This window comes from Tabrizicola caldifontis (genome assembly GCF_004762095.1).
In the GTDB taxonomy this organism is placed as follows: domain Bacteria; phylum Pseudomonadota; class Alphaproteobacteria; order Rhodobacterales; family Rhodobacteraceae; genus Tabrizicola; species Tabrizicola caldifontis.
Genome location: NZ_SIJH01000013.1, coordinates 55,924 through 111,811, shown reverse-complemented (window position 1 = coordinate 111,811; position 55,888 = coordinate 55,924). Strand labels below are relative to the sequence as shown.

At 65.9% G+C, this 55,888-nt stretch carries 53 protein-coding genes (1 of these 53 cut by a window edge); 19 read left to right on the top strand and 34 right to left on the bottom strand.

The genetic code is table 11. The features are described from left to right. Positions 1-6: 6 nt before the first annotated feature. From EYB42_RS12495 to EYB42_RS12485, 3 genes are read right to left on the bottom strand one after another with little or no spacing between them, the layout of a single operon-like run. Positions 7-672 carry an FkbM family methyltransferase gene (locus EYB42_RS12495; RefSeq protein ID WP_135450448.1) on the bottom strand — a complete coding sequence of 222 codons (666 nt, stop codon included), beginning with the start codon at positions 670-672 and terminating at the stop codon, positions 7-9. 2 nt (positions 673-674) lie between these two features. Continuing rightward, on the bottom strand, positions 675-1,151 hold the full coding sequence (locus EYB42_RS12490) for a DUF6446 family protein (protein ID WP_135450447.1): 477 nt from the start codon (positions 1,149-1,151) through the stop codon (positions 675-677). Further along, positions 1,148-2,074, bottom strand: coding sequence for a glycine--tRNA ligase subunit alpha (locus EYB42_RS12485; RefSeq protein ID WP_135450446.1), 927 nt, complete (start codon positions 2,072-2,074; stop codon positions 1,148-1,150). Before EYB42_RS12485 ends, EYB42_RS12490 begins: the two co-directional genes overlap by 4 nt. Positions 2,075-2,267: 193 nt before the next feature. Between EYB42_RS12485 and EYB42_RS12480 the strand changes: the two genes are divergently transcribed. The 4 genes from EYB42_RS12480 (at position 2,268) to EYB42_RS12470 (ending at position 6,872) form a co-directional block, all read left to right on the top strand. Beyond that, a complete protein-coding gene (locus EYB42_RS12480; protein ID WP_135450445.1) occupies positions 2,268-4,043 on the top strand; it encodes a trypsin-like peptidase domain-containing protein in 1,776 nt (591 codons plus the stop codon). 81 nt (positions 4,044-4,124) lie between these two features. Then, complete coding sequence (purB, locus tag EYB42_RS12475) at positions 4,125-5,429, top strand: adenylosuccinate lyase (protein WP_135450444.1); 1,305 nt, start codon at positions 4,125-4,127, stop codon at positions 5,427-5,429. A 138-nt stretch (positions 5,430-5,567) separates the two neighbouring features. Further along, complete coding sequence (locus tag EYB42_RS17385) at positions 5,568-5,732, top strand: hypothetical protein (protein ID WP_167851014.1); 165 nt, start codon at positions 5,568-5,570, stop codon at positions 5,730-5,732. Between the two features lie 72 nt (positions 5,733-5,804). After that, on the top strand, positions 5,805-6,872 hold the full coding sequence (locus EYB42_RS12470; RefSeq protein ID WP_135450443.1) for a flagellar motor switch protein FliG: 1,068 nt from the start codon (positions 5,805-5,807) through the stop codon (positions 6,870-6,872). 45 nt (positions 6,873-6,917) lie between these two features. Here EYB42_RS12470 and EYB42_RS12465 read toward each other — a convergent pair whose 3' ends face one another. Continuing rightward, positions 6,918-7,511 (bottom strand): outer membrane protein, encoded by a 594-nt coding sequence (locus EYB42_RS12465; RefSeq protein WP_167851013.1) that lies wholly within the window; start codon positions 7,509-7,511, stop codon positions 6,918-6,920. A gap of 154 nt (positions 7,512-7,665) precedes the next feature. Between EYB42_RS12465 and EYB42_RS12460 the strand changes: the two genes are divergently transcribed. Both EYB42_RS12460 and EYB42_RS12455 read left to right on the top strand, forming a co-directional pair. Continuing rightward, positions 7,666-8,544, top strand: a complete 879-nt coding sequence (locus EYB42_RS12460; RefSeq protein ID WP_240784145.1) for a DMT family transporter — start codon at positions 7,666-7,668, stop codon at positions 8,542-8,544. A 2-nt stretch (positions 8,545-8,546) separates the two neighbouring features. Beyond that, positions 8,547-9,458, top strand: coding sequence for a lysophospholipid acyltransferase family protein (locus tag EYB42_RS12455; RefSeq protein WP_135450440.1), 912 nt, complete (start codon positions 8,547-8,549; stop codon positions 9,456-9,458). Positions 9,459-9,483: 25 nt separating this feature from the next. On the opposite strand, the gene EYB42_RS12450 is transcribed toward EYB42_RS12455, so the two are convergent. Next, a complete protein-coding gene (locus EYB42_RS12450; RefSeq protein WP_135450439.1) occupies positions 9,484-10,179 on the bottom strand; it encodes a DUF1223 domain-containing protein in 696 nt (231 codons plus the stop codon). 183 nt (positions 10,180-10,362) lie between these two features. Here EYB42_RS12450 and acnA point away from each other — a divergent pair, with 183 nt between their 5' ends. Beyond that, positions 10,363-13,110: an aconitate hydratase AcnA gene (acnA, locus tag EYB42_RS12445; protein WP_135450438.1), complete on the top strand. Its 2,748-nt coding sequence runs from the start codon at positions 10,363-10,365 to the stop codon at positions 13,108-13,110. Positions 13,111-13,415: 305 nt separating this feature from the next. Here the strand turns inward: acnA and EYB42_RS12440 are convergent, their stop codons facing one another. Genes EYB42_RS12440 through ccmA form a run of 5 tightly spaced genes read right to left on the bottom strand, consistent with a single transcriptional unit; the run spans position 13,416 to position 16,160 of the window. Beyond that, entirely contained in the window at positions 13,416-13,955 is a 540-nt protein-coding gene (locus tag EYB42_RS12440; protein WP_240784143.1) for a DsbE family thiol:disulfide interchange protein, read from the bottom strand. Further along, positions 13,948-14,106, bottom strand: coding sequence for a heme exporter protein CcmD (gene ccmD / locus EYB42_RS12435; protein ID WP_371685753.1), 159 nt, complete (start codon positions 14,104-14,106; stop codon positions 13,948-13,950). Before ccmD ends, EYB42_RS12440 begins: the two co-directional genes overlap by 8 nt. Beyond that, positions 14,106-14,834, bottom strand: a complete 729-nt coding sequence (locus tag EYB42_RS12430; RefSeq protein WP_135450436.1) for a heme ABC transporter permease — start codon at positions 14,832-14,834, stop codon at positions 14,106-14,108. Before EYB42_RS12430 ends, ccmD begins: the two co-directional genes overlap by 1 nt. Positions 14,835-14,889: 55 nt before the next feature. Next, positions 14,890-15,546 carry a heme exporter protein CcmB gene (gene ccmB / locus EYB42_RS12425; protein ID WP_135450435.1) on the bottom strand — a complete coding sequence of 219 codons (657 nt, stop codon included), beginning with the start codon at positions 15,544-15,546 and terminating at the stop codon, positions 14,890-14,892. Next, positions 15,543-16,160: a heme ABC exporter ATP-binding protein CcmA gene (gene ccmA, locus EYB42_RS12420; RefSeq protein WP_135450434.1), complete on the bottom strand. Its 618-nt coding sequence runs from the start codon at positions 16,158-16,160 to the stop codon at positions 15,543-15,545. Before ccmA ends, ccmB begins: the two co-directional genes overlap by 4 nt. Positions 16,161-16,256: 96 nt before the next feature. On the opposite strand from ccmA, the gene EYB42_RS12415 reads away from it, so the two are divergent. Continuing rightward, entirely contained in the window at positions 16,257-17,243 is a 987-nt protein-coding gene (locus tag EYB42_RS12415; RefSeq protein ID WP_135450433.1) for an aldo/keto reductase, read from the top strand. A gap of 57 nt (positions 17,244-17,300) precedes the next feature. On the opposite strand, the gene EYB42_RS12410 is transcribed toward EYB42_RS12415, so the two are convergent. Genes EYB42_RS12410 through yajC form a run of 4 tightly spaced genes read right to left on the bottom strand, consistent with a single transcriptional unit; the run spans position 17,301 to position 20,649 of the window. Next, positions 17,301-17,654, bottom strand: coding sequence for an Mth938-like domain-containing protein (locus EYB42_RS12410; protein ID WP_135450432.1), 354 nt, complete (start codon positions 17,652-17,654; stop codon positions 17,301-17,303). After that, positions 17,654-18,628: a protein translocase subunit SecF gene (gene secF / locus EYB42_RS12405; protein ID WP_135450431.1), complete on the bottom strand. Its 975-nt coding sequence runs from the start codon at positions 18,626-18,628 to the stop codon at positions 17,654-17,656. The genes EYB42_RS12410 and secF overlap by 1 nt, the downstream gene beginning before the upstream one ends. A 12-nt stretch (positions 18,629-18,640) precedes the next feature. Then, complete coding sequence (gene secD, locus EYB42_RS12400) at positions 18,641-20,308, bottom strand: protein translocase subunit SecD (RefSeq protein ID WP_135450430.1); 1,668 nt, start codon at positions 20,306-20,308, stop codon at positions 18,641-18,643. 11 nt (positions 20,309-20,319) lie between these two features. Further along, a complete protein-coding gene (gene yajC / locus EYB42_RS12395) occupies positions 20,320-20,649 on the bottom strand; it encodes a preprotein translocase subunit YajC (protein ID WP_135450429.1) in 330 nt (109 codons plus the stop codon). Between the two features lie 419 nt (positions 20,650-21,068). Between yajC and serS the strand changes: the two genes are divergently transcribed. Continuing rightward, positions 21,069-22,361: a serine--tRNA ligase gene (gene serS, locus EYB42_RS12390; RefSeq protein ID WP_135450428.1), complete on the top strand. Its 1,293-nt coding sequence runs from the start codon at positions 21,069-21,071 to the stop codon at positions 22,359-22,361. A 35-nt stretch (positions 22,362-22,396) separates the two neighbouring features. Beyond that, positions 22,397-23,104: a hypothetical protein gene (locus tag EYB42_RS12385; RefSeq protein ID WP_135450427.1), complete on the top strand. Its 708-nt coding sequence runs from the start codon at positions 22,397-22,399 to the stop codon at positions 23,102-23,104. A gap of 29 nt (positions 23,105-23,133) precedes the next feature. Here the strand turns inward: EYB42_RS12385 and der are convergent, their stop codons facing one another. The 6 genes from der to EYB42_RS12355 all read right to left on the bottom strand — a co-directional run bounded on the left by der (position 23,134) and on the right by EYB42_RS12355 (position 29,866). Then, entirely contained in the window at positions 23,134-24,600 is a 1,467-nt protein-coding gene (der, locus tag EYB42_RS12380; protein WP_135450426.1) for a ribosome biogenesis GTPase Der, read from the bottom strand. A 48-nt stretch (positions 24,601-24,648) separates the two neighbouring features. Continuing rightward, entirely contained in the window at positions 24,649-25,992 is a 1,344-nt protein-coding gene (locus EYB42_RS12375; RefSeq protein ID WP_240784141.1) for an outer membrane protein assembly factor BamB family protein, read from the bottom strand. Positions 25,993-26,019: 27 nt separating this feature from the next. After that, positions 26,020-26,694: a hypothetical protein gene (locus tag EYB42_RS12370; RefSeq protein WP_240784139.1), complete on the bottom strand. Its 675-nt coding sequence runs from the start codon at positions 26,692-26,694 to the stop codon at positions 26,020-26,022. A 65-nt stretch (positions 26,695-26,759) separates the two neighbouring features. Next, the gene (locus tag EYB42_RS12365; protein WP_135450425.1) at positions 26,760-27,308 is read right to left on the bottom strand and encodes a hypothetical protein; all 549 of its coding nucleotides are present in this window, start codon (positions 27,306-27,308) and stop codon (positions 26,760-26,762) included. Between the two features lie 21 nt (positions 27,309-27,329). Then, entirely contained in the window at positions 27,330-27,905 is a 576-nt protein-coding gene (locus EYB42_RS12360; RefSeq protein WP_167851012.1) for a hypothetical protein, read from the bottom strand. Between the two features lie 110 nt (positions 27,906-28,015). Further along, complete coding sequence (locus EYB42_RS12355; protein WP_135450423.1) at positions 28,016-29,866, bottom strand: ABCB family ABC transporter ATP-binding protein/permease; 1,851 nt, start codon at positions 29,864-29,866, stop codon at positions 28,016-28,018. Positions 29,867-29,972: 106 nt separating this feature from the next. On the opposite strand from EYB42_RS12355, the gene EYB42_RS12350 reads away from it, so the two are divergent. Beyond that, positions 29,973-30,329 carry an ArsR/SmtB family transcription factor gene (locus tag EYB42_RS12350; RefSeq protein WP_135450422.1) on the top strand — a complete coding sequence of 119 codons (357 nt, stop codon included), beginning with the start codon at positions 29,973-29,975 and terminating at the stop codon, positions 30,327-30,329. Here EYB42_RS12350 and EYB42_RS12345 read toward each other — a convergent pair. Beyond that, the gene (locus EYB42_RS12345; RefSeq protein WP_240784137.1) at positions 30,299-31,843 is read right to left on the bottom strand and encodes a LysM peptidoglycan-binding domain-containing protein; all 1,545 of its coding nucleotides are present in this window, start codon (positions 31,841-31,843) and stop codon (positions 30,299-30,301) included. The genes EYB42_RS12350 and EYB42_RS12345 overlap by 31 nt on opposite strands. Positions 31,844-31,941: 98 nt before the next feature. Between EYB42_RS12345 and EYB42_RS12340 the strand changes: the two genes are divergently transcribed. Next, complete coding sequence (locus EYB42_RS12340) at positions 31,942-32,520, top strand: LOG family protein (protein ID WP_135450421.1); 579 nt, start codon at positions 31,942-31,944, stop codon at positions 32,518-32,520. 13 nt (positions 32,521-32,533) lie between these two features. Further along, positions 32,534-33,424, top strand: a complete 891-nt coding sequence (locus tag EYB42_RS12335) for a hypothetical protein (protein WP_135450420.1) — start codon at positions 32,534-32,536, stop codon at positions 33,422-33,424. A gap of 110 nt (positions 33,425-33,534) precedes the next feature. Here the strand turns inward: EYB42_RS12335 and EYB42_RS12330 are convergent, their stop codons facing one another. The 5 genes from EYB42_RS12330 to EYB42_RS12310 form a co-directional block, all read right to left on the bottom strand. Continuing rightward, on the bottom strand, positions 33,535-34,137 hold the full coding sequence (locus EYB42_RS12330; protein WP_135450419.1) for a superoxide dismutase: 603 nt from the start codon (positions 34,135-34,137) through the stop codon (positions 33,535-33,537). Positions 34,138-34,295: 158 nt separating this feature from the next. Further along, on the bottom strand, positions 34,296-34,841 hold the full coding sequence (locus tag EYB42_RS12325; protein ID WP_135450418.1) for a sarcosine oxidase subunit gamma: 546 nt from the start codon (positions 34,839-34,841) through the stop codon (positions 34,296-34,298). Continuing rightward, positions 34,834-37,752 carry a sarcosine oxidase subunit alpha family protein gene (locus EYB42_RS12320; RefSeq protein WP_135450417.1) on the bottom strand — a complete coding sequence of 973 codons (2,919 nt, stop codon included), beginning with the start codon at positions 37,750-37,752 and terminating at the stop codon, positions 34,834-34,836. Before EYB42_RS12320 ends, EYB42_RS12325 begins: the two co-directional genes overlap by 8 nt. After that, complete coding sequence (locus EYB42_RS12315; protein WP_135450416.1) at positions 37,749-38,072, bottom strand: sarcosine oxidase subunit delta; 324 nt, start codon at positions 38,070-38,072, stop codon at positions 37,749-37,751. Before EYB42_RS12315 ends, EYB42_RS12320 begins: the two co-directional genes overlap by 4 nt. A gap of 49 nt (positions 38,073-38,121) precedes the next feature. Beyond that, positions 38,122-39,369 carry a sarcosine oxidase subunit beta family protein gene (locus tag EYB42_RS12310; protein ID WP_135450415.1) on the bottom strand — a complete coding sequence of 416 codons (1,248 nt, stop codon included), beginning with the start codon at positions 39,367-39,369 and terminating at the stop codon, positions 38,122-38,124. A 232-nt stretch (positions 39,370-39,601) separates the two neighbouring features. Here EYB42_RS12310 and ccmI point away from each other — a divergent pair, with 232 nt between their 5' ends. The 3 genes from ccmI to EYB42_RS12295 are packed head-to-tail and all read left to right on the top strand — an operon-like array spanning position 39,602 to position 41,501. Beyond that, on the top strand, positions 39,602-40,795 hold the full coding sequence (ccmI, locus tag EYB42_RS12305) for a c-type cytochrome biogenesis protein CcmI (RefSeq protein WP_135450414.1): 1,194 nt from the start codon (positions 39,602-39,604) through the stop codon (positions 40,793-40,795). After that, on the top strand, positions 40,792-41,274 hold the full coding sequence (ruvX, locus tag EYB42_RS12300) for a Holliday junction resolvase RuvX (RefSeq protein WP_135450413.1): 483 nt from the start codon (positions 40,792-40,794) through the stop codon (positions 41,272-41,274). The genes ccmI and ruvX overlap by 4 nt, the downstream gene beginning before the upstream one ends. Continuing rightward, positions 41,271-41,501: a DUF1289 domain-containing protein gene (locus EYB42_RS12295; protein ID WP_135450412.1), complete on the top strand. Its 231-nt coding sequence runs from the start codon at positions 41,271-41,273 to the stop codon at positions 41,499-41,501. Before ruvX ends, EYB42_RS12295 begins: the two co-directional genes overlap by 4 nt. A gap of 118 nt (positions 41,502-41,619) precedes the next feature. Here the strand turns inward: EYB42_RS12295 and EYB42_RS12290 are convergent, their stop codons facing one another. Together EYB42_RS12290 and EYB42_RS12285 are read right to left on the bottom strand one after the other, a co-directional pair. Further along, positions 41,620-42,372, bottom strand: coding sequence for a hypothetical protein (locus EYB42_RS12290; RefSeq protein ID WP_135450411.1), 753 nt, complete (start codon positions 42,370-42,372; stop codon positions 41,620-41,622). After that, a complete protein-coding gene (locus EYB42_RS12285) occupies positions 42,366-43,184 on the bottom strand; it encodes a sulfite exporter TauE/SafE family protein (RefSeq protein ID WP_135450410.1) in 819 nt (272 codons plus the stop codon). The genes EYB42_RS12290 and EYB42_RS12285 overlap by 7 nt, the downstream gene beginning before the upstream one ends. Positions 43,185-43,333: 149 nt before the next feature. Here EYB42_RS12285 and EYB42_RS12280 point away from each other — a divergent pair, with 149 nt between their 5' ends. Beyond that, positions 43,334-44,527 carry a multidrug effflux MFS transporter gene (locus tag EYB42_RS12280; RefSeq protein ID WP_135450409.1) on the top strand — a complete coding sequence of 398 codons (1,194 nt, stop codon included), beginning with the start codon at positions 43,334-43,336 and terminating at the stop codon, positions 44,525-44,527. Here the strand turns inward: EYB42_RS12280 and dusA are convergent. Together dusA and EYB42_RS12270 are read right to left on the bottom strand one after the other, a co-directional pair. Continuing rightward, the gene (gene dusA / locus EYB42_RS12275) at positions 44,509-45,489 is read right to left on the bottom strand and encodes a tRNA dihydrouridine(20/20a) synthase DusA (protein WP_135450489.1); all 981 of its coding nucleotides are present in this window, start codon (positions 45,487-45,489) and stop codon (positions 44,509-44,511) included. The two genes, EYB42_RS12280 and dusA, sit on opposite strands and share 19 nt — an antisense overlap. 232 nt (positions 45,490-45,721) lie before the next feature. Continuing rightward, the gene (locus tag EYB42_RS12270; RefSeq protein WP_135450408.1) at positions 45,722-46,588 is read right to left on the bottom strand and encodes a LysR substrate-binding domain-containing protein; all 867 of its coding nucleotides are present in this window, start codon (positions 46,586-46,588) and stop codon (positions 45,722-45,724) included. 150 nt (positions 46,589-46,738) lie between these two features. Between EYB42_RS12270 and EYB42_RS12265 the strand changes: the two genes are divergently transcribed. Beyond that, on the top strand, positions 46,739-48,259 hold the full coding sequence (locus EYB42_RS12265; RefSeq protein ID WP_135450407.1) for a trimethylamine methyltransferase family protein: 1,521 nt from the start codon (positions 46,739-46,741) through the stop codon (positions 48,257-48,259). Between the two features lie 7 nt (positions 48,260-48,266). Next, positions 48,267-50,681 carry a GcvT family protein gene (locus tag EYB42_RS12260; RefSeq protein ID WP_135450488.1) on the top strand — a complete coding sequence of 805 codons (2,415 nt, stop codon included), beginning with the start codon at positions 48,267-48,269 and terminating at the stop codon, positions 50,679-50,681. A 443-nt stretch (positions 50,682-51,124) separates the two neighbouring features. On the opposite strand, the gene EYB42_RS12255 is transcribed toward EYB42_RS12260, so the two are convergent. From EYB42_RS12255 to EYB42_RS12240, 4 genes are all read right to left on the bottom strand, one after another. Further along, entirely contained in the window at positions 51,125-52,771 is a 1,647-nt protein-coding gene (locus tag EYB42_RS12255) for an ABC transporter substrate-binding protein (RefSeq protein WP_135450406.1), read from the bottom strand. A 47-nt stretch (positions 52,772-52,818) separates the two neighbouring features. Beyond that, positions 52,819-54,225, bottom strand: a complete 1,407-nt coding sequence (locus EYB42_RS12250; RefSeq protein ID WP_135450405.1) for an FAD-binding oxidoreductase — start codon at positions 54,223-54,225, stop codon at positions 52,819-52,821. 591 nt (positions 54,226-54,816) lie between these two features. After that, positions 54,817-55,596 carry a creatininase family protein gene (locus EYB42_RS12245; RefSeq protein ID WP_135450404.1) on the bottom strand — a complete coding sequence of 260 codons (780 nt, stop codon included), beginning with the start codon at positions 55,594-55,596 and terminating at the stop codon, positions 54,817-54,819. Between the two features lie 9 nt (positions 55,597-55,605). Next, positions 55,606-55,888 carry the 3' portion of an NAD(P)H-dependent oxidoreductase gene (locus EYB42_RS12240; RefSeq protein WP_135450403.1) on the bottom strand. Its footprint extends 314 nt past the window's final position, so 283 of the gene's 597 nt are visible here — the last part of the coding sequence; its start codon lies off the right edge, out of view — the gene reads right to left on this strand; the stop codon is at positions 55,606-55,608.

The following is a 55,888-nucleotide window of genomic DNA, read 5'->3' as shown; positions in this document are numbered from 1 at the left end:
AGCAAATCAGATCCAGTCGAGGTTGACGCGGGTCGGCGGGTAAGCTTCGGCTACGGCAGCACGCAAGGCGTCGAACCGGGACCTCAACTCCTTGAACTTGCGCTCGTGGGTTTCCGCGACCGTCAGTTGGATATCGTCGAAGAGCCGCTCGCGCAGCATGGCCTCAAGAAGCTCGAGTTCCGCTCCCTCGATATCCAGCTTGACGAAGGTCACCCGCCCGTGGGCCATCACCAGCCCGCGCAGGAAGGCCGGAAAGTCGACCTGCGGCACGTTGATCGCCTCACCTTCTGCGATGTTGTGGCCTCCGGTGACCACCGTGCTCTTGACAGACGCCAGATCGGGGTTTGCATCCCAGTTCGCCGCACGCATCAATCGCACCGATCCCGCAGTCGTGCCCACGGCCGCGGCATGGACATGTACGTTGTCGGCCCCGGCAAAGCGATCGCGCAGCTTGGCAAGATTATAGGGATCTGGCTCGAAGGCGTGCACGACGGCCCCGGTCGCGGCCAGGGGAGCGGTCACATCGCCCTGGTTTGCTCCGCAATCCACGACGACATCACCTGGGCGCAGCATCGACAGGATACCGGACAGCAGACCCTCGGCCCGGGCATGGCGCAAATCGCGCTTGTGGCGGCGCTTCAGCTTTCTCAGGGCGTCGTCGTCCTCGGCCATCGTCAGTCCTTCAGACTGCTGTTGGTCTGATGCCAGGCATAGGCGCGGCCGTCGGCAAAGACGGCCACCACACGGTCAACGCCTGGGCGGATGTCGGGTTCCGACAGGAACGCCAGCGCCTCACCCGTCTCCAGCGCGCGGCCGATGGCCTCGGCGTCGAAACAGGGAAAGTTGGAGGGCGCGACCAGGGGCACAGCGCCCTCATAGGGGCGGTAGGTCTCGGTCAGCATGGCCAGCGTGAGGGGCGTGGTGAAGCAGGCGCGGAACTTTATCGGGGACGAGGGTGCGTCGATCCCCTGGATGTCATTGGCGACGATGGCCTCCGGCTGGTCGCCGTTCAGCGGCACCAGCCGGATTTCCTGCCCCGGCGTGAAGGCCACCGGCTCGTAAAAGGCCCGCTCGGCGGTGTACCAGAGGGCCGCACCCCCGATGACGGCGGTCAGAAGGATCACGGCCACGGCGATCTTGCCCACATTCACAGGTCCGCCCCCGCCTCGGTCTGCCGGAAGGCGTCGGCGCATTTCTTCGCCAAGGCCCGAACCCGGCCGATATAGGCCTGCCGTTCGGTGACCGAGATCACGCCCCGCGCGTCCAGAAGGTTGAACAGGTGGCTTGCCTTGATCGTCTGGTCATAGGCCGGGTGCGCCATGACGATGCGCTTGCCCGATTTCGGGTCGTCCGGCGCGAAGGCCAGCAGACGCTCGCATTCGGCCTCGGCATCCTCGAAATGCCGGAACAGCATCTCGGTCGTGGCGCCATCGAAGTTGTGGCGGCTGTATTCCTCTTCCGTCTGGCGGAAGACATCGCCATAGGTCAGAGGAATTGGCGCATCCGGGTCGTTGAACGGCATCTCCATCACATGGTCGATGCCCATCACATACATCGCCAGCCGTTCCAGGCCATAGGTCAACTCGCCCGACACCGGCTTGCAGTCGTGCCCGCCGACCTGCTGGAAATAGGTGAACTGCGAAACCTCCATGCCGTCGCACCAGACCTCCCAGCCCAGGCCCCAGGCGCCAAGCGTCGGGCTTTCCCAATCGTCCTCGACAAAGCGGATGTCGTGCAGGTCAAGGTCGATGCCGATGGCGCGCAGGCTTCCCAGATAAAGGTCCTGCAGATCGGGCGGGCTGGGTTTGATGATGACCTGATACTGGTAATAGTGCTGCAGGCGGTTCGGGTTCTCGCCATAGCGTCCGTCGGTCGGGCGGCGCGACGGCTGGACATAGGCCGCCGCCCAGGGCTTCGTGCCCAGCGACCGCAGCGTGGTCGCCGGGTGAAAGGTGCCCGCGCCTACCTCCATGTCATAGGGTTGCAGGACCGCGCAGCCCTTCGACGCCCAATAGGATTGCAGGCGCAGGATGATCTCCTGAAAGCTGCGGGGCGTGGTCGTCTCATGCGTCATGGCGCACCCTTGCGATTGGCCGGTAGGGAAGGTCGCGCCTTCCCTACCCACTGGCAGGATAAGGGTCAATTCCGGAATGACCCGTCGCAACCCCGCCCGATTGTGACCGGGCCGGGTCGGTTCCACCCTTGCCGCAGCGGCGCGGTTGTCTAATGTCGCGCGAAACACGCAGCCAAAGCGCAGGATCCGCCCAGTGACCTTTCGTGTGCCTCTTCGTCCCCTTGCCGCCTGCCTTCTGCTTATGGTCCTCATGGCCTTGCGGCCCCATCCGGGGCAGGCGCAGGAAGGGCAGGTCTGGGTCCAGATCGAGGCACAGCCGACCCGCGCCGAGGCCGAGGCCCGCGCCCGCGTCTATGCCGAACGGTTCCCCGAAACCCAGGGCTACCTGCTGCGCTCGGGCTGGTATGGCATCATGATCGGTCCCTATCCCGCCGACGAAGGCAACCGGCGCCTGAATGATCTGAAACGGTCGCGTGCCATCCCGGCCGACAGTTTCATCGCCTTCTCCAGCAACTTCGGCGAACAATACTGGCCGCCCGCCGGGGCCGCGGCACCAGAGGCGGTCACTCTTGCCCCCGAACCCGGAAACCCGGTGCCGGAAATTGCCGTCCCTGCCCCCGAACCTGCGGCAATCGCCGACGAAACCCGCACCGAAGCCCGCGACAGCGAGTCGCTTCTGACCGAGGAGCAGCGCAAGGAACTGCAGGTGGCGCTGCAGTGGTTCGGCTTCTACCAGGGTGGCATCGATGGCGCCTTCGGACCGGGTACCCGCAATTCGATGTCCGCCTGGCAGCAGGCGCAGGGCATGCTGGAACCAACCGGCATCCTGACCAGCCGCCAGCGCGCGAAACTGTTGCAGGACTACCGCGACGAGACCGCCGCCTTCGGCTTTGCCCGGTTGGACGAGCCCGAAGCCGGAATCAGCATCACCCTGCCCCTTGGCCTGGTCGAGTTCGACCATTACGAACCGCCCTTCGTCCACTTCCGGCCCCGGCAGGACGCGGGGCCCCGGATCGTCCTGATCTCGCAACCTGGCGACCAGGCGGCCCTTGCCGGGCTTTACGAGATGGTTCAGACGCTGGATGCCGTGCCGCTGACCGGCGAGCGGCAGCTTGGTGAACGCAGCTTCCGCATCCGCGGCACGTCGGACCGGGTGGATACCACGGTCTTTGCCGAACTTCGGGGCGGGCTGATCAAGGGCTGGATGCTCATCTCGGCGCCCGGAAACGGGGAACGTGATGCGCGCATCCTGCAGGCCATGGAACAGAGCTTCACCATGACCGGCACCCGTGCCCTTGACCCCGGAATGGTTCCTCTTGCTGCCGAGACAAAGGCGGGGCTTCTGTCGGGGCTCGACGTGCGCAAGCCGCGCTTCAGCCGTTCGGGCATTTTCGTTTCGGGCGAGGGGATGGTGCTGACCACGACCGAGGCCGTCACCGGATGCGGGCGCATCACGCTGGACCGGCAGACCGAAGGCCAGGTGGTACTGACCGACGCTGCCGCCGGACTGGCTGTCGTGAGGCCGAAAACCCCACTGGCGCCGCGCAAGGTGGCCAGCTTGCAGACCGGGCCGGAAAGGCCTGGGACAGAGGTGATGGTCGCCGGCTATTCCTATGAGGACCGCCTTCCTGCCCCGGTAATGACCTTCGGCACCCTCGATGAGCTGACCGGCCTGAACGGAGAAACGGGCATCAAGCGGCTGTCCGTGCAGGCGATGCCCGGCGACACCGGCGGGCCGGTGCTGGATGCCACGGGCGCGGTGATCGGGGTTCTGCTGCCCGGCGGCGGGCCCGAAGGCAAGGTTCTGCCGCCCGGCACCTTCTTTGCCGCCACGGGCGCCGAGGTCGCGCGGGTGCTGACCGCGGGGGGCATCGCCCCGACCGAAGCCCGTGCGCAGGGCGCCCTGCCGCCCTATGACCTCTCGGAACTTGGCGCCGGGATGACGGTCCTCGTCTCCTGCTGGGACTGATCGGCACCTGCGGCGCTTGCGCCCTGCCCCCTTGCGGCGTAAGGGGGCGGCGTCCCCGAAGTCCGCCGCGAAGGTGCCCGCATGATCCCGCGCTATTCCCGCCCCGAGATGGTGGCGATCTGGTCCCCTGAAACCCGCTTCCGCATCTGGTTCGAGATCGAGGCCCACGCTTGCGACGCCCAGGCCGCCCTTGGCGTGATCCCCAAGGAAAATGCCGAAGCCGTCTGGCGCGCAAAGGACGTGCCCTTCGACGTGGCCCGCATCGACGAGATCGAGGCGGTCACGAAGCACGATGTCATCGCCTTTCTCACCCATCTGGCCGAAATCATCGGCAATGAAGAGGCGCGCTTCGTCCATCAGGGGATGACCTCGTCGGACGTGCTGGACACGACCTTCAACATCCAGCTTGTCCGTGCCGCAGACCTGCTGCTCAACGGCCTCGACCGGGTGCTCGCCGCGCTGAAGGCGAGGGCCTACGAACACAAGGACACCATCCGCATCGGCCGCAGCCACGGCATTCATGCCGAGCCCACGACGATGGGCCTGACCTTCGCCCGTTTCTATGCCGAGATGAAGCGCAACCGGGAACGGCTTGAAAACGCGCGGAAGGAAGTCTCCACCGGGGCGATTTCCGGCGCGGTCGGCACCTTCGCCAACATCGACCCGCGGGTCGAGGAACATGTGTGCAAGATGTTGGGCCTGGTTCCCGAACCGATCAGCACCCAGGTGATCCCCCGCGACCGCCACGCCATGTTCTTCGCCACACTTGGCGTGATCGCCTCCAGCATCGAAAACGTGGCCATCGAGATCCGCCACATGCAGCGCACCGAGGTTCTGGAGGCCGAGGAGTATTTCTCGCCCGGCCAGAAGGGATCGAGCGCGATGCCGCACAAGCGCAACCCGGTGCTGACCGAAAACCTGACCGGCCTTGCGCGCCTTGTCCGGATGGCCGTGACCCCTGCGCTGGAGAATGTGGCGCTCTGGCACGAACGCGACATTTCGCATTCATCGGTCGAACGGATGATCGGCCCCGACACCACGATCACGCTGGATTTCGCCCTGCACCGGCTGGCCGGGGTGATCGAGAAGCTGGTGGTCTATCCCGAAAACATGTTGAAGAATCTCAACAAGTTCAAGGGACTGGTCATGTCCCAGCGCGTGCTTCTGGCCCTGACCCAAGCCGGCGTTTCGCGCGAGGATGCCTATCGCCTGGTGCAGCGCAACGCCATGAAGGTCTGGGAAAAGGGTGCCGACTTCAAGGCCGAGTTGCTTGCCGACCCCGAGGTGACGGCCGTGCTTTCCCCGGCCGAGATCGAGGAGAAGTTCGACCTCGGCTACCATACCAAACACGTCGATACCATCTTCGCCCGGGTCTTCGGCAGCTGACGGAAGCGTGATCCGGCCTGCGGCGCGGGGTCGCGGTTTTCGCTGCTTGATTGCGATCGGTCCGTGCTACCTTTCAGGGACGCGCCGACGCCAATCGCATCGGATCCGTCTGAACCCCGAACCGACAGGAGGACGACCATGAAGATCGCACTGACCCTCTCCGCGCTTGCCCTCTCGCTGACGCCGGCGCTGGCCTATTCGGGCTGTCCGGGCAAGGAAAGGCAGGAAACCGCGGCATCCTGCATGCCGGGCTATACCTGGGATGCCGAAAAGGGGACCTGCATCGCCACACCTTCCAGCTGAATTCCAGCACCGCTAAGCCTGCATTAACCTGCGGCAGCGAAGCTTCGGGCATCTGAATCGCCAGGGGTGCCCATGCCGCAGGATCTTGTCCCCCTCTCTCGCACAGCGCCTGACCGAAGTGTGGCGTCTTCCTCGTGCCGCGTTCTGACGGCGCGACAGAAGGCGGCAGTCATCGTCCGCTACCTGCTGACACAGGGCACGACCCTGCCGCTGGCCTCGCTTCCCGAACACATGCAGGCCGCGCTGGCCGAACAGATGGGTAAGATGCGCCTGATCGACCGCGCCACCCTTGATGAGGTTGTGGCAGAATTCCTGGCCGAACTCGATTCAGTCGGCCTTGCCTTTCCCGGCGGGATAGAGGGGGCACTGTCGATGATGGACGGCCACATCTCGCAGTCGGCCGCCTCGCGCCTGCGCCGCATGGCCTCTGCCTCATCCAGGATCGACCCCTGGGAACGTATCACAGCGCTGCCGTCAGACCGCCTGCTGCCGATCCTGATGGACGAGGCGGTAGAGATCGGGGCCGTCATGCTGTCGAAGCTTCCGGTCCCCAGGGCGGCGGAACTTCTGGGAAAACTGCCCGGCGAGCGCGCGCGGAGGGTTGCCCATGCGGTCTCAATGACCGGCAACGTCGATCCCGAAACCGTACGCCGGATTGGCGTGGCGCTGCTCAGCGAGCTCGACAATCAGCCGCCCCGCGCCTTCGACCGGGGACCGGTCGAACGGGTCGGGGCCATCCTGAATGTCGCTGCCTCGGCCACGCGCGACGGCGTGCTGAAGGGTCTGGATGCCGAGGACGCCGATTTCGCCGCCGAGGTACGCAAGGCGATCTTCACCTTCGCGCATATCCCCGCCCGCCTGCACCCGCGCGACGCGCCAAAGGTTACCCGAATGGTGGAACAGTCGCAGCTCGTCACCGCACTTGCCGCCGCCCAGGGCAGGCCCGAACTGGAAGAGGCCGCAGAATTCCTTCTGGCCAACATCTCGCAGCGCCTGGCCCAGGGTCTGCGCGAGGAAATCGCAACCCGCGGAAAGGTCAAGGAAAAGGACGGCGAAGCCGCCATGACCGCGATCGTCGCCGCGATTCGCGCGCTTGAGACAGCGGGCGACATCACCCTGATCCGCGAGGAGGAAGACTGATGCGACCGGGGGCCGCTGCCGCCCCCGGCCTGGTGCCGGAATCGTCTAGAACCGGTAGTCCAGTCGCAGGGCAAACTCGCGGTTGTCGATGTCGATTGCGCTTCCGTCGAAGTCGTCCTTCTTCTCTACAAGGTATTCGACGCCAGCGACCAACCGCCCCTGCGCCCCGAAGGCAAAGCGGGCGCCAATGCCGTAGGCCGTGGCGGTATCGGACGCTGTGTCGCCACCTTCGTCGAGCTTCATGTCGGACACGCCGATGAATGCATAGGGCAGGACGCGTCCTGCATCGAAACCACCGATCAGCTTCAGCCGCGTCGAACTGACCGAAGCGTCCGTGATGTCCTCCAGATCGGAGGTCGAATAGGAAAGCTCTCCGCCCACAACGAAGCGACCCAGGTCATGCAGATAGCCGGCCTGAACGCCAAACCCCTGCGTGTCGTAACTTATGGTCCCGTCATCGATGCTGCCCATCGTAAGGGCCAGACCGGCATAGAACCCCGTCCAGTCATAGCTGGGTGCAGCCGGCGCAACCGGAGCCGCGACCACCGGCTCGCTTGCGACCACCACCGGCCCACCCGCACTGGCCGGTCCGGCCGCAAGGACGAGGCAGGCAATTGCAAGACTTCTGGTATTCATCATGACGCCCTCCGAAATTCGCTTCTCAATATGATGAAGAGTACATGAATCGGTACATGACGCAAAGTCAGTCATTCCCTGCAACCGACTGTCTTGCCCAGGGCCTCTTGCCCGGATCGCTTGCGGTCCTGTCGCCATGTCTCTAGCGTCTCGGCCGATGCGACAGCCCTCTTCCCTTTCTCATGTGACGCGCGGCGTCGCCCTGATGATCCTGGCGATCTTCCTCTTTACCGCGATGGATGCGACCGCCAAGGGCCTGATCGAGCGTTACCCCGCGCCGCAAGTGATCTGGGTGCGCTTCATCGGCCAGCTTCTGCTGGTGATCGTGATCCTGCGGCAGCATCTAGGCCCGATGCTGCGCACGCGGTTTCCCGTGCTGCATTTCTGGCGCTCGGCCTCGCAGTTCGGCGCAACCACGTTCTTCTTCCTGTCGCTGCCCCACATCGGGCTGGCCGAGGCCACCGCGATCGCCGACATCAACCCGGTGCTCATCACACTGGGGGCGGCGCTGTTCCTGGGGGAAAGGCTTGGGCCGCGGCGGGTCGCCGGGGTTGTCGCCGCGCTGATCGGCGCCCTGATCGTGATCAGGCCTGGGGCGGGCGTCTTCACCTGGTGGGCGCTGCTGCCCCTGTGCTGTGCGCTGTCCTATGCGGCCTCGGCCTTGCTGACCCGCAAGATCGGGGCGCAGGAAAGCGTCTGGGCCTCGATGGTCTATGCCGCGCTATTCGGCAGCATCGTCGCCGGCGCCGCCCTGCCCTTCGTCTGGCAACCGATTTTGACCGCGGACCTCTGGCGCTTCGGGCTGATCGCCTGCCTGGGAACCGGGGCCCAGCTGTGCATCATCCGCAGCTTTTCGATCACCGAGGCCTCGATTGTCGCCCCCTTCGCCTATCTGGGAATAGTCTTCGCCACCTTTTGGGGCATCGCCCTATACGACCAGTGGCCCGACCGCTGGACGGTGATCGGTGCGCTTGTGATCGTGGGGGCGGGGCTCTATGTCTGGCAGCGCGAAACAAGGGCTGCCCGCTCCGCCTGACCATGGCCGAACCGACCTTCTCCTTGCGCCACTGGACGCAGGACCGCGCGTTGCGCGGCCTGATCTGGCTGCTTCTGCGCCTGCCCTACCGCTGGCGGGTGCCACTGTGCGGCTGGGTTCTGTCGCGGATCATCGCGCCCGTCGCGGGCTATCGCCGGCGCATCCGCGACAATCTTGCCCTGGTGCTGCCCGACCTGCCCAAGGCCGAGGTCGAACGCATTGTCCTTGCGGTGCCCGACAATGTCGGCCGCACGGTGATCGAAATCTACTCGGGCTCCGAATTCATCGCCCATGCCGTCAGCCACCCCCTGACGGGCGGTGGCGTCGCCGCACTGGAAGAAGCGCATCGCCAGGGGCGCCCGGTGATCCTGGTGACCGGCCACTTCGGCAACTACGACGCCAGCCGCGCAGCCCTGATCGCGCGCGGCTATCGGGTGGGTGCGCTCTACATGCCGATGGCCAACCGCTACTTCAACGAACATTACGTCAAGGCGATCTCGGGGATCGGCACACCCCTGTTTCCCCGCGGCCGGGCAGGCCTGGCCGACATGGTGCGGCACCTGCGGTCGGGCGGCATGCTGGGGATGCTGGTCGATCAGCACATGCATCACGGCGAGCAACTCAGCTTCTTTGGCCGTCCTGCGCTGACCGCGCTTTCGGCGGCGGAGCTGGCGCTGAAGTATGACGCCCTGCTGGTGCCGACCTATGCGGTGCGGTTGCCGGACGGGCTTTCGTTCGAGATCATCGTGGAACCACCCATCCCGCGCGGCACGCCCGAGGCGATGACCCAGGCGCTGAACGACAGCCTCGAGGCGCTGGTGCGTCAGCACATCGACCAGTGGTTCTGGATCCACCGCCGCTGGAAGGGGGCTGGCAAGGCACGACAGCGCATCAACATGAAGCCCCGGCCATAAAGGCGGGCACCGCGCCAGAAGGGTTTCAGTCCACCCGCGCCGCGGCAAGAATCGCCGCCGGACCCGCCGTCTGCAAGATCACGGCCCCCGGCTCGTCGCCGCCGTAGGGCGCCACCAGCTCCAGCGGCTCCTGACCGGCCCAGTCGGCTACAGCTTCCCATGAGGTCACGATATTGTGGTAGGTCATCGTCCGTCCCGCATTCTCGCCGCGTTCGATGGTCACGGTTTCCTGCGGCTTGTAGCGCACGAGCTGCACCCGCACCGGCTCTTTCAATGGTGGGTCTGCCTCGGCCCGGATCACGATGCTCTCGCCTTCGCGCGTCACGCTCAGCCGCACCGGCGTCGTGGCCTTGAGGTGGGCGCGCAGCCGCTCGGCCGTCTTGTCGGGCGCGAAGCCCTCGATCCGGTCCTGCCCGCCGATGATCAGCTGCGGCGTGTAGATCGTGCGTGACCCCACCGCCTTGGCATAGGCGCGCTGGCGGTCGGTGAATTTCGGATGCGCGAACTTGTCGGCCCAGCCGATATAGTCCCAGTAATCGACATGCAGCGCCAGCGGCAGGATTCGCGGGTCGGAGGCCAGCATCGCGACGAATTCGTCGGCCGGCGGGCAGGAGGAACAGCCTTGCGAGGTGTAAAGTTCCACCACCACCACCTGTTCTGCCGCAACCGGGGCTGCCGCCGCCAGACACAAGCCGAAGGCGGCGCTGACGAAATGTCGCATGTCGCGTATCCTGATCCCTTTATCCCCTCGCGTGTTATAGGGAAGCCACCATGCCCCTGCCAATCAAGGTTTTGCGAGAGATCCGACACATGCCCCGCGAGATCCCGCATTCAGGGACTGGATAATCGGCATACAATTGCATACAATGACGCCAGAAGCCGCCTTTCCCGAAGGAGCCACCCGATGACCGTCACAGTTGGACACGACCTGTCGAAGACCCGCAAGACCCTGACCGCGGGCGGACAGACCGTCAGCTACTATTCGATCCCCGCCGCCGAGGCCGCAGGCCTGGGCGAGTTCGCCAGGCTTCCCGCCAGCCTCAAGGTGGTGCTGGAAAACATGCTGCGGTTCGAAGATGGAAAGACCGTAACCGTCGATGACATCAAGGCCTTTTCCGACTGGGGCAGGAACGGCGGCCAGAACCCGCGCGAAATCGCCTATCGCCCGGCGCGCGTGCTGATGCAGGACTTCACCGGCGTTCCGGCGGTGGTGGACCTTGCGGCCATGCGTGACGGCATCAAGGGCCTGGGCGGCGACGCGCAGAAGATCAACCCGCTGGCGCCGGTCGATCTGGTCATCGACCACTCGGTGATGATCGACGAATTCGGCCACCCCCGCGCCTTCCAACTGAACGTGGACCGCGAGTATGAGCGGAACATGGAACGCTACGTCTTCCTGAAATGGGGGCAGAAGGCATTCAACAACTTCCGCGTCGTGCCGCCCGGCACGGGCATCTGCCACCAGGTGAACCTGGAATACCTGGCGCAGACCGTCTGGACTGACACCGACCAGAACGGCGAGATGGTCGCCTACCCCGACACGCTGGTCGGCACCGACAGCCACACCACCATGGTCAACGGCCTGGCCGTCCTTGGCTGGGGCGTGGGCGGGATCGAGGCCGAGGCCGCGATGCTGGGCCAGCCGGTTTCCATGCTGATCCCCGAGGTCGTGGGCTTCAAGCTGACTGGCGAGATGCGCGAGGGCACCACGGCGACTGACCTGGTGCTGAAGGTCGTGCAGATGCTGCGCAAGCACGGCGTGGTGAACAAGTTCGTCGAATTCTACGGACCCGGCCTTGATCACCTGCCGCTCGCCGACCGCGCTACCATCGCCAACATGGCCCCCGAATACGGCGCGACCTGCGGCTTCTTCCCGATCGACGGCGAAACCCTGCGCTATCTGCGCCAGACCGGCCGTGACGAGGGCCGCATCGCCCTGGTCGAGGCCTATGCCAAGGCGAACGGCATGTGGCGGGACGAGAATTACGATCCCATCTACACCTCGACCCTGCATCTGGACATGGGCGAGATCGTGCCTGCAGTCTCGGGTCCGAAACGCCCGCAGGACTACACGCCGCTGAATCTGGCCGCACGCTCGTTCGGCAAGGTCGTGGCGGAATACCGCGGGATCGACATTTCGGCCGATGCCAAGGACATGGCTGACGAGGGCCCCGTCGCCACGAAGCCGGTCGAGATTGCCAAGACCGCAGCGGTGGAAGGCGAAGGCTACAAGCTGCGCGACGGCTCGATCGTGATCGCCTCGATCACATCCTGCACGAATACCTCAAACCCCCATGTGATGATCGGCGCGGGGCTGGTGGCGCGCAAGGCGCGCGCTCTTGGCCTGACGCGCAAGCCCTGGGTCAAGACCTCGCTCGCGCCGGGGTCGCAGGTGGTGTCCGAATACCTGAACGCAGCGGGCCTGCAAGAGGATCTGGATGCCATCGGCTTCAATCTGGTCGGCTACGGCTGCACCACCTGCATCGGCAACTCGGGCCCCCTGCAGCCCGAGATCTCCAAGGCGATCAACGACAACGATCTGGTGGCTGCGGCGGTCCTGTCCGGCAACCGCAACTTCGAGGGCCGTATCTCCCCGGATGTTCGCGCGAACTACCTCGCTTCGCCGCCGCTCGTTGTCGCCTATGCGCTGGCGGGCGACATGAACATCGACCTGACCACCGAACCGCTTGGCACCGGGAAGGACGGCAAGCCTGTCTATCTGCGCGACATCTGGCCCACGAACAAGGAAATCGCCGATCTGGTCCACGCGACCGTGACGCGCGAGGCCTTCCAGAAGAAATACGCCGATGTGTTCAAGGGCGATGCGAAATGGCAGGCGGTCGAGGTGACGGACAGCGAAACCTATGACTGGCCGCCGACCTCGACCTACATCCAGAATCCGCCCTATTTCCGGGGCATGTCGAAGACCAAGGGGGCCATCCGCAATGTGACCGGCGCGCGCATCCTGGCGCTTCTGGGCGACATGATCACGACCGACCACATCAGCCCGGCCGGCAGCTTCAAGCCGAACACCCCTGCCGGCAAGTATCTGATCGAACGCGGCGTGCCGGTCAGCGAGTTCAACAGCTACGGCGCCCGGCGCGGCAACCACGAGGTGATGATGCGCGGCACATTCGCCAACATCCGCATCAGGAACGAGATGCTGGATGGTGTCGAGGGCGGCTATACCATCGGCCCAGATGGCAAGCAGACTTCGATCTTCGAGGCCTCGATGGCATATCAGGCGCAGGGCACGCCGCTGGTCGTGATTGGCGGCATCGAATACGGGGCGGGCTCCAGCCGTGACTGGGCGGCCAAGGGCACAGCACTTCTGGGTGTGAAAGCCGTCATCGCCGAAAGCTTCGAGCGCATCCACCGCTCGAATCTCGTCGGTATGGGCGTGATCCCGTTCGAATTCACCCCTGGCGAAAACCGCAAGACGCTGGGCCTGAAGGGCGACGAGGTGATCAGCATCGAGGGGCTGGAAGGCGATCTGAAGCCGCTCAGCCTGGTTCCCTGCCACATCACCTATGCCGATGGCACCAAGAAGACCATCCAGATCAAGTGCCGCATCGATACCGCCATCGAGATCGAATACGTCGAAAACGGCGGCGTCCTGCACTATGTCCTACGGAACCTCGCCGCAGCCTGAATTGGCAAACGGACGGTTTCCATGACAAAGGCCCGGGGCGACCCGGGCCTTAATCTTTCCTTCGGGCATCCGGAGGTGTCTACGCGCCACCGCTTACGCAAGAAAGGTCCGCGCATGCGCTTTCCCACCCCGCGCCTTGTCGGTCGCACTGCGCCGTCGCCATGCCCCACGGCGTAGCAGCCTGCCGGCGGCAGAGCTATACGTGAGCACAGCCATCGCCGCCCCCTGTCATCGCCGCCCTTGTCGGCGTTCCACGGGGCGGGCAGGCTACCGGGTGGGCAGGCCGTCTGGATGCTCCGGCCCCCTCAATCCCCGCCCGCGAGCGCCTTTTCCAGCGCCGGCACGAAGCGCGTCTCGTAGTCGGTGCCGACCAGCGGCCCGACGAAGCGGAACAGGACCGTCCCGTCGCCACCGATGATGAAGGTCTCCGGCGGGGCAGTCACGCCCCACTCCACACGGTTGCGTCCGTTCGGGTCGGTCGCCACGGCGATGAAGGGGTTGCCCTCTTCTGCCAAATAGGCCCGCGCCTTGGCATCGTCGTCCATCATGTTCACGCCCGCAACGCGCACGCCGTCAGCCGCCATCTTCAACAGCACCGGATGTTCCGCCCGGCAAGGCGGACACCATGTGGCCCAGAAATTGACCACCGTCACCTCGCCCGTGCGCAAGTCGGCATCGGTCAGCTGCGGCACACCTGAAAGGCCCGTCGCAGGCAGCACCGGCGCCGGCCGTCCGACAAAAACCGAAGGCAATTCGCCCGGGTTTTCACGCTGCATGCCAAAATAGAACATCCCCGCCAGCCCCGCGAACAGGACCGGCGGCAGCACCATAAGCCACCTAGCCATCCGTCTTCCCCTGCCGCGCCTCGACCTCGTCCAGTGCGCGCTTGGTCCGCGCGCTCTGCCACAGCGACAGCGCCACCAGCCCCGCGATCAGCAACGCCGTTGCCGCATAGGACGCCAGCACCGCAAAGGCATACTTCCCCAGATCCGGCATCACGCCACCCTCTCCCGCGCCAGAAGCGCCTTCAGCCGCCGCGCGCGGATTTCCGTTCGCGTCCGCATCAGGACGAGGGTGACGAACAACAGGACAAAGCCCGCGATGCACACCAGGAGCGGCACCCAGAACACGTTCGAAACATTTTCTTCCCTGTCCAGGCTCAGCGAGGCACCCTGATGCAACCCCTGGTTCCAGAAATTCACCGCATAGCGCGACAAAAGCGCAAAGACCGATCCCACAAGGCACAGGATCGAGGTCAGGTCTGCCGCTGTATCGGGGTTCTCGATCGCTTCCCACAGCGCGATGTAGCCCAGATAAAACAGGCACAGGATCAGGAACGAGGTCAGCCGCGGATCCCAGGCCCACCAGGTGCCCCACATCGGCTGACCCCAGAGTGCGCCGGTGACCAGCGCGACAAGGGTGAAGGTCAACCCGATGGGCGCTGCGGCCTTGGCTGCCAGCGCACTGACATGGTGCCGCCGCACGATCCAGATGAGCGAGGCCACCAGCATCATGACCCAGGCATTGATCGCCATCATCGCCGACGGAACATGCAGGTAGATGATCTTGACGGTGGACCCCTGCTTGTAATCGTCCGGCGTGAAGAAGAAGCCCCAGACCAGCCCCACGACCAGACAGGCCACGGTCAGCCCGACCGCCCAGGGCAGAACCCAGGCCGAGGTCTGCATGAACTTCTTCGGATTGGCATATTCCCAGATCGACATGGCCCGTCGCCTATCCCCTTCACCTGCCCTGCTCAACTCACCTTCCCGCGAAACGTTAGCGCAAATTGACGCGGAGCGCCGCCGCTGCCGCGAATGGCAACAACGCCACCCCCCCCAGACTGATCGCCGCCAGCAGCGCCAGTGGGGTGCCCAGGGCCATGCCCTCGGCCCCGCGCCGCACCACCTCGGCCCCGAAAATCAAGGTCGGGACATACAGCGGCAGGACCAGCAGGCTAAGCAAAAGGCCGCCGCGCTTCAGCCCGACGGTAAGGGCCGCGCCAAAGGCGCCGACGATCGACAGGGTCGGCGTGCCCAGCAGAAGGCTCAGCACCAGCCAGCCGTAGGCCGCCGGCGCCAGGTTCAAAAGGACCCCCAGCCCCGGCGCCATCAGGGTCAGCGGCAGCCCCGTCACCAGCCAGTGCGCCATGGCCTTGACCGCGACCACCGCCTCAAGCGGGATTGGCGAGGTCGCCAGCAGATCCAGCGAACCGTCCTCGTGATCCAACGCGAAGATCCGGTCCAGCGACAGAAGGCAAGCCAGAAGCGCCCCCACCCACAGGATCCCGGGCGCGATCCGGCCCAGCGTGCCGCCCTCGGCGCCGACGCCCAGCGGAACAAGCACCGCGAGGATCAGGAAAAAGGCCAGCCCCAGGCCGAAGCCGCCCCCGGTCCGCATCGCCAGCCGCACATCACGCAGCAGAAGCGCCCTCATGCGAAAGCCTCGTCGAACCCGTCACGGACCATGATGCGCACCCGGTGCGGGTCGAGGTCCTGCACCCGCGCCTCGGGCAACCCCAGATCGACATGCGTCGCGATGATTGCCGCCCCACCCCCGGCCAGATGCCCGCGCACCGCGCCTGCGAACAGTGCAACCGAGGCGACGTCCAGGCTGACGGTCGGCTCGTCCAGAAGCCAAAGGGGGCGCCCGGTGACCAACAAGCGTGCCAGGCCCAGCCGCCGCTTCTGCCCGGCCGACAACTCTCCTGCCCGGCGGCGGACCAGGGCGGCAAGGTCCATCGCCTGAACCGCAGGGCCGATGTCCGGCCCGCCGTAGATCGCAGCCCAGAACGCAAGGTTCTCTGCCACGGTCAGTGTCGATTTCAATCCGTCGGCATGGGCGGCATAGGCGATGGTCTCGGGCGCAAGGTCGATCTCGCCCGCAGTTGGCGGCTGCAAACCGGCCAGCGTGCGCAAGAGCGTGGTCTTGCCCGACCCGTTCGGCCCGCGCAGGATCAGCGCCTCGCCCGGTGCCACGGCAAAGCCCAGCCCCTGCAGGACAGTCACCCCACCCCGTGCCACCGCCAGATTGCGCACCCCGATCACCATGGAACGCAGGCCTAACCCAAGGCGGCCCCGCCGAAAAGGGGCATGGTCATCCGCCGCGCGCGACCCTATGTCTTGCGCGCAAGCAAGGAGACAACGATGCAGAGCATTCCCTTCGGCCGTACAGGCCGCATGACCACCCCGATCGGCTTCGGCGCGTGGGCCATTGGCGGCACCTGGGGCGAGGTCAGTGTCGAGGACGCGAAGGCCACGCTGCACGCCGCGCTCGACGAAGGCATGACCTTCATCGACACCGCCGATGTCTATGGTGACGGGCGGTCGGAACGCATCATCCGCGAGGTTCTGGCCGAACGGCCGGGCGAGCGGCCCTTCGTCGCCACCAAGGCCGGGCGCCGGCTTTCGCCGCATGTCGCCGAAGGCTACACCGCCGCCAACCTAGAATCCTTCATCGATCGATCGCTGCTGAACCTGGGGGTAGAGCGGCTTGACCTTGTGCAACTGCACTGCCCGCCGACACCGGTCTATTCCGACCCAGAGGTATTTGCCGCCCTTGACGCGATCAAGGCCAAGGGCAAGATCGCCGACTACGGCGTATCGGTCGAGACGGTCGAGGAAGCCCGCACAGCGATCCGCCAGCCCGGCGTGGTGTCGGTGCAGATCATCTACAACCTGTTCCGCATGAAGCCTGCCGAGCTTTTCTTCCCGGAAGCCAAGGCAAAGAACGTGGCAATCATCGCCCGGGTTCCGCTGGCTTCGGGCCTTCTGACCGGGAAGATGACGAAGGACAGCCAGTTTGCCCCTGACGACCACCGCAGTTTCAACCGCAACGGCGAGGCATTCGACAAGGGCGAAACCTTCTCTGGCGTTCCCTTCGAGGTGGCACTCGAGGCAGTGGAAGAACTGCGTCCGCTGGTGCCGGCAGGTGCCACGATGGCGGCCTTCGCCTTGCGCTGGATCCTGATGGAGGATGCGGTGACGGTGGTCATTCCCGGCGCGAAGTCGCCGGCACAGGCCCGGGCCAATGCCGCGGCGGCTGCGATGCCTCCCCTGTCGCCGGCGGTGATGGAGAAGGCCCGCGAGATCTACACCCGCCTTATCGCCCCCCATGTCGCACACCTGTGGTGACCGGGGCAGAGTTCCATCAGGTCAAGCTGCAAGGGTTCTTGAATACTCTTGCAGCCCTTACACCGGCAGCAAGGCCACGGCGACCCGCCGTCCCTCGCCCAGAAGCACGTTATAGGTGCGGGCGGCAGCGGGCGAGGCCATGATCTCGACCCCGATCCCCTGCCCTTCCAGCGCCTCGCGGAAGGCCTGGGGCACATGCTGGATCGTTGCGCCGGTACCGACGAACAGGACGTCGATCCTGCCTTCCAGCGACAGCGGCGCAGCGATGTCATCATAGCCGCCCCAGGGTCCGGCATCCCACGGCGTGATCAGGCAGGCCCCGCGCAGCACATGGCCCGCAACGCGGAAAAAGCCCGGGCCATAGCCCTCGATTGCCCGGGCCGAACCGTAGGTGACCTCGGTCAGGCGCATCAGGCTTCGACTTCGGCGAATTCGTTGCCGGCCTTCGGTTTCTTTGGCTTGTCGCCGCGGTCAAGCCCGATGAACAGCACCAGGTTCTTGGCCACGAAGACCGAGGAATAGGTACCAAGCACCACGCCGATGAATATTGCCAAGGTAAAGCCGCGGATCACGTCGCCGCCAAAGATCAGCATCGCGCCCAGCGCCATCAGCGTCGTGCCCGAGGTCATGATCGTGCGGCTAAGGGTTTCGTTCACCGACAGGTTCATCACGTCCTTCAGTGGCATAGTCTTGTATTTCAACAGGTTTTCCCGCAACCGGTCGAAGACGACCACCGTGTCGTTGATCGAATAGCCCAGAATCGTCAGCAGGGCGGCAATGATTGTCAGGTCGAACTTGATCTGGAAGACCGCAAAGATGCCGATGACGATGAAGATGTCATGCAACAGCGCCACCACGCTGCCCACGGCGAACTGCCATTCGAAGCGCAGCCAGATATAGACCATGATGCAGGCCGAGGCCGCGACCATCGCGGTGATCGCCTTCCAGATCAGCTCTCCGGAAACCTTGGGCCCGACCGATTCCACCGAAGGAAAGGTGATCGTCGGGTCCACCCGCTGCAAGGCCGCCTCGACCTGGGCAATGGTTTCGGGTGTCACCGCCTCCTGCCCCTCCAGTGGCGAAATACGCACCTGTGCCACATGCTGGTTTTCGGCAAAGGTGGGGTCGAAGACCTGGGTGATCGCCACATCGCCAAGGTCAAGCCCCGCCAGCGCCTGACGATAGGCTGCCACATCGATCGGCTGCGTCGCCTCGGTGCGGATCGTGGTGCCGCCGCGGAAGTCGATGCCGAAGTTCAGCCCCATCACCGCCCAGGCGATGATGGCGACAACGGTCAGCAACATCGACCCGCCGAAGGTCAGCCACTGCGCACGGAAGAAGTCGATGTTGGTCTTTTCGGGGACGACACGAAGACGGAAGGCCATGGTTCTGATCCCTTACACGACGACAGTCGCGGGCCGGCGCGCGCGATACCAGAATTCAACGAACAGCCGGGTCACGAACAGGGCCGTGAAGACCGAGGTGATGATCCCGATGCCCAGCGTTACGGCAAAGCCGCGCACCGGGCCGGCGCCAACCGCAAACAGCACGACAGCCGTGATGAAGGTCGTGATGTTGGCGTCAACAATCGCGCTTTTCGCGCGTTCGTAGCCCAGTTCGATCGCGCGACCGGCGTTCCTGTTCTGCCGCAATTCCTCGCGGATGCGCTCGAAGACCAGCACGTTGGCATCAACCGCCATGCCGATCGTCAGCACGATCCCGGCGATCCCCGGCAGGGTCAGCGTGCCGCCGACAGCCGACAATGCGGCAAAGATCAGCGCCATGTTGATCACCAGCGCGACGTTGGCGAACAGCCCGAACAGGCCGTAGCTCGCCAGCATGTAAAGCACGACCGCAGCACCCGCGACCAGGGCGGCAACCTTGCCGGCATCGATCGAATCCTGGCCCAGTTCGGGGCCGATGGTGCGTTCCTCAAGGAAGTTCATTTCGGCCGGCAGGGCGCCCGCGCGCAGCAACACGGCAAGCCGGGTCGATTCCTCGACCGTGAAGTTCCCGGTGATGATGCCAGAGCCACCCGGAATGTGGCTCTGGATCACCGGGGCCGAGATCACCTCGTTGTCCAGCACGATGGCGAAAGGCGCACCGATATTTGCGGCCGTATAGTCGCCGAACTTGCGCGCGCCCGAACTGTCGAAACGGAAGCTTACCGCCGGCCGGTTGTTCTGGTCGAACGAGGGCTGGGCATCAACCAGCTGCTCGCCCGACACAACCGGTGTTTCCTCGACAATGTAATAGACCCCCGGTTCGTCCATCGACGGCAAGAGAAGGTTGCGCGGCCCGGGGTTCGCGCCGGCATCGGTCGTGCGACTTACCACCGCGTTGAAGGTCAGCTTTGCCGTGGTGCCGATCAGTGCCTTCAGCTCTGCCGCCGAGCCGATGCCCGGCACCTGGATCAGCACCCGGTCCTCGCCCTGGCGCATGATCGTCGGTTCGCGGGTGCCGGCCTGGTCAACCCGGCGGCGGATGATTTCCAGCGACTGTTGCAGGGTGCGGTTGTCCGTGGCCTGCTTTTCCGCCTCGGAGAGCTGGATCACGATGTCGTTGCCCTCGGCGGTCACGTCGATCGTGCTTTGCCCGACACCGGTCAGACTCATCACGCCGGTGCCAAGGCCGCGCACCGCCTCCAGTGCGGCGGCCATGCCCTCGGGCCTTTCGATCGTCACCCGCAGGATCCCGTCGGGCGAAGGTGCGCGCCGCACGGCACCCACCTGGTCGCGCAGCGGCCGCAGCGCATCGCGCACATCGGGCCACATCGCATCCATCCGCGACTTGTAGACATCCTCGACCTTGACTTCGGCCAGCAGATGCGCGCCACCGCGAAGATCAAGACCCAGGTTCACCAGCGCCGAGGGCAGGAAATCGGGCCATTCGGCGCGGGCGGCCAACTGTTCTGGCGTTGCAGTTCCTCCCGCCGCTTCGATCGCGGCAACCGCGTCATTGTGGCGCTCCACCCGTGCGTAGAACAGGTTCGGGATCGCCCCCACGATCCCCCAGGCACAGACCAGCAGGATCAGGATACGCTTCCACAGCGCCATGGGTTCCATGGGTCAGAGCCTCAGCTTGCCGCAGGTTCGGTCTTGTTCAGCAGGCTGGTGATCGTGTGCTTCACCACCTTGACCTTGATTCCATCGGCAATCTCGACCTCGATCATGCCGTCCTCCTGCACCTTCGAGACCTTTCCCACGATGCCGCCCGCGGTCACCACCTGGTCGCCACGGCGCAGGCCGTCGACCATGGCACGGTGTTCCTTCATCCGCTTCTGCTGCGGCCGGATCAGCAGGAAGTAGAAGATCACGAAGATCAGGATGATCGGCAGGAACTGCGCGACGGCGGCCCCGGCTCCGGGAGCTCCGGCGGCCTGGGCGAAGGCGGGAGAGACGAACATGGGCATCCTTTCCTGCGGGCCGGGGCACGCCCGGCAAGGTGTTCGGCCGGGTCCAGCCCGGCAATCGTCGGCTCATGTAAGCCCTTTCGCGCCGCTTTGCCAGAGGGTGCGGGCGCCATTGCCCGCCCCTGACTACCCCTGCATCCGCGCGCGATTCGGGCCACATGCTCGACCGCTGTCGCACCAGGCGCGGGCAGAGATGGAAGCAACACGCAAGAAAGCGCGGCGCAAAAGCAGTGGTGCCCCGCCGTTTCCGACACCTTGGCGTCATTCGCCGGCCTCGTCATCGCGCCGCGCTTCCCTTCCGCATCATGTTGCCCCAAAACACAGTCCCCCCATCCGAAGCCCTGCACCCGACACCTTCCCCCTTGCCCGGCAATCGGGCATAGAGCGTCAGACGAACCGAAGGGGGCCACGCCATGCACGACATCCGCTTCATCCGCGAAAACCCCGCCGCATTCGACGCGGCGCTTGCCCGTCGCGGGCTGTCGCCGATGGCGGCCGAGCTTCTGGCGATCGATGAGGCGCGGCGGTCGAAGATCCTGGCGGCGGAAACTGCGGCGGCGGCGCAGAATGCCGCCTCGAAGGAGGTGGGCGCCGCAAAGGCGCGCGGGGATGAGGCCGAGTTTCAGCGGCTTCGTGCCCTGGTGGCCGAGAAGAAGGCCGAGGGTGCCCGGTTGACTGCCGAAGCCGATGCCGAGGATGCGCGCCTGAAGGATGCCCTTGCCCGCATCCCCAACATGCCGCTGGACGACGTGCCCGACGGCCCGGACGAAACGGCGAACGTCGAGATCAGACGCTGGGGCACGCCCCGTGTGATGGACTTCAAGCCACTGGAACATTTCGACATTCCGGCAGCCAGGGGCGGCCTGGATTTCCCGACCGCAGCGAAACTTTCGGGCAGCCGTTTTGTGGTGATGCGCGGCGCGGTGGCGCGAGTCCATCGGGCGCTTGCGCAATTCATGTTGGACCTGCACACCCAGGAACACGGGCTGGCCGAAACCTGGACGCCGGTCCTCGTCAAGGAAGAGGCCATGTTCGGCACCAACCAGCTGCCGAAATTCGCCGAGGACAGCTATCAGACCACCAACGGCTGGTGGCTGATCCCGACCTCGGAGGTCACGCTTACCAATTCGGTCGCGGGCGAGATCCTGGACGAGGCGGCCCTGCCCATCCGCCTGACCGCCCACACCAGCTGCTTCCGGTCCGAGGCGGGCAGCGCGGGCAAGGACACCACTGGCATGCTGCGCCAGCACCAGTTCGAGAAGGTCGAGATGGTGACGATCTGCACGCCGGAAACCGCCCTTGCCGAACACGAACGCATGACGAAATGTGCCGAGGCTGTGCTGGAACGACTGGAACTGCCCTACCGGACCATCGTGCTTTGCACTGGCGACATGGGCTTCGGCGCGCAGAAGACGCATGACCTGGAGGTCTGGCTGCCCGGCCAGAACACCTATCGCGAGATTTCCAGCGTCTCGACCTGCGGGCAGTTCCAGGCCCGGCGGATGAACGCGCGCTACCGCCCTGCAGGCGGCGGCAAGCCGGAATTCGTGGCAACTCTGAACGGCTCGGGCCTCGCCGTCGGACGTTGCCTGATCGCGGTCTTGGAAAACGGGCAGCAGGCGGACGGCTCGGTCACGCTTCCGCAGGCCCTTGTCCCCTATCTTGGCGGAAAGACGCGGATCACGGCCGATGGTGTGCTGGTCTGACGGATCCGAAACCAGCCGGTGCGCGTAATATCACCATGACACGCGCACCCGCCCTGATCCTGCTTGCCGCGACACTGGCCTTCGGGCTGGCGCCATTCGTCACACCGCCCTTCACCGGCTACGACCCGGCGTTGTTTCCGGTGCAGATCGGTCGGCCCTTCATCCAGCCCGCAGGTTATGCCTTTGCGATCTGGTCGCTGATCTATGCCTGGTTGATCCTGCACGCCGTTTTCGGCCTCTTGCGACGTGCCGACCACCCTGCATGGGCGCCCACGCGCCTGCCGCTGACGCTGGCGGTTCTGGTTGGCTCTGGCTGGCTGTGGATTGCCGGAACTTCGGCAACCTGGGGCACGGTGACGATCTGGATCATGGCCTTCGCCGCGCTGACTGCCTTTCTCCGTTCCCCGACCGAGCCCGACCGCTGGCTTCTCAGCGCGCCCACGGCAATCTTCGCGGGCTGGCTGACGGCAGCTGCGGCCGTGTCCACCGGCGTTCTGATTGCCGGCTACGGCATCCTGTCCAATACCGGGTCTGCCCTGGGAATGCTTGCCCTGGTGCTGCTGCTGGCCATTGCGGTGCAGTCCCGCAAGCCCGGGATGCCGATTTACGGGCTGACCGTGATCTGGGCCCTGGGCGGCGTCGTTGCAGCGAACTGGGGCACACAGATGGCCGTGGCATGGGCCGCCGCAGGTGGCGCGTTGATCATGCTGGTGCGCCTTGCCCTTGATCTGCGCCGCACCTGAACCTGCGGCACGGCCCCTGCCCGCTCCCGTCAGTCCCGCTTCTTGTCGATATGCTTGCGAAGGCGCGACGGCGTATGGAACTTGCGGTCCTTGAACGGGTTCTGGTCGCCCTGAGACCGCAGGAACAGCCGGATCGGCGTTCCCGGCATGTCGAAATGGTCGCGCAGCCCGTTGATCAGATACCGCTTGTAGCTTTCCGGCAGCTCGTCGGGGCGCGAACACTTGATGACGAAGCCAGGCGGCCTGGTCTTGGCCTGGGTCATGTAACGCAGCTTGATCCGGTGCCCGCCGGGCGCCGGCGGCGGATGCGCCTCGGTCATCGCGCCAAGCCATGAGTTCAGCTTCGCCGTGGGAATGCGACGGTTCCAGACGTCATGCGCCTTCAGGATCGCATCGTGCAGCCGGTCGAGCCCCCGGCCCGTCTTGGCTGACACCGTCACCAGCGGCGCGCCACGCAACTGGGGCAAGAGGCGATCGAACATCTCTTTCAGTTCGGCCAGCTTTTCCTGCTTGCCTTCTTCCAGATCCCACTTGTTCACCGCCACGACGACCGCGCGACCCTCGGTCTCGGCGAAATCGGCGATGCGCAGATCCTGGGTCTCGAAGGGGATTTCCACGTCGAGCAGAACCACCACCACCTCGGCAAAGCGCACCGCACGCAAGCCATCTGCGACCGACAGCTTTTCCAGCTTCTCGACCACCTTCGCCTTCTTGCGCATCCCCGCCGTATCCCAGATGCGAACCGGCGTGCCCAGCCATTCGGTGCGCACGGAAATCGCGTCGCGGGTGATGCCGGCCTCGGGTCCGGTCAACATCCGGTCTTCGCCAAGGATCCTGTTGATCAGCGTGGATTTTCCTGCATTCGGGCGACCGATCACGGCAATCTGGAGCGGCTTCTGCCGGGTCGGTCGATGGGCGGTCTCGTCCGCCTCAAGTGCAGCCTCCTCTTCGGAAATCTCGGTATCGGTTTCCGGCAGGATTTCGGCCTCGCGGGCGGCGAATTCCGCCTCGAAGGGCTTCAGCGCGCGGTAAAGGTCATCCAGCCCCTCGCCATGTTCGGCAGACAGACGGATAGGCTCGCCCAAGCCCAGGCTGTAGGCTTCCAGCGCGCCGGCATCCCCCGCCTTTCCTTCGGCCTTGTTGACACCAAGCAGGACGCGGGCGGCCTTCTTGCGCAGGATGTCGGCAAAAACCTCGTCCGACGGGGTCACACCCACCCGGCCGTCGATCAGGAACAGGCAGACATCGGCCATGTCCACCGCGCGTTCGGTCAGGCGTCGCATCCGCCCCTGCAGGCTGTCGTCGGTGACATCCTCCAGTCCCGCCGTGTCGATCACGGTGAAACGCAGGTCAAAGAGCTTTGCGTCACCTTCCCGCAGGTCGCGCGTCACGCCCGGCTGATCATCGACCAGCGCGAGCTTCCGCCCGACCAGCCGGTTGAACAGCGTCGATTTGCCCACGTTGGGCCGGCCCACGATGGCAAGCGTGAAGGTCATGTCTCAGGTCCGTTTCCTGCGAAGCGCCCCCGATACACGGGTTCGCCCCTAACGGAAAGCGTGAAGTTGCCCGTTGCCGCTGACAACGTAGAGCACACCCCCCGCCACCGCCGGCTGTGCCGCTGCACCCCCCGGAATTTCGGTGCTGTAGGTCAGGCTGCCATCCTCGGGGTTGAAGGCACGCAACAGGCCATCGGACGACACGACCATCACACGACCGCCCGCCAGGACCGGGCCGTAATGCGCGTAAATCCCCTTGCGGCGCTTGATCTTGTCGTTGGTGAAATAGGGCATCGGCACGGCCCAGATCACCTCGCCCGTGGCCGCGTCCAGCCGCACCAGCTCGGCCTCGTCATTCACCAGGAAGACCGACCCGCCGCCGACCGCGACCGGGCCCAGCGCACCTTCGTCCGCCGACCAGATCCGCTCGCCCGAAGAGGCCGAGATCGCCACTGTGCGTCCAGCGGCCGTCCCGGCGTACATCACCTTGCCGTCGATCACCGCGTCGCCGGTGACATCGGCGCTGTAGGCATAGGCGCGGCCCAGCCGCTTGCCGGCCAGAGACACCTGCCAGATCTTCGTGCCGCCACCAATCTTCAGCACGGCCATCAGGTCGCCGGCGTTGGTCGGAAAGATCACCGCCCGGTCACCAACCGTAGGGGCCGCCGTGCCCAGATATCCCGCCGTGCCCGGCGTACCGACCACCTGCCACAGCACCTTGCCATCCGCGGCATCCATCGCCCAGGCGCCGCCGTCGCGGGCGCTGACATAGACAGCCGCACTATCCGTCGCCGGCGCACCCATCACCGGCGCATCCACGCGCTGCCGCCACAGCACTTCTCCGGTCCCTGCGTTCAGCGCCACGACCTCGCCGAAGCCCGTGGTCACGAACAACCGTTCGCCCGATACGGCCAGACCGCCCCCCGGAAGGCCGCCGCCCCGGTCGAACCCGGCCGAGACATCCGTCCTCCATAGAACTGCCCCGCCGGTCGAGGTTGCCTGCACCGCAGACCCCGAGTCGATGGTGAACACCCTTCCGCCCGAGACGACGGGCGCGGCAGAGACGCGGTGCTTGCGGTTCGAACCTGACCCTACATTCGCCGTCCAGACCCGCTGCGGGGTGGCGGATAGGGCGGCATGCGGCATCAGGTGCCGCGCGTTGCCAGCGCGATGCGTCCATTCGTCCAAGGCGACCTGCGGCGGCAAGCTGATCGGCTGGCTTGCATTCTCGCGTTCGGCCGGGGCCGTCGGTGCGGGCTGCCCCTCGACCGGCACGCTGGCGGCAAGATCGGCGCGCACCGGAAAGCGTTCGCCTTGCAGGATCACTTCCTTCTGGCCGCAGGCGGCCAGAAGGGCAATCAGCCCCGCACCTGTCATAAGCCTGATCGTCATGCCTGCCATCTGACAAGATCCCATCGCTCAGCCCGCCGATGCTTCGGGCAATGTGCCACCAAGCGCCGTGACCATCTGGCCAAGCCGCGCACGCAGTGCGCCCGAGGCTTCCTCGTCCTGCATCAGGGTGGTCATCGCGGTTACCGCTTCGTCCGTCCGGCCTTCCTCGATCAGAAGATAGGCCAGAAGTTCGGCCGCCAGAGGCCGATAGGGCCGGCCCGGCTGGGCGATCTCTTCCAGTGCGGCGCGACGGTCAGTCAGCGGCATGTCGGCCCCGGCAACCAGAACCCGACGCAACACTGCAAGATCGCGATAGGTCGGCGCCAAGGTTGCATCCGCAGCCACCCGATCCAGCGCGGCAAGTGTGGCGGTGCGGTCCTCGGCAGGGTCCGACGCAATGACCAGCTGCAGAAGCACAGTCTGCGCCCCATCGGTCGGGATCGCGGCCAGCGCCTCACGGCGTTCGTCGGGGGCCCCGAGGTCCAGCGCGTCGATCAGCGCATCGCCGAAGGCCTGCGCCCGCGCCTCGGCCCTTGATTTCGTCCACTCGGTCCAGATCGTTCCGCCGACCAGCGCAACCACCAGAAGAATGCCGATCCAGCCGTATTTGCGAAACAGCGAGAACAGCCGATCGCGGCGCACCTCTTCGGTGACTTCTTCGATGAAACTGTCGGGATTGCTCACGCGCCTTGCCTCTGTCATCGCCTTGCCCCGTCTTACAGGCAAAGCCCGCGCGTTGCCAAGCCCTGCCCGGCCGCACCTTCAGGTCAGAATCTTGTCGGAAGCCCCAGGTTGCGGCGGAAACCCGCGATCCGTTCCTCATAGCCGGCGGGAAGCGTTCCGTTGGCCTCCATCTCTTCCAGAATGGCCAGAGCCTCGCGGTTTTCGGGCGTCGGATCGGCCAGAAGGATGGCGGTCCGGTCAAGCGCCTCGGCATTGCGACCAAGCTCCAGCAGCACCGAGGAAAGCTCGTTCTCGGTGTAGGAAAGATCACGCAGCAAGGCGATGTCATCCGGCTGCGCGCCTGCCAGCTCGGTTCGTAGTCGCAGCCCTTCGACAAGCAATGGTTCGGCCGCGCCGGGATTGCCGTCGCCGACATGAAGCACGGCAAGCTTCATCAGCGAAAAGGCCGTATCTCGCCTGTATTGCGACACCGTCGGATCCGCCGCCACCATCGACTGCGGCAGCAGCAGCGTCTCCTGATGCAGGAACATGGCCCCGGCGCGGTAGCCCATCGCCAGCTTGACATCACCGACCCGTTCCAGCGCCACGCCCAAGTCGTGCTGGCGCGGCAGATTGCCCGGATCAAGTGGCACGATTCCTTCCCGCAGCCGGCGTTAACTTTCCTGCGCCTCAAGCGCGGCCACCAGGTCGTTCTGGCTTAGGTAGACATCCCCCAGACGTTCGTGACTGACCGAAAGATCGCGCTGCCAAAGCATGTTGGTGGGGTCGAGAGCGGCCAGTTTCTCGCGGATGGCGACGGCTGCCTGATGGGCCAGCAACGCCGAATCGGCGTCGCCGCGCAGTTTGTTGATGTCACCGATGCGTTCGACAGTCACCGACAGGTCGCGCAGACGCAGCTTGTTTTCCGGATCCATCGCGGCCAGATCCTCGCGGATCTCCAGGGCCTTGCCATAGCTTTCCAGCCCCCCGTCATAATCGCCATCGGCAACAAGAGTGTCGCCGATGCGTTCGAAGCTGACCGAAAGATCGCGCCGGATTTCCTGGTCTTCCGGGAATTCCTCGGCCAGTGCCGCCGTCACTTGCAGCGAGATGGTGAAGGCCGCCTTGCCCAGCCGCCGGATGGACTGGTAGTCATCCACCGCCTGCATCAGGGCCACGCACCTTTCTGCCAGCGCGGCCGTCACCAACCCAAGCCAGAGCAACATTCCCGGTACGGCGCGTCGCAGCATCGCACACCCGGTTTGCGATAGCCGCAGAATGCGGGGGCCCTGGCGGATGGTCAAAGGAAAATGCCTGCCTTCCCCGGCTCTTCCGGGGAAGGGCAGTCACGCCGCCGCGATCACTCGGCAGCCTCGGCCGCTGCCTTGTCTTCCTCGGCCGACTGACGCTCCCACATCAGGGCATAGCGGCCACGCCGCGCCAGAAGCTCTTCATGCCGGCCCTGTTCGACGATGCGGCCATCCTCCATCACGATGATCTGGTCGGCATCGGCGATGGTCGACAATCGGTGCGCAATCATGATGACGCTGCGGCCCTGCCCCATTTCGCGCAGGCTTTCCTGGATGGAGCGTTCCGTCTGCGTGTCCAACGCCGAGGTCGCCTCGTCCAGCACAAGGATGGGCGGGTTCTTCAGCAGCGTCCGGGCGATCCCCACCCGCTGCTTTTCGCCACCCGAAAGCTTGAGCCCGCGTTCGCCAACCACCGTGTCATAGCCCTGCGGCAGGCGCATGATGAAGTCGTGGATCTTCGCAGCCTTCGCCGCGGCCTCGATCTCTTCACGGGTCGCATCGGCCCGGCCGTAGGCGATGTTGTATAGGATCGTGTCGTTGAACAGCACCGTATCCTGCGGCACCACGCCGATGGCCTGGTGCAGCGAACTCTGCGTGACCTGCCGGATGTCCTGCCCGTCGATGCGAATCGCACCGTCCTGGATGTCGTAGAAGCGGAATAGCAGCCGCCCGATCGTGGACTTGCCCGAACCCGAAGGACCGACCAGGGCCACCCGTTCGCCCGGGGCGACACGGAAGCTGATCCCTTTCAGGATCTCGCGTTCCGGCTCGTAATGGAAATGCACGTTGTCGAAGACGATCTCGCCGCCCCGCACCTCCAGCGGTCTTGCATCGGGCGCATCGGTCACTTCGGCCGGCTGGGCCAGCAGGCCGAACATCTCGCCCATGTCCACCAGCGCCTGCCGGATCTCGCGGTAGACGGTGCCAAGGAAGTTCAGCGGCATGGTGATCTGGATCATGTAGGCGTTGACCATGACGAAATCGCCCACGGTCAGCGTGCCCGCCCGCACGCCCAGCGCGCTCATCGCCATGACGATGACAAGGCCCGAGGTGATCAGGAAGGCCTGCCCGACGTTCAGAAAGGATAGCGACAGCCCGGTCTTGACCGCCGCCGCCTCATACCGGCGCATCGCACTGTCATAACGCTCTGCCTCGCGTTGTTCGGCGTTGAAATACTTCACCGTCTCGAAGTTCAGCAGGCTGTCGATGGCCTTCTGGTTGGCGTCGGTGTCCTGGTCGTTCATCTCGCGCCGCAGCTTCACGCGCCACTCGGTGACCTTGAAGGTAAAGGCGACATAAAGTGCGATGGTAACGACGACGACCGCGGCATACTGCCATCCGAAGACCCAGGCGAATATCGCCGCGACCATGGTCAGTTCCAGGATCAGCGGCCCGATGGACAGAAGCATGAAGCGCAGAAGGAAATCGACGCCCTTCACCCCACGTTCGACGATGCGGCTCAGGCCACCGGTCTTGCGGGTGATGTGATAGCGCAGGGACAGGCGGTGGATATGGGTGAAGGTCTCGATCGCCAGCCGCCGGATCGCCCGCTGACCGACGCGGACGAAGACCGCGTCGCGAAGTTCGCCGAACAGCACCGCGCCCAACCGCGCCATGCCGTAGGCAATGACCAGACCGACGGCACCAAAGCCCAGAAGCATTCCGGGGTCTGCTGCCGTCTGGCTGGCAAGGCTGTCCACCGCAAGCTTGTAGATATAGGGCGTCAGCACCGAAACCAGCTTCGCCAGCACCAGAAAACCCATGGCGGCCACGACGCGGCGCTTGACCCAGCCCTGCCCCGCTGGCCAGAGATAGGGCGCCACGCGGCGCATGGTCTGCCAGCCAGAAGCGGGCGCGCCCGCGGCATCGGCAGAAGTGGCATTGGCAGTCAGTCGGCGCATGGGTCTGTCCCGGTGATCCCCGGCCCTGCGGCATTGCGGGAGGGCGCGGGTTAGTCTATGGTCATTTCAACCGTTCTTGAATAGTTGAACGATGGAGCGAAGTAAAGTGGATCGCAGCACGGTCCTTGCGGCCCTGTCAGCCATGGCGCACGAGACGCGGCTTGACCTGATCCGCCTTCTGGTGCGGCGCGGCCCCGCAGGTATGGCGGCAGGGCAGATTGCGCAAGCCCTTGCGGTGCCTGCGCCGCGTCTTTCATTCCATCTGGCCGCGCTGGAGCAGGCCGGCCTCGTCCGGTCGCGTCGGGCGGCGCGGAACGTGATCTATGCGGCCGATACCGGCGCAATCGGCCGAACCATCGGCTATCTTCTGGCCGATTGCTGCTGCGACCATCCCGATGTCCGGGCGGCCTGCAGCCATGGGCAGAACGGCGTTCAGGGCAGCTCGGGCACAGTGAAGACCTGACCAGGATAGATCAGGTCAGGATCCCTGATCTTGTCGCGGTTCGCCTCGAACACCTGGACGTAAAGCATACCTTCGCCATAGCGTTGCTGCGCGATGCCCCAAAGCGTATAGCCCGGCTGCACCGTCACGGTCACGGGGCGCAGCGGTTCGGGGGCAGCCTCGGCAACCACCGATGCGGCCACTTCGGCGGCAGGGGCCGCTTCGATCGCTTCAGGTCCGGGCACGACTTCGGCCTGCGGCTGCGGCATGGCTTCAACGGGGGCTTCGGCCACGGCCACGGGCTCGGACGCGACTGTGGGTTCTTCGGCCGCCACATCCGGCTGCGGCACTGGTTCGGAGACCTGCGCGGGGGCCGCAGCGGACACCGGTTCCGTCACCGGCTCTGCGGTCGCGGCCACCTGGGCAGGGGGTGTTTCCGGCACGACGGGTTCAGCCATGGCGACCTCTGCCACCGGGGCTTCGGGAGCCACGGCATCTTCGGCCGGCGCCTCTGCAACGGGAATCTCAGCCACCGGGGGCTCTGCCACGGTCGCGCTATCGGGTTCGGACACCGGGGCTTCCGGCACTGCCGCAGGTCCGGCCGCAGCTGCCAGCGCCTCAAGCGTTTCGCGCTTGAACGGGGTTTCGAAGCGCGAGGTCACCTTGCCGTCGGGGCCCAGTTGATCGACCCGCAGCACATAGATCCCCGGTGCCGTATCGCCCAGCGTCACAAGCCACCGTCCATCGCCCGGAACGGCCAGTTCCGCAACCGGCGCATTGTCCAGGTAAAGCCGCAGCGGCGCCCCCGGCGCACCCCGTCCCCCGATCCGGACCGCGCCATCGGGCGCATAGGTGATCGTGTCGATCATTACCTGCGCCGGCGGCAGCGGTTCGGCTTCGGGCTGGTCCTGCAAAACCACTGCGCCCTCATCGGTGAGCAGAAGGGCCTGAGGGGCAGCAGGTTCCGCCACCGGCGCGGCTTCGGCACCCTCTGCCGCCGGTTCGGCAGCGGCCAGCTTCGGCCCTTCGATCGGCCCCAGCGCCACCATCTGGTCCGACGCCACCACTTCACCACCTTCCGCGGCCATGGTCAGCCACATCAGGCTGGGCTCGGGGTTGGGGGCCAGGGTGAACTGAACCACGAACTGGCCAGAGGCCAGCGCCCGCCCGGTCGCAACCGCCCGCCCGTCAACCAGAACCTCGATCGCCGCCTCGGGGGCGGCAAGCCCGGCGATCAGCGCGTCGCCATCAGGTGCCACGCGCCAGGTATCGATTCTGGGCAGGGCAGCCAAGGCCGGGCTTTGCGTTTCCGCTGCGGCCTCTGGCTCGGCGGCCGCTTCAGGGGCAGGCTCGGCGGCAGGCGCAGGCTCGGGTGCCGCTTCGGGTGCGGTTTCGGGTGCCGGTTCAGACACCAAAGCGGGCTCGACCGGCTGCAGCGCCCTCCAACCGACATACCCGACCGCGGCCACCGCGATACCGCCAAGCGCAACGATCAGAGCCCGCGTTCCCGGGCCCATGGCACCCCATGCCGACATTCCCATCTCCCCGACCGCACGGTTTCTGCCGCGCCGCTTTTCTTGCACTCAGGAATCTTTATATCGCACGACAAAGCAACCGTTTTCGGGATCCCGGCATGTCAAGCCTCTCGATCTGCGTCTTCTGTGGCTCGCGCCCCGGTGCGCGACCCTCCTATGTCGAGGCTGCGCGCGCCACAGGGGCCGTCTTTGCCCGCAACGGCTGGCGACTGGTCTATGGTGCAGGCGATGTCGGGATCATGGGGGCAGTCGCGCATGCTGCCATCTCCGCCGGGGCGGCGACGCTGGGGGTGATCCCCACCCATCTTCTTGGGAAAGAACGCGAAACACGGGACCGCGCGAATCTTGTCATTACCGAAGACATGCACGAGCGGAAGAAGGTCATGTTCATGAACTCGGATGCCGTTGTGGTGCTGCCTGGGGGTGCCGGGTCGATGGACGAGTTCTTCGAGGTTCTGACCTGGGCGCAGATCGGGCTGCATGCCAAGCCGATCCTGCTGCTTGATGTCGAAGGCTACTGGCGCCCGCTGCTTGCCCTGATCGACCACGTCATCGCCGAAGGCTTCGCCGCCCCGTCGCTGAAGCGGCTGTTCACGGTCGTGCCGGATGTGCCATCGCTGGAGGCCACCCTGGTTGCCCTGCGCCCCCCAGCCATGCCAGCACATGATGCGGGCTGAAGGCAGCTGCACGATGGCCGCCAGTCCCGCCCGCATTGCCTTCGTCACAATGGTCCGTGACGACCATTTCTTTCTTCGCATCTGGGTGGACTACTATGCCCGGCACGTCCCGCGGCATCATCTGTTCATCCTGATGGACGGGTTCGATCAGACCCCGCCCGATTTCGCCGCCGGATGCCAGATCATCACCCTGCCCCGAAGCGAACCCGGCCCCGGCTGGGACATGAAGCGCTGGACCATGCTTGCGGATGTCAACGCCATGCTGCTGGGGCGGTTCGACGTGGTCGTGCTGAACGACGTGGACGAGATCATCGTGCCCGACCCTGCCTGCGGCATCCCGCTTCTGGATGCCGTGGCCCGCGCGCGCGAGGTGGGGGTGATCAGCCCCTTTGCGGTCGAAGTGGTGCACCGTTACGACCTCTGCCCCGACCGGATCGACCCAGACCGGCCGATCCTGCGCCAGCGACCGCATGTGCGGGTGAATTCCTCTTACGCAAAGCCCTGCATTTCCTCGGCAAGGCTGAAGTGGTCCTTGGGGGGGCACAGGTCCGACTTTCCGCAGCTTAACCTGGACAATTGCCTGTTCCTGTTCCACTTGCGCTATCTGGACCGCGACATGTTGCTCTCACGGCAGCAGACAAGACTGGCGATCGCGAATGCCAGAAATGCCGATGAAGCGGAAGTTGCCGGTATCGGCTGGACCAAATCGACGGAAGCCATCGAGCGCTTCCTGATCTCGCTGCAAGCTTCGCCGCCGCAGGAGAAGAACTTCCAGTTCGACTGGCAGCGCAGGCGCATGACGCGCGAGTGGCGTAAGGATGCGAAGGGTGATCTCTGGCGTCACGGAAGGGTCGTGACGTCGCAAACCTACATCATTCCAGAACGCTTCCTCGACGCGTTCTGACAACCCTGAATGGAAGCACAGCGACCCAGACCGCTTGTCGCGCCTGCGCCGCAATGAACAGGACCGCCGAAGGAAGGCTCCGGCGGTCACAGACCTTGCACAAGCCTCGCTTACAGACCAGCGGCGACGGCTTCCCAGTTCACCAGCTTGTCCAGGAAGTTGGTCAGATAGGCCGGGCGCTTGTTGCGGTAGTCGATGTAGTAGGAATGCTCCCAGACATCGCAGCCCAGAAGCGCGGTCTGCCCGAAGCAGAGCGGGTTCACCCCGTTCTCGGTCTTGGTGACCTTGAGGCTGCCGTCCTTGTCCTTGACCAGCCAGCACCAGCCCGAGCCGAACTGGCCCACCCCGGCGGCGGCGAAATCCTCCTTGAACTTCTGCACCGAGCCGAAGGCCTCGGTCAGCGCCTTCTCCAGCTCGCCCGGCATCTTCTTGTTCTCGCCCGGGGCCATCCAGGTCCAGAACATGTTGTGGTTCCAGTGCTGCGAGGCGTTGTTGAAGATGCCGTTCTGCGCCACGGCGCCCGGCTGGTAGGTGCCGCGGATGATGTCCTCTAGCGACTTGTTCTCCCACTCGGTGCCGGCGATCAGCTTGTTGCCGTTGTCCACATAGGCCTTGTGGTGCAGGTCGTGGTGGTATTCCAGCGTTTCCTTCGACATGCCAAGGGAGGCCAGAGCGTCATGCGCGTAAGGAAGATCGGGAAGAGTGAAGGCCATCGGCTTGCTCCTGTTCGGGTGATGCTTGGCAGGAATAAGAGGGTTCGCGGCCGGAAGGTCAAGGGCAACCGGCCGGGATCGACGCGACCGGGCCGGGCCGGGTTCCACGCCGGGGTGACGGTCGGGGTGATTGCCCCGACCTCTGCAATGTCGGGCGGCTACAGCTCGCTGCCCGGTTGGGCAGAATGGGTCAGAAGGCCCATGACGTAACTTGCGACCGACCGGAAGCAGACCAGCGTAAAGCCCTGATCCTGCTGCCAGATCGCCGCCGCGACCTGGGCTGCGCGGCTGCGGCGCAATTCGCCCGGCTCCAGCCGGTCGAAATCCACCGGCATCAGCTTGCGCAGCACCTGGTCGGCCTTGTCACCCTCGATGCGGAAGACCGCGCGGGCGTCCGAGACATCGACGGCAAGGTGATGTTCCCCCGCCAGCGCCTTCGCCAGCTTGCCCATCGCCTCGCCGACCTCGGCGTAAGGCAGGATCAGCAGGTATTCGTCCGGGCTCATCCAGCCGCAGGCATGGTCGCCCTTGATCTCGATCCGGCGCGGCGCGGGAACCCTAGTCCCCGTCACTGCCTTGATCGCCTTGTCCAGCGATTTCAGCCCCTTTGCGCGCAGGGTTATCATGCCCAGCGGGCCGATTTCCCGGATGGTGGCAAAGCCTTGGAAGCTGGCGCCGTTCAGCGCGGAAACCGGGTCAGACATTCTGCTTCTCCCCATCCCTGTCGTAGAACACGGTGTCGCGCACCCGCGCCTTGACCGTGCCGCCGGCGACCGTGTTGAACTCCACCACTTCGCCCATCCGCTGCGGCCCGTGCTTCAACAGGCCCATGGCGATGCCGCGCTTCAGCGTCGGCGAATAGTAGGTGGAAGTCACCCTGCCCTGAGTGTTGCGCTGGCCGTTGGCGTTCACCCCGTCCGCGACGATGTAGGCCCCGTCCGGGATGACCGAGCCGTCCAGCGTCTCGAAGCCGACGAGCTTCCAGCGGTCGGGGCTGGCGAGGTAGGTCCGTTCCTGCCCGCGCTTGCCCAGGTAGTCGGCCTTCTTCTTCGAGATCGCCCAGTCGAGCCCGAGGTCCTGCGGGATCACTGTGCCGTCGGTCTCATCCCCGATCATGATGAAGCCCTTTTCGGCCCGCATGATGTGCAGCGCCTCGGTGCCGTAAGGCATGGCGCCCAGCGCCTTGCCAGCCTCCATGCAGGCCTCCCAGAAGGCCGCGCCGTGGCTGGCGGGGACGGCGATTTCATAGGAAAGCTCGCCCGAGAAGCTGATCCGGTAAACCCGCACCGGGAAGCCCGCAAGCGAGCCGTCCGCCCAGTGCATGAAGGGCAGCGCCTCCTTGGATACATCCATGCCGCCAAGGACTTGCAGAAGTTTCCTCGCGTTCGGGCCGACGACCGCGACCTGGGCATATTGCTCGGTGACATTGGCGGTATAGACCTGCCAGTCCCACCATTCGCATTGCAGCCAGTCCTCCATCCAGGCGTGGATGCGGTCGGCCCCGCCGGAAGTGGTGTGGCACAGCCAGGTGTCCTCGTCGATCCGGGCGACCACGCCGTCGTCGATCAGGAAGCCCTGTTCGTTGCACATCAGACCATAGCGGCACTTGCCTACGGGCAGCGTGGACATCACGCCGGTGTAGAGCATGTCGAGGAACTTCCCGGCATCCGGGCCCTTGACGATGATCTTGCCCAGGGTCGAGGCGTCCAGAAGGCCGAGGTTCTGCCGGGTGTTCAGCACCTCGCGGTGGACGGCCTGTTCATGGGTCTCGCCCGCGCGCGGGAAGCAGTAGGGGCGGCGCCAGAGGCCGACGGGCTCGAAATAGGCGCCGGCCTTCTCGTGGGCTTCGTGCATGGGCGTGCGGCGCAGCGGCTGGAAGATCTCGCCCCGCGCCTCGCCGGCCAGCGCGCCGATGGTGACCGGGGTGTAGGGCGGACGGAAGGTGGTGGTGCCGACCTGCGGAATCTCTTCACCTAGAGACTCAGCAAGCACGGCGAGTCCGTTGATGTTGCTGAGTTTTCCCTGATCCGTTGCCATGCCCAGGGTGGTATAGCGCTTGGTGTGTTCGACCGAGACATAGCCCTCGCGGCTGGCGAGCTGCACGTCCGAAACCTTCACGTCGTTCTGGTAGTCGAGCCACATCTTGTTGCGCAACTGGACCGGCGCACCCTGCGGCATGACCCAGACCGGCGGGATCGCCGCCGGCTTGCCCGACAGGTCGAGATCGCCCGCCGCCGCACCGACGCATTCGACCATCGCGGAACCGTCATGGTTCAGAGGCGGACGCTTCGGGTCGGGGACAAAGGCCGAAATCGTCTCGTCCCAGAGCAGCTTGCCGCCGCAGTGGCTCCACAGATGCACCACGGGCGACCAGCCGCCCGACATGGCGACGGCCTCGCAGGCGATCTCTTCCTGCACCGTGCCCTCGCCCGCCTGGGCGCAGACGGCGACGCCGGTTACGCGCTTCCCGCCCTTGACCTTGGCGATGGCCTTGCCGGTCAGCACGCGGATCCCTGCGGCGCGGGCGGCCTGCGGCAGGGCGCCGTCGGCGACCTCGCGTGCATCGAGGATGGCGGGCACGTCCAGCCCCGCCGCCTTCAGCGCCAGCGCGGTCTGGTAGGCGCTGTCGTTGTTGGTGACGATCACCGTCCGGTCGCCCGGAGACACCGCGTAGTTCACCACGTAGTCACGCACAGCCGAGGCGAGCATGACGCCCGGAATGTCGTTGCCGGCAAAGGAAAGCGGTCGTTCGATCGCCCCCGTGGCGCTTACGATCTTGCCCGCACGGATGCGCCACAGCCGATGCTTCGGCCGCCCGTCGCCGGGCGTATGGTCGGCCACGCGCTCGTCGGCCAGGACATAGCCGTGGTCATAGACCCCGAAGCCGCAGGTGCGGGTGCGCAGGGTCACGTTGTCGCGCGCCAGGAGGTCGGCCTCCATCGCCGACAGCCAGGCCTCGACGGGCTGGCCGTCCACCTCGGTCTGATCGACCGGGGCGCGGCCGCCGAGGACCGGGGCCTGTTCCAGAAGGATCACGCGCTGGCCCTTGTCGGCGGCAGCCTTCGCGACCTTCATGCCCGCGACGCCTGCCCCCACGACCAGCACGTCGCAGAAGGCATAGGCCTGTTCATAGCGGTCGGCGTCGGGTTGCGTCGGCGCCTTGCCGAGGCCGGCCGAGCGGCGGATGATCGGCTCGAAGACGTGTTTCCAGAACGGGCGCGGGTGGATGAAGGTCTTGTAGTAGAACCCCGCCGGCAGGAAGCGCGCGGCGTAGTTGTTTACCACGCCCACGTCGAATTCCAGGCTGGGCCAGTGGTTCTGCGAGGAGCATTCCAGCCCGTCGAAAAGCTCGGTCGTGGTGGTGCGCTGGTTCGGTTCCAACCGGGCCCCGGTGCCGAGGTTCACCAGAGCGTTCGGCTCTTCCGGCCCCGAGGCGACGATGCCGCGGGGGCGGTGATACTTGAAGCTGCGGCCTACAAGCATCTGGTCGTTCGCCAGAAGGCCCGCAGCCAGCGTGTCGCCCCGGAAGCCCCTGAAACGCTTGCCGTTGAAGGTGAATTCGACGGGCGCGGTCCGGTCGATCAGCCGGCCGCCCCTGGCGAGGCGCGTGCTCATTTGTAGCCCTTCCAGTCAGGCCGACGGGCCTGGATCTTCGCGATGATGTCGGCAGGCGGTTCGGAGACCTGCGCGGGATAGGTGCCGAACACCTCGAGCGTGGCGGTGCAGCGCGCGGCCAGGAACCACTTGCCGCAGCCGTAGGTGTGACGCCAGCGTTCGAAATGCACGCCCTTGGGGTTCTTGCGGGCGAACATGTAGGCCTCGAACTCCTCGGGCGAGGAGCCGGGGCCGAAGCGCTTCAGATGCGCCTCGTAGCCCGGGGAAAGCTCGGTCTCTTCGGCCTTCACGCCGCAGTAGGGACATTCGAGGATCAGCATGCTGCGTCTCCGTTGCGGGATGCTTTCGGGGTCGGGCGCGAGGCGGGCATCAGTGCGCCACCCCTGCCGCGACGGATTCGTCGATGAACTGGCCTTCCTTGAAGCGCCACATGTTGAACTCGGCGGCCAGTGGCCCCGGTTCTCCCTTGGCCATAAGTTCCGCCATCGCCCAGCCCGAGCCGGGGATCGCCTTGAAGCCGCCCGTACCCCAGCCGCAGTTGATGAAGCAGTTGCCAAGCGGAGTCTTCGAGATGATGGGCGAGCGGTCGCCGGTCATGTCCACGATGCCGCCCCATTGCCGCAGCATCTTGAGCCGGCTGATGATCGGGAAGGTTTCCACCAGGGCGCGCAGCGTCTCTTCGATGTGGTGGAACGAGCCGCGCTGTGTGTAGTTGTTGAACCCGTCGGTGCCGCCGCCGATCACCATCTCGCCCTTGTCGGATTGCGACATGTAGCCGTGCACGGTGTTGGCCATGACCACCACATCCATGCAGGGCTTGATCGGCTCGGAGACCAGCGCCTGCAGCGCGACGGCCTCGATCGGCAGGCGGAAGCCCGCCATCTCGGCCAGCTGGCCGGAATGGCCGGCAACGACGATCCCAAGTTTCTTGCAGCCGATGAAACCCTTGGTGGTCTCGACCCCGGTCACCTGGCCGTTCTCGGACCGCACGCCCTTCACCTCGCAGTTCTGGATGATGTGCATGCCCATCCCCGAACAGGCCCGCGCATAGCCCCAGGCCACCGCATCGTGTCGGGCAGTGCCGCCACGGGCCTGATAGAGCGCACCAAGCACCGGATAGCGGGGCCCGTCGATGTTGATGATCGGCACCAGTTCCTTGACCCGCTGGGGCGAAATCCATTCGGTCTGCACCCCTTGCAGCGCGTTGGCATGCACGGTGCGCAGGTATCCCCGCACTTCGTGATGCGACTGGGCAAGCATCAGCAGGCCGCGCGGACTGAACATGATGTTGTAGTTCAGCTCCTGGCTGAGGGTCTCATACAGCGCGCGGGCCTTTTCGTAGATCGCGGCAGAGGGATCCTGCAGGTAGTTCGAGCGGATGATCGTGGTGTTGCGCCCGGTGTTGCCGCCGCCAAGCCAGCCCTTCTCGATCACCGCGACATTCGTGATGCCGAAGTTCTTGCCCAGATAATAGGCGGTGGCCAGGCCATGCCCCCCTGCCCCGACGATGATCGCGTCGTAGGAAGCCTTCGGCTCTGGCGAGGCCCAGGCTCTCTCCCAACCCAGGTGGTAGCGGACAGCCTCGCGGGCAATGGCAAAGACCGAATAACGCTTCATCGTGGCCTCATCTCGGACGGAGTGCACCGCAATCGACGGCACGGTTCTGATATGAACGCTTGCGGGATACAGCCCCACCCTGTAGCGGCACAATCGGGAAATTTCCGACATGATGCGCGGCAGCCCCGGGCGAAGCGTCGCAGGCCGCCGGCAGACCGTGTGTCGCAATGCCCCTTTCTAGCCTGGGGGGAAACCATTACATCCATCGCCGGACGGGCAAGCGGGGCGCGCGATGCAGGACTGGGGCTTCTGGATAATGGCGGTGGCGCTTGCGTCAGGCGTTGCGGGCGTTCTGGCCCTGGCCCTGCGCAGGATGCCCGGCCCAGTCACCGAAGCGGCCGAGGCCGATCTGGGCGTGTACAAGGACCAGCTGGCCGAGATCGACCGCGATCTGGCGCGCGGCACGATCGGCGCGGAAGAAGCCGGGCGGCTTCGCGCCGAGGTCGGCCGTCGGCTGCTGGAAGCAGACCGGACCCGCCGGAATGGTGGCACCCCGGCCGCTGCGGGCAGGGAGCTGCCTGCACTGGCCCTGGTCCTTGCGCTGGTCTTGCCGGGGGGCCTTGCGGCCTACTGGTGGCTGGGCGCGCCGGGCTATCCCGACCTGCCGCTTCGGGCACGTCTGGCCGATCTGGATGCCGCCATTGCCTCGCGTCCCGGCCAGGCAGAACAGCTGGAGCGGATGGGAAAGCGCATGGACGCGGCGGCCGAGGCAAAGCTGCGCGAGGAATTGGCAGCGATCTCCGACCCGGATCAACTGCGCGCGAAATTCCGTGATCACCTTTTGGCAGAGGAAACGGGCGCGGCGGTGCGAACACAGGAACGGCTGCTTGCGGTTCTGGGTGCGGCAGCCAGTGCGCAGGATCACGCCGACATGGCACTGGCGCTGGCGCTGGAAGCCGAAGGCTATGTCTCGCCCGAGGCCGAGGCCCAGCTGCGCGAGACGCTGAAACGCGACATGTCGAACGAACTTGCACGCTATCTGGTCGGCGAAATGTTCCTGCAGGGTGGCCGCTTCGATCAGGCCTTCCGCTTCTGGCGCCCGATTGCCGAGGACGGCAATCCCGATGCGCCTTGGGTTGCCTCGATCCGGGAACGCATCGCCATGGTGGCCGAACTGGCGGGCATCCGCTATTCCCTGCCCGCGGGTCGCGGCCCCACGGCCGGGGACATGGCGGCTGCGGCCGGGATGGCCCCCGAGGACCGGCAGGCGATGATCGAAGGCATGGTGGCGCAGCTGTCCGACCGGCTGGCGACCGAGGGCGGATCGGTCGAGGAATGGAACCGCCTGATCCGTTCGCTTGTGGTGCTGGAGCGGCTGGACGAGGCGCAGACGATCTACGACGAGGCCAAGGCGAAGTTCGAGGGGAGGCCGGCGGAACTGTCTTTCCTGCGCCAGGCGGCGGTGGAAAGCGGGTTGACCCCGTGATCTGCGCCACCGTGGAGGAGTTTGCCGCCGCCCTGCCCCCCTTCGGCGCGATCGCGGGGCTGGATCTGGGCGAGCGGACGATCGGCGTGGCGCTGTCGGACCTGCGGCGGCAGGTTGCGACGCCGATCGAGGTGATCCGGCGCGAGAGGTTCACGCTGGACGCGAACCGGCTGCTGGCGCTGCTGGCGGCGCGCGAGGCGGTGGGAATCGTGCTGGGACTGCCCCTGAACATGGACGGAAGCATGGGGCCGCGGGTGCAATCTACCCAGGCCTTCGCGCGGAATCTGGAGAAGCTGACGCCCCTGCCGATCTGCTTCTGGGACGAGCGTCTGTCCACGGTTGCAGCAGAAAGGGCACTCCTGGAGGCGGATACGTCGCGAAAGCGTCGGAAAGAGGTGATCGACCAGGTGGCCGCGGGCTATATCCTGCAAGGCGCTTTGGACCGCATGGCGCATATGGGACGGGGTGAGCAGTCTTGAAGGACGATGTCTGGAAGCGCGACGAGATCGCCAGCCCTTGCGTAAAGCTCTGCGTGGTGCATCCCGAGGAACGTATCTGCGTAGGCTGCTACCGCACCATCGACGAGATCAGCCAGTGGTCCAGGATGACGCACGAGGACCGTGCGGCAGTGATGGCCGAACTGCCGGGCCGGGCGCCCCGGTTGCAGAAGCGGCGCGGCGGGCGGATGGCCCGGATGGAGCGGTAACCGGGCGGAGCGCCTGGCGGCGCAAGTCCACAGGCTCGCCTGCGCGGTCTTGCGACCGCTTGTCTCTGGATGGGGGTTTCACCCCCAAATCCCCAGAGTATTTGGGAAAGGAGCAAGGTCAGGCTGTTTCCAGCCACTGGCGGACGCTGGCGAGTTGCGGGCGAAAGTAGGCGATCATCCGGCCTTCGGGCGGGGCGCTGTCCCCCGGCCGCCAAGGGGCGACGCCGTGCAGTGTCAACCGGTGCAGGAGGGTCGCCTCTCCGGGCCGGGCGGGCAGCTCGACCCGGCGGCAGCTGGCGAAGATCTGACGGCGGGCGGTCTGGTAGGGCCCTGTGATGTCGATCCGGTCCCAGACCTCGGGCGGGTGCGGGGAAAGCGCCTGAAGAAGTGCTGCGCGCAGGATCCCGGCGCTGCCTTCCCAGACGGTCAGGGGCGCGGCCGAGGTGTCGTTCAGCGGAAGCCCGAGGATCCAGGCGTGGGGCTCCTTCACCATGCGGCGGCGGTCGGGGCCGATGGGCAAAAGGCCGTCGAGATGTGCGGCGTCGCGGTCGCGGCGAAAGGCGAAGGCGGCGGGGCCTTCTTCCGCCGAGGGCTGGGGATAGCCGGGCCGGATCACCGAAAGCTGCCCGCGGTGCAGGGGTTCGGGGGCAAGCGGCAGGGCTTCCCAAGGGAAGGGCGTGCCGCCGATCGCGCCGTCGGGGCCGTTCGGCAGGGCATCGACGCCGACGAACCAGGTGCCGCCGCAGCGCCAGGGTTCGGCGGTCGCAGCCAGGATGTCGAACGCGGCGGTGCGGGCGGCGGCGGCCCAGGCGGCGATGGCCGGGTGGGGGCCGAGGCGCAGCCATCCCCGATCTGTCGTTGCGCCTACCATCCCAGAACCTTGCGCAGCATGTTCAGCGCGACGAGCGTGAGGAATACCGCGAACGCGCGCTTCAGCGGCCTGGGGTTCATCGCATGGGCGAGTCGCACCCCAAGCGGCGTGGTCAGCAGTGTGGTGCCGATGACGACGAGGAAGGCGGGAAGGTTGACCGCTCCGACCGTCCAGGGCGGCGCCTCGGCCACGGGCAGCAGCAGGAAGCCCAGAACCGAGGGCACGGCGATCAGCACGCCGAAGCCCGAGGCGGTAGCGACCGCGCGGTGAATCGGCATGCCGTAAAGCGTCATCAGCGGCACGCCGAATGTGCCGCCGCCGATCCCCATCATTGCCGAGAAGAAGCCGACCGATCCGGCCAGGGTGCTCCGCACCGGCTCGCCGGGCATGTGATCGCCAAGCCGCCAGTGCTCGCGCCCGAAGGCCATCCAGAGCCCGGCGAGGCCCGCCAGCGCCCCGAACACGGCTTGCAGCGTGGTCGAGGCGACCTTGCCCGCGACATAGGTGCCGATGGCGGCCGAGATCACCAGCGCCGGGCCCCAGGTCTTCAGCACCTGCCAATCCACCGCGCCCTTGCGGTTGTGCGAGGAGACCGAGCGCAGCGAGGTGACGACGATGGTCGCCATCGAGGTCGCGACGCAGACCTGCATCAGCTGCCCCCCGCCATAGCCGAGATAGCCGAAGGCGTAGAAGAAGGCCGGCACCAGCACGATCCCGCCGCCGACGCCGAGAAGCCCGCCGATCACCCCGGCGAAGGCGCCGATCACGACCAGGGCGGCAAGCATGGGCAGAAGGGTGGCGAGGTCGGGCATGGGTCACTCGGTCAGGTGGCGGCGGGGCGACCCTAGCCTCCCCCGCAGGCACAGGCCAGAGCGGAAAATGCGCGGGTGGGGCTTTCCTTTGCCGACGAAGGGGCGTAGGTCACGCGCCCTTGTCGCAAGCATTTCCCGGAATCTGCATCATGACTCGCGCCGTTTCATTGACCTTCATGTCCGTCATCCTTGGCCTCGTGGCCGCCGTCGGCCCCTTTGCCATCGACATGTATCTGCCGGCCATGCCCGAGATCGGGCGTGACCTGGGCGTGGGCAGCCAGGCGGTGCAATGGACCATCGTCGGCTATTTCGTCACCTTCGGGCTGGCGCAGCTGGTCTATGGCCCCTGGGCCGATCAGGCCGGGCGCAAGCCGCCGCTTTATGCCGGGTTGGCGCTTTTCATCGCGGGCACGATCATGTGCGCGGTTGCGCCCTCGATCGGCTGGCTGGTCGCGGGGCGGATGGTGCAGGGGCTGGGTGGGGCTGCGAACATGGTGGTGCTGCGCGCGGTGATCCGCGACCTGGCCACCGGCCCGCAGGCGACGCGGATGATGTCCACGATCATGATCGTGATCGCGGTCTCGCCGCTGCTCGCCCCGCTGTCCGGGGCGGGACTGCTGGCCCTGGGAGACTGGCGTCTGATCTTCTGGGCGCTGCTGGCTGCGGCCTGTCTGAGCTTTTTCCTGATCCACTTCGCTGTCCCCGAGACCTTGACGGACGCCAACCGGCAACAGTTCGACCTTGCAGCCTTCCGGTCAGGAACGCAGATCCTGCTGGCCGACCGGGGCTTCATGGTGATGACCTTCCTGGCGGGCTTTGCCTTCGCCAGCTTCTTCGTCTTCATCGCCAGCGCCGCCTTCGTCTACCGCGACCAGTTCGGCCTGACACCGACCCAGTTCTCGCTGGCCTTCGCGGTGAACGCGATCGGCTTCTTCGCCGCCTCGCAGTTCGCCTCGACCCTGTCGCAGCGGTTGGGGACAGTGCGGATGATCGCGGGCGCCACGGTGGGCTTTGCGCTGGCCACCTTTGCGGGCTTCGGCCTCGCGCTCGCGGGGCTGGCGAGCCTGCCCGTGACGATGACGACGCTGTTCGTGGGCAACATCTTCCTGGGCGTGATCCTGCCCGCCGCGCAGGTGCAGGCGCTGGAGGAGCACGGCGCGATCGCGGGCCTGGCCTCGTCGCTGGGCGGCACGATGCAGATGGTGGCGGCAGGCGTCCTCGTCGCGGCGGCGGGGCCCTTCCTTGACGGCACCGTCCTGCCGATGCTGACGGCGATCGCAGCCTGCGGGCTGATCGCGCTGGTCCTGTCGCGGCTGATCCCGCGTCAGGCGGCCCTGGCCTGAACCTCGGCCAGGGCTGCGTCCAGCACCTCGAGCCCCGCCCCGTCGCGGCTGGCGCGTTCGGACAGGATGCGCCGCCAACCCCGCGCGCCGGGCCGGCCGGCGAAGAGACCCAGCATGTGCCGGGTGACCTGGTGCAGCCGGCCGCCAGCGGCCAGATGGTCGGCGATATAGGGCCGCATGCCCTCGACCACCGCGACCGGATCGGGGGCGAAGTCTTCGCCCCAAAGGGCATCGGCCCCGATCAGCACCGAGGCCGGGTCGTGATAGGCCTCCCGGCCGATCATCACCCCGTCGAGCCCGCGCGCCAACAGCGCCCGCGCCTGATCCAGCGAGGTGATGCCGCCATTGATGCAGATGGTCAGCTCGGGGAAGCGCTGCTTCATCCGCACCACGAGGTCGTGGTCGAGCGGCGGGATCTCGCGGTTTTCCTTCGGCGACAAGCCCTGCAGCCAGGCCTTGCGGGCATGGACGATGACATGGCGCACCCCTGCCCCGGCGATGGTTTCGATGAAGTGGGGCAGGACGGTTTCGGGATCCTGTTCGTCCACGCCGATGCGGCATTTCACCGTGACGGGCGCGTCGGTTTCACCCTGCATCGCCCGGAGGCAGTCGGCCACGAGGGAGGGGCGCTCCATCAGCACCGCGCCGAAGCAGCCGGACTGGACCCGGTCCGAGGGGCAGCCGCAGTTCAGGTTCACCTCGTCATAGCCCCAGTCGCGCGCGATGCGGGTGGCCTGCGCAAGCTCCCCCGGGTCGGAACCGCCGAGCTGAAGTGCAACGGGGTGTTCGACCTGGGAAAAGTCCAGCAGCCGGGCCTTCGGACCGTGGATGATCGCAGGGGCGGTCACCATCTCGGTGTAAAGCATTGCCCGCCGGGTCATCTGGCGATGAAAGACGCGGCAATGACGGTCGGTCCAGTCCATCATCGGGGCGACGGAAAGACGATAGGCCGAGTTTGCCATCCGGCCCCCGGGATCTGCTGCCTTTTGGTCGATCGCCGTCATGCGTCATCCGTCCTGAAGTGGCCTTGAAACCCGTAACCGGTGAAGGCTGGCCATATGGGGCGACTGCGCCGCATGTTCAACCTGTGGGTCGCCGGTGCCATCGCATACAGGGCATGGATCGTGCGGCGCAAGGACCGTGCGCGTCACATGGTCTTTCGTCAGCCAGACCGGCCTGCCGCAGGGGCCGCCATCACCGGCGCAACAGGAACTGCATCAGCCTTTCGCTGGCACGCGTCGGGCTGAGTTCGCCGGGATGCAGGTCATAGCCCCAGCCGCTGGGCATGCGATCGGGAAAGGGCTCGACCAGAAGGCCGCGCTGCAGGTGGACCTCGGCCAGAGACGCCAGGGTGATCGCGCAGCCGAGACCGGCACTTGCCATCTCGAGTGCGACGTTGGAACTGTCGGTCTTCAACCCTCGGGCAAGGGGAAGGTCGGTCAGCCCGTGGTGCCGGGCGAAGGCTTCCCAGTGTTCCTGTCGGCCGAGGACGTGAATCAGCGGCCAACGGGCGACATCGGCGGGTCGGCTCAGCGGCTCGGGGCCCGAAAGAAAGGACGGCGGGCAGACCATCACCAGTTCCTCCTCCCCGAGGCTGCGCCCGATCAGCGGCTGGCTGACATGGCGCGGGGTGATCCGGATGTCGGCGATCTGGTCGCTGGTTTCCGACCAGATCGTTGCATGGACGGTCACATCCACTTCGGGAGAGGCCTCACGGAAGGCGCGCAGGCGCGGCGGCAGCCAGTTGGTCGCAAGACTTGCCGGACAGGCGATGATCACCTCCTGCCGGTGCGCCACGGTCAGGATCTGACCGGTGGCGATGTCGATCTGGGCCAGCGCCTGCCTGAGCGTGGGCAGATATGAGGCGGCGACTTCCGTCAGGCTGAGGCTGCGCGGCGCACGGAAGAACAGCGGGCGGCCGATGTAGTTCTCCAGCGCACGGACATGGCCCGAGACCGCCGCCTGGGTCATGCCCAGTTCTTCGGCGGCCTTGGTGAAGCTCAGGTGCCGGGCGGACGCCTCGAACGACCGGATGTAGTTCAACGGGGGCAGGTTCTTCATCGTGCACTCCTGCAACCAGCATAAGCCAGCAGCCCCTCGGCGGCCAAGGGCCGCATGCCCCGGAATTAATGGGGGTCAGGCCCCCAATTCGCTTTCGTGAACCCCGAGAGACTTGCCCCTAGTCTGGGCGCGTAAGCAGGGCGAGGCAGCATGCGGGAAACAAGACGAGCGCGGCGTGAGAAGGCCGGGACCACAATTCCGCAGCTGCCGTGGGAGACGGTGCGCAATCCCCATCCGCCGATGGAGTTCCTGTCGCCAGACCAGATGCAGGATCTGCACGACACCTCGATCCGCATCCTCAAGGAACTGGGCATCAAGGTAATGGGCGCCAACGCGCGTGCACTTTTTGCCAGGGCCGGGGCAAGGATTGACGCGGAGGGCATCGTGCGGATCGGCGAAGACATCGTCGATGCCGCCCTGGCCACCGTGCCGCACCAGTTCACCCTGACCCCACGCAACCGGGACAAGCAGGTTCATCTCGGGGGCGACCATCTGGTGTTCGGCCTGGTCGCAGGGCCGCCCAACGTGCACGACCGGGTAAACGGACGACGGCCCGGCAACCTGGCCGATTACCAGAACTTCATCCGCCTCGCGCATCACTTCAACGCCATCCACATGATCGGCAACCAGGTCACCGCCCCGCAGGAGCTGCCGGCGAACAATCGCCACCTGGATACCTATTTTGCCAACCTCACGTTGTCGGACCTGACCTTCCACTGCACCGCCATCGGCCGCGGCCGGGCGATGGACGGCATCCGCATGATGGCCATCTCGCGCGGGATGAACCTGGGCGAGATCGCCCGCGACCCTGGCGTCATCACCATTATCTCGGTCAACTCGCCGCGGCTTCTGGACGATGCGATGGGCGACGGGCTGATTGCGATGGCCGAACACGGTCAGCCTGTCACCATCACCCCCTTCACCCTGATGGGCGCGATGACCCCGGTCAGCCTACCCGCAGCCATGGCACAGCAGAACGCAGAGGCGCTGTTCGGTGTCGTCCTGACCCAGCTGGTCCGGCCCGGCGCGCCGGTGATGTACGGGGCCTTCACCTCGAATGTCGACATGCGATCGGGCGCCCCCGCCTTCGGCACGCCGGAGAATGCCAAGGCCAACGTCATCGCCGGTCAGCTGGCGCGGCGCTATGGTCTGCCCTACCGGACCTCGAACGCCAATGCCTCGAACGCTGTTGATCTTCAGGCGGCCTACGAGACGGCGATGGCCACTTGGGGCGCGGTGATGGGCGGGGCGAACCTGATCTACCACGCAGCCGGCTGGCTGGAGGGCGGACTGACCGCCAGCTACGAGAAGCTGATCCTCGACGTGGAGATCCTGCAGAACATGGTGGAATTCCTGCGGCCCCTGAAATGGGACGCTGAGGAGCTGGGCTTCGACGCCATCCGCGATGTCCCGGCGGGCGGCCATTTCTTCGGCGCGGCGCATACGATGGCGCGCTACGAGAAGGCCTTCTACCAGCCCATGCTGTCGGACTGGCGGGGCTACGAGAACTGGCTTCTGGCCGGGGCGAAAGAGGCAGGGGACCGCGCCACAGACCTGTGGCAGCAGGCCCTGGCCGAATATCAGCAGCCGCCGATGGACCCGGCGATCCGGGAAGAATTGGAAGCCTATGTCGCCAAGCGGCGGGAAGAGATCGGCAATGACGAGCCCTGATGTGAAACTGAATTCACATGCACAGGCTGTGGTGATCGGGGGCGGGCTGGTCGGCTGCTCGATCCTTTACCACCTGACGAAACTGGGCTGGACCGAAGTGGTGTTGCTGGAACGGTCGGAACTGACTTCGGGCAGCACATGGCACGCGGCGGCGAACATCCACGGGCTGCACGACAACACCAACATCAGCCGCCTGCAGCATTACACCATGGGGCTTTACAAGGAGCTGGAGGCCGAGACCGGCCAGGGCTGCGGCATCTTTCAGCCGGGCAGCCTGTATCTGGCCCAGACCGAGGCGCGCGAACACCAGCTGCGCCTTCAGGCCGCAAAGGCGCGCTATTACGGGATGGCCTTCCACGAAGTGACCCGCGACGAAGCCGAAAGGCTGCATCCCCTGGTCGATTTCAACGACATCCGCTGCATCATGTTCGAGCCGCAGGGCGGCAACGTCGATCCTTCGGGGGTCACCATGGCCTACGCGGCCGGGGCAAGGGCGCGGGGCGCACAGATCCACCGCAACTGCCCGGTCACGGCAACGCGGGCGCAGCCCGACGGCAGCTGGATCGTGGAGACACCGCTGGGCGAGATCCGCACGCAATGGGTGGTGAACGCGGCGGGGCTATGGGCGCGAGAAGTGGCGGCGCTGGCGGGGATCGCCCTGCCCCTCGTCCCGACCGAGCATCAGTATTTCGTCACCGAAGCGATACCCGAGATCGCCGCACTGGACCGCCGCCTGCCTTCGGTCGCGGACCGGGACGGCGAGTATTACCTGCGGCAAGAGGGCAAGGGCCTTCTCGTCGGCGCCTATGAAAAGGACATGCGCTTCTGGGCCGAGGACGGCACGCCGCAGGGCTTCGGCCACGAGCTTTTCGCCGACGACCTGGAGCGGATCGAACCCAACATGCTACGCGCGATCGACCGGATGCCGGCAGTGGGTGCGGCGGGGATCAAGCGGGTGATCAATGGCCCGATGATCTGGTCACCCGATTCCAGCGCGCTTTTCGGCCCGGTGCCGGAACTGCGCAACTACTTCTGCTGCAATGGCATCATCCCGGGCTTCTCGCAGTCGGGCGGGCTGGGGCTGCTGTCTGCGGAATGGATCGTGGAGGGCGAGCCCAGGCTCGACATGTTCGGCTGGGATCTGGCGCGGTTCGGGGCCTGGGCGGGCAAGGACTTCACTAAGGCCCGCGTGCAGGACCAATATGCCAACCGCTTCAAGATCCATTTCCCGAACGAAGAGCGCGCGGCCGGCCGCCCGGTGCGGGTACGCCCGATCTACCAGACGCAAAAGGCCATGGGCGCGGTCTTCGGCCTGAACTACGGCTGGGAACATCCGCTGTGGTTCGCCACCGAAGGCGAGCCGCGCGAAGAGACCGTGGGCTTCGAACGGCAGAACTGGTGGGGCCCCGTCGGGCGAGAGGCACGGATGCTGCGCGAGCGGGCTGGGATCATCGACATCTCGAACTTCGCCCGCTACCGGGTCAGCGGGCCGGGGGCCAGGGACTGGCTGGAGGCCCTGCTTGCCAACCGGATTCCGACGCAGCCGGGCCGGTCCTGCCTGGCGCCACTGATCGGCAGGCGCGGCGGCATTGCCGGGGATTTCACCGTCACCTGCCTGGAGACGGGCGACTACCTCATGGTCGGCTCGGGCATGGCGGAACGCTATCACAAACGGTTCTTCGACGCCGTTCCCCTGCCCGAAGGAACCCGCTGGACCAGCGCGACCGAGGCGATGGCCGGCTTCAACGTTGCCGGGCCTCTGGCGCGGGATCTGCTGCAACGGCTGACTGATGCCGACCTTTCCAACGATGCCTTCCCCTTCATGCGCTCGGCCAGGATCGAAGTGGCGGGCGTGCCCTGCATCGCGCTGCGGGTCAGCTTCACCGGCGACCTCGGCTGGGAGCTGCACTGTTCCGAGGCGGACCAGAAGCGGTTATATGCCGCGCTTCTGGAGGCGGGTCAGCCGCTTGGCGTGGGGCCGGTGGGAAGCCGGGCGCTGACGAGCCTGCGGATCGAAAAGGGCTATGGCAGCTGGGGGCGGGATTACAGCCCGGAATACTGGCCGCAGGAAACGGGGCTGCTGGGACTGGTCAAGGGCGACAAGGACTTCCTCAACAAGGCCGGCTGGCTGGCCATCGCCGACCGCCCCCCGCGCGAGACGCTGAGGACGCTGGTGATCCAGTCGACGACCGCGGATGCGACAGGGAACGAGCCGATCTTCGATCTGGATGGCAAGCCTGCCGGAAAGGTCTCTTCCGGGGCCTATGGCTATCATGTCAGGCAGTCTCTGGCCTTGGCCTACCTACGACCGGACATTGCGCCTGGGGCAGAACTGGAGGTCATGATCCTGGGCCGGCCGCATCGGGCGCTGGTGCTGGCAGGGGCGGCCTTCGACCCAGAGGGCAAGCGCCTGCGTGCCTGATGTCAAACTTGGACTGATAGCCGACTTCCGCAGGTTCGACGCCCCGGCATGACGCCTTGACATCCCTCCGCGCGCCATGACGGGGCCATGAGGCGGCGCAGTTCCGGGCATCCGTGCCCTGGCGTTGCGCCGCATGGCGGAAAGGGAAGAAAGTGGTTCGGGTCGGGCGTGGAAGCGGGGCGCATCTCGTCACGGCTGATGATCGCCGGGTGGATTAGGCGCACCTAGATCGGGGGCGACCGTTGCCGCGTGGCGTCCGCCTGCCCGGTTCGGAAGATCGCAAAGGCCCGCCGGCACCATTCCCGGACGGGGTACGCTGCAAGCGCCGGGCCTTAGGGAAAAGACCGAGGGCGGCGGAATGCCACAGTTTCACTTGGCGCGCCCGCGCGGAAACAGAAAGGGGCCGGTTTCCCGGCCCCTCCCCTGCGGTGCGGGTGTGATGATCAGCCCTCCAGCCAGATCCCGCCCAGATCCAGCTCGCTGGTCTGGTGAATGCGGTAGCCCTTCACCCTGGGGCTGCTGTGGGCATAAGTGTTCTGCCAGAAGGGCTGAATGATCACGCCGTCACCTTGCAGGATCGCTTCCAGTTCGGCCATGATCGCGCGGCGTGCCTCGACATCCGCGGTTGCGAGGGCTTTCTGCAGCCTGGAGTCGAACTCAGGGTTCGAATAGGCGCTTTCGTTCCACGGCTCGCCCGAACGGTAGGCCAGGGCCAGAACCTGCACCCCAAGGGGCCGCATGTTCCAGTTGGTCATCGAGAAGGGATATTTCGTCCAGTCGTTCCAGAACGTTCCACCCGGCATCACCGTGCGTTTGATCTTGATTCCGGCATCGCTGATCTGCGCGGCAATGGCGTCGCAGGATGCCTGCATGTAATCCTGATCGACCGAGATCAGCTCGAACTCGGTGTCGATATGGCCGGCCTCGGTCAGCAGGGCCACGGCCTTGGCGGCATCGCGGACCTGCTTGGGCAGTTCGGCATATTCCGGGTGGATCGGGCTGACATGGTGGTTCTCGGCCACCGTTCCACGACCCGAGATGCCCAGTTCAAGCACCTTGGCATTGTCGACAGCCGCCTGGATCGCCTGCCGAACCCGAACGTCAGTGAAGGGCTCCTGCTTGACGTTCATCCGCGCCACGACGGTATTGGCGGTGGCAATCTCGTGACGCACAAGGCCAAGGGAATCGAGCAGATCGACGAAATTCTCGCTGGATTGCTGGTTCATGTCGATCAGATCGCTGCCCCAGGCATTCACCTCGACCGCCGGATCGTTGCCCAGGTCAATGAACTCGACCGCGTCGAGGTGCACTTCACCGGCCCACCAGGCGCCGTTGGTTCGGCGGACGAACCGGGCCTTTCCGGCGACAGCATGGCTTTCCAGTTCGAAGGGCCCGGTCCCGATCGGATTGGCCGCAAGATTTGCGCCCGTCTCATCGAAGCTGCGATGCACGATCAGCGCCGGATAGTCCGACATGCTGGGGATGATGGTGATGTCGGGGGCCGAAAGGTTCAGTTCGACCGTCATGTCGTCCAGCTTGACGATCGCGCCCTCGCGGGCCCGGCCGGTCGCGTCGTCGATCAGGACCCCGAAGCGCGAAGCCATCGAATTGCCGGGCACCGATTTCTCGCACCAGCGGCGAATGTTGAAGATCACGTCATCGGCGTTAAGCGTGTCGCCGTTCGTCCAGGTGACGCCGGGCCGCACATGCAGGACATAGTGCGTGGCATCGTCGTTCACCTCCCAGCTTTCCAGAAGGCGGCCCTCGAAGGTGAAGTCCGAGGTGTACTTGACCAGGGGCTCCAGGAACTGGCGCTCGAGGTTGGCGATCTGCGACCAGTCGGCCATGCGCGGATCCTTCAGATCCATCACCTGCATGCCGACACGCAGGGTTCCGCCCTTGACCGGCGTTCCTTCGGCGCGCACCGGGCTGGCGAGTCCAAGCATGGCATAGGCGGTGGCGGTCGTCGCGCCGAAGGCGCTTGCCGTAGCCAGGAATTCGCGGCGGCTGATGGCGTCCTTGCCGACAGTCCTAGCGGCCCGGACGAGATGATCGGGAAGGGGTCTTCCGCGGCGGTTCGAAAAGATCATGGCGTTCTCCTTGCTGGGGGTCCGGCGGGTGCGCCGCCTTGTCCGGGTCAGGTCTGGTGCAGGGCTTCGATGGCTTCGGGCGACAGGTCGCGCACGCGCGCCCATTCGCGGGATTTCGGCGAGTTCAGCAGGCCAAGCGGGTCCATCCGCTTTTTCCAGGCCAGATGGCGGTAATCGGCCTTCTTCATGCCGCCATCCTCGATGATGCAGGAATGGGGGTCCGAGACGGGGCAGCCATGGGCCTGATAGAGGGCCATGATCTGATACAGCCGTTCATCGGTGGTGTATTTCACCAGAGGCAGGTCGAAGGAAACGACGTCGCCGCCCATGCGGGCAAATTCGTGGTGCATGTAGACGTCATCGCCAAGCACCGCCCGCAGTTCGGCCACCTTGGCAACATTCACCGGTGCAGGAAACAGAACCTGAAGGTAGGTCACGCTGCGATCGGATTTCAGGGCCTGCAGGGTGGTGTGGTTATACGAGAACTCGAACACATGCGGCAGCTTGCGCGCGGTCCGCTCGGCCTCGTCCATGGCCAGGGCGACATGCCCCCCGTGGCGGGCGACCAGTGCACGGAAATCACCCATCTGATCGCGGGGGATCAGGGTGACCAGCATGGCGTGACCCTCGGGGACGATCCCTTTCAGGCGATCGAAATAGGTGCCGATGCGGGCGTCCAGCGTTGAACAGAGCTTGCGGCGGATCGTTTCCGACAGGGCCAGGTCGATGGCGGCTGCATGGCAAACGAGGTAGTCATCGAAGGTGACGATGCAGCCGATCCAGTCCTCTGTCGGGACGGTCCGCAGGGCCAGTTCGGTTATCACGCCGTTGATGCCCCAGGCGTGGTGGATCATGTTGATCCCCTCACCCGAGAACACCACCTCGCGCGGGGGATCCTCGGCCGAAAGCGCACGGATTTCCAGGATGTTGCCGGCGTCGCGCAACATGCCGTGGCTCACGGTGCCGATGCCCGCCGACCCGCCCGAGATGAAGCCGCCGATGGTGGCGATGTCCTGGGTCGAGGGGAAGATCGGCAGTTCGCGGCCCTTTTCCTTCAGCGCTTGGTTCAGCTTCGCGATGTTGCAGCCGGCCTGGACGCGGACGAAATCCGGGCCGATTTCCAGGATCTCGCCCATGGCGGTGGTGTCGATGATCAGGCCACCTTCCATCGGCACCGACTGACCGTAGTTGCCTGTCCCCCCGCCGCGCAGCGTCACGGGGACGCGGTGACGCGCCGCGAGGGAGAGACAGCGCGCCATCTCGGCGGGGGATTTCGGTCGGGCAACAAGATCGCCGAAGCAGGCCTTCAGGCGTCGATCCAGGATCGGGGAATACCAGAAGAAGTCACGGCTGCGCTTTCTGACCAGGACCGGCTCGTCGATCACCTCGACCGGGGCAAGGGCGGCTGCGAAGGCGGCCCAGTCGGTCGTGGTCTTGCCGGAGATGCTGCTCATGCGGGACGTCCAGGGTGTGGCGGTTCCCGAAAGCGTAAGCCTCGCGGTGGCAGCGTTCACGCAAGCAAAACAGGGGCGTGATCCGAATGGATTCCACGTCATCCGGCGGAAGGAAGTCAAGGCGCAAGCGAGGCTTCGGCCTTCTGCGCGTTGAACCGGGAAGAAAGGCCGTGCAGCTCGGATCGGCAAGGGCAGGTTTTGGGCTGTCGCGCAATCCCGCCATCAGGCAGCCACATCCCGAGTGCGACACCTGTGGTGACCTGCGGCAGGTTGCGGCCAAAGGGGGGCCGAAACACAGCGCAGGGACGGTGACGGCCGGCCTTGGCAGCCGATCGTGCCAGACGGGCCGAAAGATGGGTTCCGTCACACAGCAAGTGGCAAGTCGGATCCTGACGCCGGTCGCTGCGGCCTTGATCAGCCGAAAGATCTGCGCATGACCCGCTTGCCGGGCCAGGTCAGTCGGCAGTCAGCCGCACATAGCCTTGCGATTACCCGCGCCCGGACCGGCGATGCGGCCCCCGAAACCCTCGGGGTGCATCGGCCAGCTGCGCGGTGCGGCGCGGCGATGTTGCGATGGAGCGTCGGCATGGCTTAGCAGAACCGCGCGAAATCGGCGATCAGGCGGGCCAGGCTCCGGGCTGCATTGTCCAGAAGCCTCTGGCCCTTTTCTGCCGTGGCGGCGGCGGCATTGCCCACGGCGCCTTTCGGGTTAAGGTCGCCCATCAGCCAGCCGGGGCGCAGCGGCGCCATGCCAAGGCCCAGATCCGGGTGGGCCGCCTGCCATTTTCGATGGGCCGAGCCGAAATCCTCGGCCCGGTCCATGCGGACCAGCGCAGGATGCACAGCCAGCATGGCCGAAGTCTCGACATCGCCGGCATGAAGGCCGTTGCGCGCCTCGTCTTCGCCGGCGATGGCCCCTGCCCCGGCCAGGTCATCCCAGGCGACATGGGCTGTGACAAGGCCCAGCTCGGCGCGCAGGTCGCGACAGGCCAGCTCCAGAACCGCCCGGTTGCCACCATGACCGTTCAGAAGCATCACCCGCAGGATGCCCGCCCGGCGGATCGAGGCTGCAATGTCGTGAATGACCCGCACCAGCGTGTCGGCCGACAGCGACAGCGTGCCGGGCCACGCCAGATGTTCGGTGCTCTTGCCGATGGCCTGCACCGGCAAGGCCAGCACCGTCAGGTCGGACGGGATCAGCGGCAGGGTGCGGGCCAGGACCGCCAGTGTCAGATCGCGGTCCACCGACATGGGCAGGTGCGGCCCGTGCTGTTCGATCGCGCCGATGGGCAGGATCGCCACCGCATGCGAAAGATCGAGCGCGACGAAATCGGGGGCGGTCAGCTCGGCCCAATGCCCGATGTGGCCCATGCCTGCCCCCTAGACCGGTATGCGCGCAATCCGGGCGCGCACCCGGTCAAGATAACGGCGCCGCGCCGCATCAGTCTGGGTGTCCATCTCGTGCAGACCAAGCCAGAAGGTTCTGGTCCGCGGATGGGTGCAGAAGCGCAGGCCGCGCAGCATGATCTTGCGCCCCGGAGCACCGATCAGCAAGGTCCAGAACCACCAGGGCGAACCGAAGGTGGTGATCACGCCAATCAGCCGCACATTGGTCAGCGCGGGCCGCATGGCCTGCGTCGGGGTGGGCAGAGTGAAGGTGATG

Excerpts from the sequence above, each read along its gene's own strand:
- EYB42_RS12495 (WP_135450448.1), bottom strand. The coding sequence starts at position 672 with ATGGCCGAGGACGACGACGCCCTGAGAAAGCTGAAGCGCCGCCACAAG.
- EYB42_RS12485 (WP_135450446.1), bottom strand. The coding sequence starts at position 2,074 with ATGACGCATGAGACGACCACGCCCCGCAGCTTTCAGGAGATCATCCTG.
- purB (WP_135450444.1), top strand. The coding sequence starts at position 4,125 with ATGATCCCGCGCTATTCCCGCCCCGAGATGGTGGCGATCTGGTCCCCT.
- EYB42_RS17385 (WP_167851014.1), top strand. The coding sequence starts at position 5,568 with ATGAAGATCGCACTGACCCTCTCCGCGCTTGCCCTCTCGCTGACGCCG.
- EYB42_RS12470 (WP_135450443.1), top strand. The coding sequence starts at position 5,805 with ATGCCGCAGGATCTTGTCCCCCTCTCTCGCACAGCGCCTGACCGAAGT.
- EYB42_RS12465 (WP_167851013.1), bottom strand. The coding sequence starts at position 7,511 with ATGATGAATACCAGAAGTCTTGCAATTGCCTGCCTCGTCCTTGCGGCC.
- EYB42_RS12460 (WP_240784145.1), top strand. The coding sequence starts at position 7,666 with ATGCGACAGCCCTCTTCCCTTTCTCATGTGACGCGCGGCGTCGCCCTG.
- EYB42_RS12455 (WP_135450440.1), top strand. The coding sequence starts at position 8,547 with ATGGCCGAACCGACCTTCTCCTTGCGCCACTGGACGCAGGACCGCGCG.
- EYB42_RS12450 (WP_135450439.1), bottom strand. The coding sequence starts at position 10,179 with ATGCGACATTTCGTCAGCGCCGCCTTCGGCTTGTGTCTGGCGGCGGCA.
- acnA (WP_135450438.1), top strand. The coding sequence starts at position 10,363 with ATGACCGTCACAGTTGGACACGACCTGTCGAAGACCCGCAAGACCCTG.
- EYB42_RS12440 (WP_240784143.1), bottom strand. The coding sequence starts at position 13,955 with ATGGCTAGGTGGCTTATGGTGCTGCCGCCGGTCCTGTTCGCGGGGCTG.
- ccmD (WP_371685753.1), bottom strand. The coding sequence starts at position 14,106 with ATGCCGGATCTGGGGAAGTATGCCTTTGCGGTGCTGGCGTCCTATGCG.
- EYB42_RS12430 (WP_135450436.1), bottom strand. The coding sequence starts at position 14,834 with ATGTCGATCTGGGAATATGCCAATCCGAAGAAGTTCATGCAGACCTCG.
- ccmB (WP_135450435.1), bottom strand. The coding sequence starts at position 15,546 with ATGAGGGCGCTTCTGCTGCGTGATGTGCGGCTGGCGATGCGGACCGGG.
- ccmA (WP_135450434.1), bottom strand. The coding sequence starts at position 16,160 with ATGGTGATCGGGGTGCGCAATCTGGCGGTGGCACGGGGTGGGGTGACT.
- EYB42_RS12415 (WP_135450433.1), top strand. The coding sequence starts at position 16,257 with ATGCAGAGCATTCCCTTCGGCCGTACAGGCCGCATGACCACCCCGATC.
- EYB42_RS12410 (WP_135450432.1), bottom strand. The coding sequence starts at position 17,654 with ATGCGCCTGACCGAGGTCACCTACGGTTCGGCCCGGGCAATCGAGGGC.
- secF (WP_135450431.1), bottom strand. The coding sequence starts at position 18,628 with ATGGCCTTCCGTCTTCGTGTCGTCCCCGAAAAGACCAACATCGACTTC.
- secD (WP_135450430.1), bottom strand. The coding sequence starts at position 20,308 with ATGGAACCCATGGCGCTGTGGAAGCGTATCCTGATCCTGCTGGTCTGT.
- yajC (WP_135450429.1), bottom strand. The coding sequence starts at position 20,649 with ATGTTCGTCTCTCCCGCCTTCGCCCAGGCCGCCGGAGCTCCCGGAGCC.
- serS (WP_135450428.1), top strand. The coding sequence starts at position 21,069 with ATGCACGACATCCGCTTCATCCGCGAAAACCCCGCCGCATTCGACGCG.
- EYB42_RS12385 (WP_135450427.1), top strand. The coding sequence starts at position 22,397 with ATGACACGCGCACCCGCCCTGATCCTGCTTGCCGCGACACTGGCCTTC.
- der (WP_135450426.1), bottom strand. The coding sequence starts at position 24,600 with ATGACCTTCACGCTTGCCATCGTGGGCCGGCCCAACGTGGGCAAATCG.
- EYB42_RS12375 (WP_240784141.1), bottom strand. The coding sequence starts at position 25,992 with ATGACGATCAGGCTTATGACAGGTGCGGGGCTGATTGCCCTTCTGGCC.
- EYB42_RS12370 (WP_240784139.1), bottom strand. The coding sequence starts at position 26,694 with ATGACAGAGGCAAGGCGCGTGAGCAATCCCGACAGTTTCATCGAAGAA.
- EYB42_RS12360 (WP_167851012.1), bottom strand. The coding sequence starts at position 27,905 with ATGCTGCGACGCGCCGTACCGGGAATGTTGCTCTGGCTTGGGTTGGTG.
- EYB42_RS12355 (WP_135450423.1), bottom strand. The coding sequence starts at position 29,866 with ATGCGCCGACTGACTGCCAATGCCACTTCTGCCGATGCCGCGGGCGCG.
- EYB42_RS12345 (WP_240784137.1), bottom strand. The coding sequence starts at position 31,843 with ATGTCGGCATGGGGTGCCATGGGCCCGGGAACGCGGGCTCTGATCGTT.
- EYB42_RS12340 (WP_135450421.1), top strand. The coding sequence starts at position 31,942 with ATGTCAAGCCTCTCGATCTGCGTCTTCTGTGGCTCGCGCCCCGGTGCG.
- EYB42_RS12335 (WP_135450420.1), top strand. The coding sequence starts at position 32,534 with ATGGCCGCCAGTCCCGCCCGCATTGCCTTCGTCACAATGGTCCGTGAC.
- EYB42_RS12330 (WP_135450419.1), bottom strand. The coding sequence starts at position 34,137 with ATGGCCTTCACTCTTCCCGATCTTCCTTACGCGCATGACGCTCTGGCC.
- EYB42_RS12325 (WP_135450418.1), bottom strand. The coding sequence starts at position 34,841 with ATGTCTGACCCGGTTTCCGCGCTGAACGGCGCCAGCTTCCAAGGCTTT.
- EYB42_RS12320 (WP_135450417.1), bottom strand. The coding sequence starts at position 37,752 with ATGAGCACGCGCCTCGCCAGGGGCGGCCGGCTGATCGACCGGACCGCG.
- EYB42_RS12315 (WP_135450416.1), bottom strand. The coding sequence starts at position 38,072 with ATGCTGATCCTCGAATGTCCCTACTGCGGCGTGAAGGCCGAAGAGACC.
- EYB42_RS12310 (WP_135450415.1), bottom strand. The coding sequence starts at position 39,369 with ATGAAGCGTTATTCGGTCTTTGCCATTGCCCGCGAGGCTGTCCGCTAC.
- ccmI (WP_135450414.1), top strand. The coding sequence starts at position 39,602 with ATGCAGGACTGGGGCTTCTGGATAATGGCGGTGGCGCTTGCGTCAGGC.
- EYB42_RS12290 (WP_135450411.1), bottom strand. The coding sequence starts at position 42,372 with ATGGTAGGCGCAACGACAGATCGGGGATGGCTGCGCCTCGGCCCCCAC.
- EYB42_RS12285 (WP_135450410.1), bottom strand. The coding sequence starts at position 43,184 with ATGCCCGACCTCGCCACCCTTCTGCCCATGCTTGCCGCCCTGGTCGTG.
- EYB42_RS12280 (WP_135450409.1), top strand. The coding sequence starts at position 43,334 with ATGACTCGCGCCGTTTCATTGACCTTCATGTCCGTCATCCTTGGCCTC.
- dusA (WP_135450489.1), bottom strand. The coding sequence starts at position 45,489 with ATGGCAAACTCGGCCTATCGTCTTTCCGTCGCCCCGATGATGGACTGG.
- EYB42_RS12270 (WP_135450408.1), bottom strand. The coding sequence starts at position 46,588 with ATGAAGAACCTGCCCCCGTTGAACTACATCCGGTCGTTCGAGGCGTCC.
- EYB42_RS12265 (WP_135450407.1), top strand. The coding sequence starts at position 46,739 with ATGCGGGAAACAAGACGAGCGCGGCGTGAGAAGGCCGGGACCACAATT.
- EYB42_RS12255 (WP_135450406.1), bottom strand. The coding sequence starts at position 52,771 with ATGATCTTTTCGAACCGCCGCGGAAGACCCCTTCCCGATCATCTCGTC.
- EYB42_RS12250 (WP_135450405.1), bottom strand. The coding sequence starts at position 54,225 with ATGAGCAGCATCTCCGGCAAGACCACGACCGACTGGGCCGCCTTCGCA.
- EYB42_RS12245 (WP_135450404.1), bottom strand. The coding sequence starts at position 55,596 with ATGGGCCACATCGGGCATTGGGCCGAGCTGACCGCCCCCGATTTCGTC.